At 52.3% G+C, this 57,671-nt stretch carries 47 protein-coding genes and 6 pseudogenes (2 of these 53 cut by a window edge); 20 read left to right on the top strand and 33 right to left on the bottom strand.

From position 1 onward, the window contains the following. Both EL645_RS38090 and EL645_RS38085 read right to left on the bottom strand, forming a co-directional pair. A protein-coding gene (locus EL645_RS38090) for a spinster family MFS transporter (RefSeq protein WP_161978035.1) crosses the window boundary here: on the bottom strand, nt 1-728 show its 5' portion. The gene continues 712 nt to the left of window position 1, outside the view; 728 of the gene's 1,440 nt are visible here — the first part of the coding sequence; its start codon is at nt 726-728; the stop codon falls past the left edge of the window. 248 nt (nt 729-976) lie between these two features. Continuing rightward, the gene (locus EL645_RS38085; RefSeq protein ID WP_246035767.1) at nt 977-1,981 is read right to left on the bottom strand and encodes a S53 family peptidase; all 1,005 of its coding nucleotides are present in this window, start codon (nt 1,979-1,981) and stop codon (nt 977-979) included. 857 nt (nt 1,982-2,838) lie between these two features. On the opposite strand from EL645_RS38085, the gene EL645_RS38080 reads away from it, so the two are divergent. The 3 genes from EL645_RS38080 to EL645_RS38070 all read left to right on the top strand — a co-directional run bounded on the left by EL645_RS38080 (nt 2,839) and on the right by EL645_RS38070 (nt 5,544). Then, nucleotides 2,839-3,393 carry a hypothetical protein gene (locus EL645_RS38080; RefSeq protein WP_126557576.1) on the top strand — a complete coding sequence of 185 codons (555 nt, stop codon included), beginning with the start codon at nt 2,839-2,841 and terminating at the stop codon, nt 3,391-3,393. Between the two features lie 2 nt (nt 3,394-3,395). After that, the gene (locus EL645_RS38075) at nt 3,396-4,817 is read left to right on the top strand and encodes a flavin monoamine oxidase family protein (RefSeq protein WP_126557575.1); all 1,422 of its coding nucleotides are present in this window, start codon (nt 3,396-3,398) and stop codon (nt 4,815-4,817) included. Between the two features lie 241 nt (nt 4,818-5,058). Beyond that, a complete protein-coding gene (locus EL645_RS38070) occupies nt 5,059-5,544 on the top strand; it encodes a peroxiredoxin (RefSeq protein WP_126557574.1) in 486 nt (161 codons plus the stop codon). Between the two features lie 115 nt (nt 5,545-5,659). On the opposite strand, the pseudogene EL645_RS38060 reads toward EL645_RS38070, so the two are convergent. From EL645_RS38060 to EL645_RS38050, 3 genes and pseudogenes are all read right to left on the bottom strand, one after another. Beyond that, nucleotides 5,660-12,267 (bottom strand): annotated as a pseudogene (locus tag EL645_RS38060) (SDR family NAD(P)-dependent oxidoreductase). A gap of 431 nt (nt 12,268-12,698) precedes the next feature. Then, entirely contained in the window at nt 12,699-13,679 is a 981-nt protein-coding gene (locus EL645_RS38055; RefSeq protein ID WP_161978033.1) for a hypothetical protein, read from the bottom strand. Next, nucleotides 13,610-15,229, bottom strand: coding sequence for an alpha-L-rhamnosidase N-terminal domain-containing protein (locus tag EL645_RS38050; protein WP_126557570.1), 1,620 nt, complete (start codon nt 15,227-15,229; stop codon nt 13,610-13,612). Before EL645_RS38050 ends, EL645_RS38055 begins: the two co-directional genes overlap by 70 nt. Before the next feature lie 259 nt (nt 15,230-15,488). Here EL645_RS38050 and EL645_RS38045 point away from each other — a divergent pair, with 259 nt between their 5' ends. The 3 genes from EL645_RS38045 (at nt 15,489) to EL645_RS38035 (ending at nt 17,094) form a co-directional block, all read left to right on the top strand. Beyond that, complete coding sequence (locus EL645_RS38045; RefSeq protein ID WP_126557569.1) at nt 15,489-16,286, top strand: zinc ribbon domain-containing protein; 798 nt, start codon at nt 15,489-15,491, stop codon at nt 16,284-16,286. Next, entirely contained in the window at nt 16,283-16,681 is a 399-nt protein-coding gene (locus EL645_RS38040; protein ID WP_161978032.1) for a GntR family transcriptional regulator, read from the top strand. The genes EL645_RS38045 and EL645_RS38040 overlap by 4 nt, the downstream gene beginning before the upstream one ends. 143 nt (nt 16,682-16,824) lie before the next feature. Further along, entirely contained in the window at nt 16,825-17,094 is a 270-nt protein-coding gene (locus EL645_RS38035) for a GlsB/YeaQ/YmgE family stress response membrane protein (protein WP_126557567.1), read from the top strand. Between the two features lie 356 nt (nt 17,095-17,450). On the opposite strand, the gene EL645_RS38030 is transcribed toward EL645_RS38035, so the two are convergent. Then, nucleotides 17,451-18,665 carry an MFS transporter gene (locus tag EL645_RS38030; RefSeq protein ID WP_126557566.1) on the bottom strand — a complete coding sequence of 405 codons (1,215 nt, stop codon included), beginning with the start codon at nt 18,663-18,665 and terminating at the stop codon, nt 17,451-17,453. Nucleotides 18,666-18,905: 240 nt separating this feature from the next. On the opposite strand from EL645_RS38030, the gene EL645_RS38025 reads away from it, so the two are divergent. Both EL645_RS38025 and EL645_RS38020 read left to right on the top strand, forming a co-directional pair. Continuing rightward, nucleotides 18,906-19,397 carry a helix-turn-helix transcriptional regulator gene (locus tag EL645_RS38025; protein ID WP_126557565.1) on the top strand — a complete coding sequence of 164 codons (492 nt, stop codon included), beginning with the start codon at nt 18,906-18,908 and terminating at the stop codon, nt 19,395-19,397. Further along, the gene (locus tag EL645_RS38020) at nt 19,394-19,963 is read left to right on the top strand and encodes a WYL domain-containing protein (protein WP_126557564.1); all 570 of its coding nucleotides are present in this window, start codon (nt 19,394-19,396) and stop codon (nt 19,961-19,963) included. The genes EL645_RS38025 and EL645_RS38020 overlap by 4 nt, the downstream gene beginning before the upstream one ends. Before the next feature lie 106 nt (nt 19,964-20,069). Here EL645_RS38020 and EL645_RS38015 read toward each other — a convergent pair whose 3' ends face one another. Continuing rightward, nucleotides 20,070-22,205: an alkaline phosphatase family protein gene (locus EL645_RS38015; protein ID WP_126557563.1), complete on the bottom strand. Its 2,136-nt coding sequence runs from the start codon at nt 22,203-22,205 to the stop codon at nt 20,070-20,072. A 559-nt stretch (nt 22,206-22,764) separates the two neighbouring features. Here EL645_RS38015 and EL645_RS38010 point away from each other — a divergent pair. The 7 genes and pseudogenes from EL645_RS38010 (at nt 22,765) to EL645_RS37985 (ending at nt 31,053) form a co-directional block, all read left to right on the top strand. After that, entirely contained in the window at nt 22,765-24,192 is a 1,428-nt protein-coding gene (locus EL645_RS38010; RefSeq protein WP_126557562.1) for a DEAD/DEAH box helicase, read from the top strand. Continuing rightward, nucleotides 24,193-25,443 carry a DUF790 family protein gene (locus EL645_RS38005; RefSeq protein ID WP_126557561.1) on the top strand — a complete coding sequence of 417 codons (1,251 nt, stop codon included), beginning with the start codon at nt 24,193-24,195 and terminating at the stop codon, nt 25,441-25,443. A 236-nt stretch (nt 25,444-25,679) separates the two neighbouring features. Further along, nucleotides 25,680-26,237 carry a YggT family protein gene (locus EL645_RS38000; RefSeq protein ID WP_126557560.1) on the top strand — a complete coding sequence of 186 codons (558 nt, stop codon included), beginning with the start codon at nt 25,680-25,682 and terminating at the stop codon, nt 26,235-26,237. Nucleotides 26,238-26,405: 168 nt separating this feature from the next. After that, the gene (locus EL645_RS37995) at nt 26,406-27,419 is read left to right on the top strand and encodes a cupin domain-containing protein (protein WP_218032274.1); all 1,014 of its coding nucleotides are present in this window, start codon (nt 26,406-26,408) and stop codon (nt 27,417-27,419) included. A 71-nt stretch (nt 27,420-27,490) separates the two neighbouring features. Beyond that, nucleotides 27,491-27,631 (top strand): hypothetical protein, encoded by a 141-nt coding sequence (locus EL645_RS42060; RefSeq protein WP_218032273.1) that lies wholly within the window; start codon nt 27,491-27,493, stop codon nt 27,629-27,631. Nucleotides 27,632-27,682: 51 nt separating this feature from the next. Then, a pseudogene (locus tag EL645_RS37990) lies at nt 27,683-29,061 on the top strand (cytochrome P450). A 457-nt stretch (nt 29,062-29,518) separates the two neighbouring features. Continuing rightward, a pseudogene (locus EL645_RS37985) lies at nt 29,519-31,053 on the top strand (catalase). A 55-nt stretch (nt 31,054-31,108) separates the two neighbouring features. On the opposite strand, the gene EL645_RS37980 reads toward EL645_RS37985, so the two are convergent. Together EL645_RS37980 and EL645_RS37975 are read right to left on the bottom strand one after the other, a co-directional pair. Further along, nucleotides 31,109-32,209: a Gfo/Idh/MocA family protein gene (locus EL645_RS37980; RefSeq protein WP_161978031.1), complete on the bottom strand. Its 1,101-nt coding sequence runs from the start codon at nt 32,207-32,209 to the stop codon at nt 31,109-31,111. Nucleotides 32,210-32,608: 399 nt separating this feature from the next. Continuing rightward, a complete protein-coding gene (locus EL645_RS37975) occupies nt 32,609-34,171 on the bottom strand; it encodes a DHA2 family efflux MFS transporter permease subunit (protein ID WP_126557558.1) in 1,563 nt (520 codons plus the stop codon). Between the two features lie 525 nt (nt 34,172-34,696). Between EL645_RS37975 and EL645_RS37970 the strand changes: the two are divergent. Then, nucleotides 34,697-36,207, top strand: a pseudogene (locus tag EL645_RS37970) (MFS transporter). Between the two features lie 70 nt (nt 36,208-36,277). On the opposite strand, the gene EL645_RS37965 reads toward EL645_RS37970, so the two are convergent. From EL645_RS37965 to EL645_RS44980, 3 genes are all read right to left on the bottom strand, one after another. After that, nucleotides 36,278-36,997, bottom strand: coding sequence for a response regulator (locus EL645_RS37965; RefSeq protein WP_126557557.1), 720 nt, complete (start codon nt 36,995-36,997; stop codon nt 36,278-36,280). A gap of 47 nt (nt 36,998-37,044) precedes the next feature. Beyond that, nucleotides 37,045-38,340: a sensor histidine kinase gene (locus EL645_RS37960; RefSeq protein WP_126557556.1), complete on the bottom strand. Its 1,296-nt coding sequence runs from the start codon at nt 38,338-38,340 to the stop codon at nt 37,045-37,047. A 633-nt stretch (nt 38,341-38,973) separates the two neighbouring features. Further along, a complete protein-coding gene (locus EL645_RS44980) occupies nt 38,974-39,099 on the bottom strand; it encodes a hypothetical protein (RefSeq protein ID WP_281276471.1) in 126 nt (41 codons plus the stop codon). 34 nt (nt 39,100-39,133) lie between these two features. On the opposite strand from EL645_RS44980, the gene EL645_RS37955 reads away from it, so the two are divergent. Then, the gene (locus EL645_RS37955; RefSeq protein ID WP_126557555.1) at nt 39,134-39,469 is read left to right on the top strand and encodes a glycosyltransferase family 39 protein; all 336 of its coding nucleotides are present in this window, start codon (nt 39,134-39,136) and stop codon (nt 39,467-39,469) included. Between the two features lie 19 nt (nt 39,470-39,488). Further along, the gene (locus EL645_RS37950) at nt 39,489-40,373 is read left to right on the top strand and encodes a hypothetical protein (protein WP_126557554.1); all 885 of its coding nucleotides are present in this window, start codon (nt 39,489-39,491) and stop codon (nt 40,371-40,373) included. A gap of 41 nt (nt 40,374-40,414) precedes the next feature. Here the strand turns inward: EL645_RS37950 and EL645_RS38950 are convergent, their stop codons facing one another. From EL645_RS38950 to EL645_RS37940, 3 genes are read right to left on the bottom strand one after another with little or no spacing between them, the layout of a single operon-like run. After that, nucleotides 40,415-40,654 (bottom strand): hypothetical protein, encoded by a 240-nt coding sequence (locus tag EL645_RS38950; RefSeq protein ID WP_136625367.1) that lies wholly within the window; start codon nt 40,652-40,654, stop codon nt 40,415-40,417. Further along, nucleotides 40,635-41,162, bottom strand: coding sequence for a hypothetical protein (locus EL645_RS37945; protein ID WP_126557553.1), 528 nt, complete (start codon nt 41,160-41,162; stop codon nt 40,635-40,637). Before EL645_RS37945 ends, EL645_RS38950 begins: the two co-directional genes overlap by 20 nt. Then, nucleotides 41,159-41,440 carry a hypothetical protein gene (locus EL645_RS37940; RefSeq protein ID WP_126557552.1) on the bottom strand — a complete coding sequence of 94 codons (282 nt, stop codon included), beginning with the start codon at nt 41,438-41,440 and terminating at the stop codon, nt 41,159-41,161. The genes EL645_RS37945 and EL645_RS37940 overlap by 4 nt, the downstream gene beginning before the upstream one ends. A gap of 755 nt (nt 41,441-42,195) precedes the next feature. Here EL645_RS37940 and EL645_RS37935 point away from each other — a divergent pair. Continuing rightward, the gene (locus tag EL645_RS37935) at nt 42,196-43,272 is read left to right on the top strand and encodes a hypothetical protein (RefSeq protein ID WP_126557551.1); all 1,077 of its coding nucleotides are present in this window, start codon (nt 42,196-42,198) and stop codon (nt 43,270-43,272) included. Nucleotides 43,273-43,569: 297 nt separating this feature from the next. Here the strand turns inward: EL645_RS37935 and EL645_RS37930 are convergent, their stop codons facing one another. Then, nucleotides 43,570-44,208 carry a TetR/AcrR family transcriptional regulator gene (locus EL645_RS37930; protein ID WP_126557550.1) on the bottom strand — a complete coding sequence of 213 codons (639 nt, stop codon included), beginning with the start codon at nt 44,206-44,208 and terminating at the stop codon, nt 43,570-43,572. 985 nt (nt 44,209-45,193) lie between these two features. Continuing rightward, nucleotides 45,194-45,964, bottom strand: a complete 771-nt coding sequence (locus tag EL645_RS37925) for an LLM class flavin-dependent oxidoreductase (RefSeq protein ID WP_126557549.1) — start codon at nt 45,962-45,964, stop codon at nt 45,194-45,196. 238 nt (nt 45,965-46,202) lie between these two features. Between EL645_RS37925 and EL645_RS37920 the strand changes: the two genes are divergently transcribed. Continuing rightward, entirely contained in the window at nt 46,203-46,493 is a 291-nt protein-coding gene (locus EL645_RS37920; RefSeq protein ID WP_126557548.1) for an NIPSNAP family protein, read from the top strand. Nucleotides 46,494-46,656: 163 nt separating this feature from the next. On the opposite strand, the gene hypE is transcribed toward EL645_RS37920, so the two are convergent. The 16 genes and pseudogenes from hypE to EL645_RS46160 all read right to left on the bottom strand — a co-directional run. Next, nucleotides 46,657-47,751: a hydrogenase expression/formation protein HypE gene (hypE, locus tag EL645_RS37915; RefSeq protein WP_126557547.1), complete on the bottom strand. Its 1,095-nt coding sequence runs from the start codon at nt 47,749-47,751 to the stop codon at nt 46,657-46,659. 145 nt (nt 47,752-47,896) lie between these two features. Further along, nucleotides 47,897-49,045, bottom strand: a complete 1,149-nt coding sequence (hypD, locus tag EL645_RS37910; RefSeq protein ID WP_126557546.1) for a hydrogenase formation protein HypD — start codon at nt 49,043-49,045, stop codon at nt 47,897-47,899. A gap of 56 nt (nt 49,046-49,101) precedes the next feature. Continuing rightward, a complete protein-coding gene (locus tag EL645_RS37905; RefSeq protein ID WP_126557545.1) occupies nt 49,102-49,776 on the bottom strand; it encodes a D-sedoheptulose-7-phosphate isomerase in 675 nt (224 codons plus the stop codon). Nucleotides 49,777-49,781: 5 nt separating this feature from the next. Beyond that, the gene (locus EL645_RS37900; RefSeq protein ID WP_126557544.1) at nt 49,782-50,096 is read right to left on the bottom strand and encodes a HypC/HybG/HupF family hydrogenase formation chaperone; all 315 of its coding nucleotides are present in this window, start codon (nt 50,094-50,096) and stop codon (nt 49,782-49,784) included. Further along, a complete protein-coding gene (locus EL645_RS37895) occupies nt 50,093-50,728 on the bottom strand; it encodes a D-sedoheptulose-7-phosphate isomerase (protein WP_126557543.1) in 636 nt (211 codons plus the stop codon). The genes EL645_RS37900 and EL645_RS37895 overlap by 4 nt, the downstream gene beginning before the upstream one ends. Before the next feature lie 15 nt (nt 50,729-50,743). After that, nucleotides 50,744-51,016, bottom strand: coding sequence for a HypC/HybG/HupF family hydrogenase formation chaperone (locus EL645_RS37890; protein WP_126557542.1), 273 nt, complete (start codon nt 51,014-51,016; stop codon nt 50,744-50,746). A gap of 58 nt (nt 51,017-51,074) precedes the next feature. After that, complete coding sequence (locus tag EL645_RS44975) at nt 51,075-51,338, bottom strand: GTP-binding protein (RefSeq protein WP_218032270.1); 264 nt, start codon at nt 51,336-51,338, stop codon at nt 51,075-51,077. A gap of 2 nt (nt 51,339-51,340) precedes the next feature. Then, nucleotides 51,341-51,748: a hydrogenase nickel incorporation protein HypB gene (gene hypB, locus EL645_RS44970; RefSeq protein WP_218032269.1), complete on the bottom strand. Its 408-nt coding sequence runs from the start codon at nt 51,746-51,748 to the stop codon at nt 51,341-51,343. After that, a complete protein-coding gene (hypA, locus tag EL645_RS37880; protein ID WP_126557541.1) occupies nt 51,705-52,124 on the bottom strand; it encodes a hydrogenase maturation nickel metallochaperone HypA in 420 nt (139 codons plus the stop codon). The genes hypB and hypA overlap by 44 nt, the downstream gene beginning before the upstream one ends. A 58-nt stretch (nt 52,125-52,182) precedes the next feature. Next, nucleotides 52,183-52,302, bottom strand: a complete 120-nt coding sequence (locus EL645_RS46165; protein WP_371865818.1) for a DUF6893 family small protein — start codon at nt 52,300-52,302, stop codon at nt 52,183-52,185. Next, on the bottom strand, nt 52,299-53,168 hold the full coding sequence (locus EL645_RS42040; RefSeq protein ID WP_218032268.1) for a hydrogenase maturation protease: 870 nt from the start codon (nt 53,166-53,168) through the stop codon (nt 52,299-52,301). The genes EL645_RS46165 and EL645_RS42040 overlap by 4 nt, the downstream gene beginning before the upstream one ends. Next, nucleotides 53,152-54,204 (bottom strand): hypothetical protein, encoded by a 1,053-nt coding sequence (locus EL645_RS37870; protein ID WP_126557540.1) that lies wholly within the window; start codon nt 54,202-54,204, stop codon nt 53,152-53,154. The genes EL645_RS42040 and EL645_RS37870 overlap by 17 nt, the downstream gene beginning before the upstream one ends. Next, nucleotides 54,201-54,850: pseudogene (locus EL645_RS37865) on the bottom strand (DUF6084 family protein). The gene EL645_RS37870 and the pseudogene EL645_RS37865 overlap by 4 nt, the downstream one beginning before the upstream one ends. Next, nucleotides 54,831-55,523, bottom strand: a complete 693-nt coding sequence (locus EL645_RS37860; RefSeq protein ID WP_126557539.1) for a DUF5947 family protein — start codon at nt 55,521-55,523, stop codon at nt 54,831-54,833. Before EL645_RS37860 ends, EL645_RS37865 begins: the two are co-directional and overlap by 20 nt. Nucleotides 55,524-55,527: 4 nt before the next feature. After that, nucleotides 55,528-56,106: a NifU family protein gene (locus tag EL645_RS37855; RefSeq protein WP_126557538.1), complete on the bottom strand. Its 579-nt coding sequence runs from the start codon at nt 56,104-56,106 to the stop codon at nt 55,528-55,530. 78 nt (nt 56,107-56,184) lie between these two features. Further along, nucleotides 56,185-57,671, bottom strand: a pseudogene (locus tag EL645_RS46160) (nickel-dependent hydrogenase large subunit) (it continues 252 nt past the right edge of the window).

Raw genomic sequence — 57,671 nt, 5'->3', positions numbered from 1 at the left:
CACTGCTTAAAGATCGATTCCTTCACGACAGTCATCTGAGCAGGTAGCGCAGGCTGCTCTTTTTCGATAGATGGGAGCCGTCCTTCTTCTTCAAGCATGGCCTCTTCATCGGCCTGATTGCGGCGCGGCTCACGCACGCGCCAGACCAAAAAGGCCATCAGGAGTCCAGGCAGAGATGCCACCAGGAAAGCCTGGCGCCATAAGCCCAGACCACCAAGCACCCCCCCAATAGCAAAGCCAAGAAATATACCAATGTATTGTGCGACTCCCCAGATGCTCATGACGCGTGCACGCTGATCACGGCGATAGAAATCACTCAACAAGGCGGTGCCGGAGGGATAATATCCCGCCTCGCCTACACCCAACACCATACGGGACAAAAAGAGCATCAGAAAACTTGAGACCAGTGAGGTCCAGGCCGTTGCGACGCTCCAGATCGCCACGCAGAAGGCTGCGACATTCTTACGTGGCGCTCGATCGGCCCATAAACCCAATGGGATTGTCCCAATGGTGTAGACAACAAAAAAGGCCGAGGCAATATAGCCGACCTGGTCCAGGGATAGGCCTAAATCTTTCGCGATAGCATTTGAGGCACCGGTGAAAATATTGCGATCCAGATAGTTCAATAAGTTGATAGTGAAGAAAATAGAAAATACATAGCGTGGATAACGAGAGCGGGCACCTGCTGGCGCTGCAGATACTTTTTGGGAAGACGCGATTTCTTTCATGTCTACCTCCCAGTAGGAATATCGCACGTTGATATGTAAAAAAAGTATGGTTACCCCTACCATATCATACTCATAGATAGATTGTACATACGCAAATTATGTTCTACGGCACTATATTACATTCAACTTTAAGTAGAAGCATTTTTACAGGCAAATTTATAAGTATAAAATAAGAGGCACCTTCGTCAATGAAGATGCCTCTTACCCCTGAGGAGATTAGTCGAATGGGTATGCGCTTCGGCTAAGGGCTAGGGCTGGGAAAGTGCGGCAGCCTGGGCCGGTGTGAGGGCGTTGACGTTCGCTACGAAGTTTTTGGGGGTTCCCAGACCTGTGACGTAGTCATAACCAGGGTGTGCCGTACAGTAGAAACCACATTTGCCGTTGGTGCCAGAGGTGATGTCGTTGAATGAGTCTGGCTGGCTCTTTGCCAGGCCGTACAACAATTCATTTGTGATTGGTTTGTTGACCAGGGCAGCGATACCAGTCCAGATTGGTGCTGACACGCTGGTGCCGGTCTCACCCTGCCATTTGCCCAGTTCATAGATAGCAACCGGGGTGCCTCCGACTGCAGCGACGTCTGGATTACCACGCAAGCCGTTTGCTCGGGGAATACCATATTTGGTCTGATAGGCAGGCTCAGCATACAGGTTGGTGAGTCCACCACCTGAACCGCTCCATGCGGTCTCGGTGGTACCATTGACAACCGTTCCACCGACCGCGATAACGCCAGGGTAAATCGATGGCGGGGTAATCTGGCCATAACCATCATCGCCAGAAGCACCAAACAGAGCCACATGGTTGGGGTTATCATTGTACAAAGCTTCAAACTGTTTGCCATTGCCATCAAAGCCATAGCTCATATTGATCGCTTTAAGTCCAGGTGTTTTGATAATATCAGCCGGTCCCTTAGCAATAGAGGTATTATCGCTATTCATAATGTAGAGCAAAATCTTTGCCTGTGGAGCGACCGCGTGCATAAGCTGTACGTCCAGCAAGCCCTCTGCAGGATCGCTACCATTAGGAATATGTTTACCACCCTGGTTCTGAATGGTCAGACAACCACTGGCTACGGTGCACTCGGGCAGACCAAAGTGCCGGCTATAGGCGTTGAGATCTGATTCCATAGTTGGAATGGCGCCATCAATTACTTCGGCAATCAGTTGTCCTTTGCCACCGTTGAGGCCGGGCAAATTATACATTTTCCAGAGATCCTGGGGGGTCAGGCCCGAGGGAGAAGAAGCTGCGCTTTTCATATGCTTCAAGGCAGCCAGATCCATAGTGGTATGCGTGCGTGGGCCTCGAGTGTTCGGTCCCTTTGGAAAATGAAGATCGCTACTGTTGGTTAAGCGAAGGAATGTTGCGGGTACAAGCAGAACGAGTAGCAGCAACATAAAAAATAAAATATGGGTGGTTTTTCTTCTTGTCATTGTTCCTACCATAGACATGTGTTGATTAAGAGTTGGAAAACGGAGCGTTACAGCTACATCGTTTCCAGCTAAAGGCTTTCCATACGTAAGTACAACCTAATAACATCTTGTCCGTACTGATTCATCCCCATCTATATGGCTGACAGCAATCCTGGGTCGTGCATGAGTATGAGGAACTAAACCATCCTGCAAAATATATCCACGTCGTGATATCTTGCATCTACGATAAGCTTGTCTGATGACTCCCAGCAGTCCTTGTTGGTATCAAAAGAACCTCTGCTTGCTTACTGTTGGGACTAGCATAACATGAATCACATCGATACATAGAGATACACAATGAAACATAGCCCTAATGGGCTAAACCTGGGGAGAAAAAGCCAGTAGTCAGGCCTGTAGTGCCACTTTATGCCGCAAACGATTGTTTTCTATAATATTCTCTATAGTAGAGGCGGGCTATACTCAATCCCTGCAACGGTTAGAGGTCCTGCTGTGCTCTGCGGTGGTCTCATCCTATGTTTGTGCTATACTGGGGTGTGGGCACCACAAGCCGCTTCGTCAGCACCTGCTGCCACCTGGTACACCCTATATTTAAATTCAATCAATCTCAGCTTGCCTTATGCGTATGCGTAAGGGGCGTATGCATAATCAATTTATTGTTTACATGTCCATTGAAAGGAAGATCTATGATGCAAGGGGCTGTGGCATCACCGCTTACTGCCTGGGGAAACTTTTACGTCATCGTCGGCACTGCCGCGGCGACGCTGACCGGTTTGATGTTTGTAGTGCTTACCTTGATCGCGGGAGTTCGGTCACCAAGATCGAGTGGGTCAATTGCGGCCTTCGGCACGCCAAATGTGGTGCATTTTTGCGCCGCACTCCTTGTCGCGGCTACTCTCAATGCGCCCTGGCAAGCACTATGGAATGCCAGCCTTGTACTCGGCCTCTGCGGTCTGGGTGGGGTTGTGTACGTTGCCATCATTGTAAGGCGGGCACGCTATCAGACAAGCTATGAACTGGTAATAGAAGATTGGGTGTGGCATGTGATCATTCCGTTCGCTTCCTACACCGCACTGATGACGGCGGCGCTACTGTTTCCTGTCAATCCAACGCCAACCCTGTTCTGTATTGGTGCAGTTACGCTTCTACTCGTGTTCATAGGTATCCATAATGCATGGGATACACTTACCTATGTTGCTACCGAGCTCTATAAACCGGAACCATCGAGCCAGGAGAAATAATTATGCCTCAGATTGCTATTGTCGGAGCAGGAATCGCGGGCCTCAATGCCGCTCTCACCCTGCAAGATGCCGGTCTCTCGTGCGCTATCTATGAAGCCTCTAACCGCATCGGTGGCCGTATGCACTCTGATGCAACAACCTGGGACGATGGCATGGTCAGCGAGCTATGTGGTGAATTCATCGACGCTAACCATGATACGATCCATCAGTTGATCAAGCGTTTCGACCTCCAAACGGTCGAGTTGGGACAGGGAAGAACAGCTCAAGCACAAAGCATCATGTATTTCGCCAACCGCTATTGCAGCTCGAAAGAACTGGATAGGGGATTCCAGGCGCTCGCGCCTCACCTGGAGCAACAGGTACAGGAGGCCGGTTTCCCCACGACCCATGCGCACTTTACAGAGACCGGGTTCAGGCTCGACCATCTAAGTGTGTATGATTGGATTGAGCAGTATGCCGAGGGTGGACACAATACACCGGTGGGCAAACTACTGGATAATGCCTGTACCGGCTTCTATGGTCTGGATTCGAACGAGCAGAGCTCACTTAACCTGGTCTACATGTTTGGCACACTGGACCAGGAACAGGATTCGATCACACCCAGACCCATGCAGGGCAGCAGCAAAATAGTGGGCGGGAACGAGCAGTTGCCGCAGGCTATCGCCCGCCATTTGCCGAAAGCATCTATCCACTTGCAGCATCAACTGGTAGCGCTAGAGCGTAAGAGTGATGGGTCGCTCATCTTAACGTTTGCCACCACCGAGGGCAGCATAGAAGTACATTGCGACCATGCCATCCTCACGCTACCGTTCAGCACTTTACGCCACATCGATTACCAGCGAGCTGGCTTTGATCCACTGAAACAAACCGCCATCCAGGAGCTAGGCTACGGCACCATCTCCAAGCTCTTCCTGCAATTCGACCAGCCTTACTGGTACGCGGATGGCCCATGGCCCCATCCTAACAGCGGCTTTATCATCACGGACCTGGATATTCAAACGCTCTGGGATACCTCCATCGGCCAGGGCGGCTCACATGGCTTGCTCGTCGACTATACCAGCGGGCACAGAGGAGCCGCGTACACACCACAGGCTCCCTATTCCACTACCGCTGATGCCGCCACCATCCAGCACTATGCCCAGAACTGCCTGCGGCAATTGGAGCCTATCTTCCCGGGCATCAGTTCCCACTATACCGGCAAGGCAGCACTGAGCTACCCCACGGGCAACCCCTATCTGCTGGGCAGCTACTCCTGCTGGCGCGTCGGCCAGTATACTCGCTTCGGCGGCTACGAAGGTACACGCCAGGGACCCATTCACTTCGCTGGCGAGCACTGCTCAACCGATTTCCAGGGCTACATGGAAGGCGCGGCCCGCGAAGGTGCACGGGCCGCACATGAGATTCTACAAGATATCAATCCATAAGCTGAGAGATATCCATTATATGAAGCCCATGGCCAGAATTGTGGCTGCAAACCCTGCAACGGAATAAGCGACCCCTTGCTAAGTGTTCTTCTGTGTGGGATGCATTGCTGCGCAAGTCATGCTAGATGCGCCAGGGTACAACAAATATTGCGCAGCTATTGCAAGGCGGCATTCCCAGTACACCAGAGTGAAATTGAATCTAAGCACATACACCAGCCAAAAAGTTCAAGGAGAAAATGCTATGAGTACTCATACACCTGAAGGAAAAGTTAAAGTTGGTGATATCGCCCCGGATTTCTCATTGCCAACCCAGGACGGTAAAGTTGTCAGCTTGAAAGACTTCCGTGGTCAAAAAGCTGTAGTCTTGTATTTCTATCCTAAAGATGATACCCCGGGATGCACAACGCAGGCCTGCACCTTCCGCGATAGCTATGAGGATTTCAAAGAGGCGGGCGCTGAGGTGATCGGCATCAGTTCAGATTCAGCAGAAGATCACCAGAAGTTTGCTTCGAAATACCATCTGCCATTTATACTGGTCAGCGATAGCGAGCGCAAGGTCCGCGACCTCTATGGGGTGCAGGACGAATCCACTAAATTCGGCATCCTGCCAGGCCGCGTAACCTTTGTGATTGACCAGCAGGGCGTGGTGCGCCATGTCTTCTCGTCCCTATTCTCGCCCGAGCAGCATATTACGGAAGCGATCACAACCTTACGCAGTGCTCAATAAAACATAGACCGACAGATCTAACAAATAAGGACTTGTCCGGCTGTACCTATATAATACACAGGTACAGCCGGACAAGCCTTTTTCAATGACCACGCTACCAGCACAAGCCAATCTGCTAGCGCGTCAGGGCGTCTGACATGCTAACTTCTTCGGCAGGCGCTAACTGCTCAACGGGCGCCGCCTTAGCGGCCAGTTCTGCCAGTAAGAAATTGGTTAGTTCTCGAATAGAGGTCCCTTGCAACAATAGCACTACGGGGACAGTGATCTCGGTGTCGACCTCGATCTGATTTTTTAACTCGACCGCCATCAGTGAGTCAATGCCCAGGGTATGTAGCGGTCGCTGAAGGTCGAGTTTGGCGATGGGAATGCGCAAGATGCGCGCGATATGCTCACGCAGATAGCTCTGCACGAGTTGCTCACGTTCATCTGCTCTCTGCAGCTGAAGCACACTGGTTATCAGCTTCTTCTGGACATGGGCGCTATTAGTTGCCTCAGTACTATCTTGCCTGTTCGCCAGCAGATGGGCAAACATAGAAGAATTACTAATGGATGGATAGAACTGCTGCCATTGCACGGCATCAAAAGGCATGGCGCCAACCTGGGCTTTGTCGTTCCACAGCAATAGTTCGAGAGCGGCCAACCCTTGCTGCGGAGCGATATTTTTAATGCCGCGCTGCGCCAGGCGTGCGCCACGATTGGCCTGGGCGGCCGCCAGTCCTACCTCGGACCACGCACCCCAGTTGATGCTCAGGGCCGCCTGACCTCGCGCCTTGCGATGATGGGCCAGAGCATCCAGGAAGGCATTGGCCGCCGAGTAATTTCCCTGGCCCGGCAAACCGATCAGCGATGCGGTCGAGGAGAAGAGCACAAAAAAGTCTAGTGGCATATCAGCCGTGAGGCTATGGAGATTCCAGGCCCCAGAATCTTCGGCGCCATGACCTGCTGTAAACGCTCTACGCTTGTCTGTAGTAAGATACTATCCTTTAAGATCGCGGCAGCATGGAGAATACCACGCAGGGGTGGCATGGTTGCTTTGATCTGGGTCAGTACATTGGCTACTTGCTGCCTGCTGGTAATATCGGCCTGGGCCGCCACAACCTCAACGTCTTGCTTCTTCAGTTCATTCAGGATACTTCTGGCGCCTTCTGAAGGCGCACTTCTCCCCATCAGCACGACATGTCTGGCTCCCTGCCTGGCCATCCATTGCACAATGGTAAGGCCCAGACCTCCCAGGCCGCCGGTGATCAGATAGGTGCTATCGGCGGTGAAGAGGCTTTGTTCAGCTACTGTGGAGACTGACTTTTCTGTGTCAGCAGTTTCAAATGAGAGCGCTACTTTGCCGATCTGCCTGGCCTGGGCCAGCCAGCGGAAAGCGGCAACAGTCTCAGTCAAAGGAAAGGTTCTGGTCGGCAAGGGCGTAAAGCGCCGCTCTTCAAACTGCTGCATGATCTCTCGTAGCATCGGCATCATCAGTTGGGGCCGCTCACGCAACAATAGCGAGATATCGATGCCCGCAAAGGAGAGATTCTTCTCAAATGGTGCCAGATTCAAGCGGCTATTGCGCTGAATGTCTTTTTTACCCAGTTCCAGGAAGCGTCCATGGTTAGCCAGTAACTCAAAACTCCTGGTCAGCGCCTCGCCAGCCAGCGAGTTCAATACTACATCTACCCCCTGACCGGCGGTGAGCTCCATAATCTCATCCGCAAAGCTCAGGGAACGCGAATCCATGACATGCTGAATACCCAGTGAGCGTAAATATTCACGCTTCTCCGGACTGCTGGCGGTGGCAAAGATTTCGGCTCCGGCCTGCCGCGCGATCTGGACCGCGGCCAATCCAACACCACCACTGGCGGCATGGATCAGGACGCGCTCCCCTTTCATCAGCCGACCAACGTAACTAAGGGCATAGTACGCAGTTAAGAACACAATTGAGCTGGTCGCGGCCTCTTCAAAGCTGAGGAGTCCAGGTTTGGGAATAACAAAGGCAGCAGGCTTGACGACAAACCGACTGAAGCAGGCTGGCGCGCTGACAGCTATCACTTCGTCCCCAACATGCAGCCCTTCCACACCCTCACCCAGGGCGGTAATACGCCCGGCACACTCATGGCCAAAATGGACCGCTCCCTGCTGGTAATCGAGCATACCGAGGGCGAACAACACATCCTTAAAGTTTAAGCCAGCGGCACTGACCTGTATCTCAACCTCTCCAGGACCCGGCTTTGAGCGCATCGTAGGAGCCAGGCACAGGTTATCCAGGCTACCAGGAGCCGGGATATCAATACGCCAGGCTTGCCCGCTGGCCAGCAAGCGATCACTATCCTCAAAAGAGTATGCGGTAGAGGGGACAGCACTTAATGTGGCTGGATCAACCTTATTCAGCCGTGCCACGTAGCGCTGCTTGCCGCGCAGGGCAATCTGGTCCTCGGCATCATCATTATAGATGCACTGAAATAAAGCCTGCACCTCGCTTGGCCGTATCTCCATACCCAGATCCACCCGCGCACAGCGCAGCTCTGGATGCTCATAAACAATGGTTCTGCCCAATCCCCATAATGGTGATTGCGCCACAGAGAGCGCCTGGTTATCCTGTCCAATCGCCTGCGCACCATTGGTAATCAACCACAGTCGCGGCACCTGCTGCCAGCTGATCTGCTCCAGCGCCTGTAGCAGGTGCAGGGTACTGGCGCAGCCAAGCAATTCGGCCGCTTCCAATGCTGCCAGGTCTAAATGCTCCGAGGAGCTGGCCTCCAGGCTCCAGAAGTGCAGGATACCATGGCAGGGCGGCAGGCTAGTTCCAGATACGGCCTGCAAAAATTGCTGGAACTCTGCTGGCCGCTCAGGATTGAGCTGATAGTGGGCCAGGGGAATCAATTCCTGATAGGTCTCACCAGGATAGACAAAAATGACGTTATCGCCAGACACGTGGAGAAATTCGGCCACCTGTTGCGCGACCCCGAGTCGATCAGCAAAGATCAGCCAGCAACCCTTCTCACGCTCCCTGGCAGGAGTTGCTATACTCGCCTGATCGCCATATCCCTCCTCATTTTCCCATTGAATCTCATACAGCCAATCGGTAATTTCTTCGGCCCGGGTTGCTGCCCGTACGTCGGCTCCCAGACGCTGCAGGCGCACGCCACGCGCCGCCAGTACCCGCTGCCCCTCCTGATTAAAAATTTCCCAGCTGAGCTCAAACTGGTCAGGCCGTTCTGCCTGCTCCAGCAGTACACAGGCACGGCTCCATACCCCGCTATGTACCGGCTGATAGAGCTGCAGGTGTTCAATATGGATCGGCACAATCGGGCCAGCGGTCCCATCCTCGGCGAAATTATCTTGAGGCAGGGCCGCTAACACGGCCTGCAGGCAGGCATCGAACAGGGCTGGATGAAATTGGTATTCATCAATATTTGGCGCGATAGCAGCAGTAACCAGAACCTGGCAGAGTGCTTCGCCGTCTCTCTGCCATATGTGCTCAACGCCACGGAAGGCACTCCCATACTGGAGCCCAATCGCATCCATACTTTGATAGTGCAGCTCTCCTGTGATGCACCGGGAATATTGCTTTTGCAGCTGCTCCAGATGCAGCGTTGATTCTTCCGCCAGTTGCGGTGCTTCCTGGCGGAGGAGCAAGCGTCCCTGCGCATGCAGTTCCCATTGACTCTGTGCCGCTCCCAGCTCGCCCTGCAGGCTAAACAGCTGGAAGGAGGCGCTACCAGGCATTTCCGGTGCAATAATTAGCTGCATATGTTGCGCCGTATTTTCCGGCAGGAAGAGCGCCTTTTTGAACACAACATGCTCTAATGGATAGCTACCTGGTCCGAAGACCTCTCTGGCCGCTGCCAGGGCCAATTCGAGATAGGCGGTCGCGGGCAGGATGCTATTGCCCTGGATACGGTGGTCACGCAGATAGGGAAAGCTCGCGCAGTCTAAATCGAATTCCCAGCTGTACTCACCGGGACGCGCCGCCGACGACATCCATGGCCCCAGCATAGGATGGCCGCTGGCACTGCTCGGGCGCGCCTGCGCCCGTTCGCCTTTTGTAGCATGAACCTCCTGCTCTGTTAACCAGAAACGTTCACGCTGCCAGGGATAATGCGGCAGTGAAACACATTGGCCGGCCTCCACATAAAATTGATGCCAGTCAATATGAACACCATGGGTGTAGAGATGACCAAGCGTTTCTAGCAGTAGTGCTCGTTCGGGCATGGCGCGCCTCAGGGAGGGCAACGCAATACCTGCATGCTGTTCCGCTTGTAGCGCCTCCCTCACCGACCCCATCAGGATAGGATGTGGACTTACTTCCAGGAAGATGCTATAGCCATCCTCCAGCAAACGTTGGATGGTGGGATAAAACAAGACTGGCTGGCGGATATTCTGGGCCCAATAGCTGGCATCCAGTTGGAAATCCGACGCCAGCGGACTGGCCAATACAGTAGAATAGAAAGCAAGCGAGGCCTGGCGCGGCTGCAGATTCAACAGAGATTGTTGCAGTTCTGGGAGCAAGGCATCCATCTGCGCGCTGTGTGAGGCCACGTCCACCCGGATCAGGCTGCAATAGATCTTCTGTTTTTGCAGCGTCTGCATCAACATTTCAATGGTGGCGACATCCCCTGCCAGCACGGTCGTATGCGGACCATTGCTCGTAGCAATTGAGACCTCATCACCATAGCCCACGAGCAGCTTCTGGGCTTCTGGCAATGACAGCTCTGCCACCATCATGCAGCCCTTACCGGCGACATGCCTTAACAGTAAGCTACGCTGGCAAATGACCTGCAACGCATCTTGCATGCTCAGGGCACCGGCCACAACGGCTGCCGCCAGTTCACCCATACTATGTCCCACCACAGCATCGGGTTGAACGCCCCAGGATTTCCACAAGGCGGCCAGGGCCAGTTCAAGCGCAAACAAGGTGGGTTGCACAATATCAATGCGGTTAAGCAAGGCGCTATCATCGACACTGGTCAATATTTCAAGCAGCGACCAGTCGACATATGGGCGCATCAGAGCCTCACATTGCTCCACTGTGCTGCGGAAAACAGGTTCCTGCTGCAGCAGTTCGCGGCCCATCCCCAGCCATTGTGACCCCTGGCCGGGAAACACAAAGACCACTCTGGGTGTCTGGGATGAGACCGTACCTGTTACGACTCCCTGCCTTTCTTCACCCTGCACGAATGCTTCCAGCTGTTCTTGCAACTCTTGCTTGCTATGCGCGACCACAGCCAGACGCTGATTATGCTGGCTGCGCCGACAATTGGCGGTATAACAAATATCGGTGAGGCTCGGCGCTGTAGCATCAACCAGCTCGCCAAATTTCTCCTGGTATGCACGTGCCAGACTTCCCAATGCCTCGGGCGTCTGCGCAGAGATGGTCAAGAGATGCGCCAGTTCACTTTGCCCTTCATGCTCTTGCATCATAGCTGGATGCATACCGGCAGGAACCTGTTCCAACACCATATGGGCATTGGTGGCGGAAATGCCAAAGCTGCTGACTCCCGCGATAGCGGGTCGGCCATCTTTGCGCCAATAGGAGATTTCCTGCGGTACCTGTAAATTTAATTCCTTCAACGGCAATTGGGGATGCGGCTGCTGCAGATGCAGATTGGGAGGAATAATCCCATGCTTCAAGGAAAGTGCGACCTTGAGCAGACCTGCCATGCCAGCCGCTCCCTCGCTATGCCCGATATTCGTTTTGACCGAGCCGATCAAACAGGGCTGCTCGCTGGAACGCCCAACTCCACATACCTTACCAATAGCTGTAACCTCAACCCTATCACCCACAATTGTACCTGTGCCATGCGTCTCAACATACTGTACCTGCTCTGGAGCAATACCTGCATCCAGATAGGCTTTGCGCAAGACATCTTCCTGCGACTTCAGCCCAGGCGTCACCAGAAGGCCACTGGTACGTCCATCATTATTTACCGCACTGCCTCGAATAGTACAATAAATAGGATCTCGATCAGCCAGGGCCTGCGAGAGTGGCTTGAGGACAACTGTACCAACGCCTTCGCTCCGTACAAAGCCATCTGCGCGAGCGTCAAAGGTCTTACAGCGTCCATCGGGCGCGAGCAGGCCCATCTTAGAAAAACCCAGTCCCTGTTCTGGCTCTAAAATCAGGTTTGTCCCTCCCGCCAGGGCCAGAGTGCTTTCGCCACTCCAGATACTCTGACAGGCCAGGTGTACAGCTACCAATGAGGAAGAACAGGCTGTGTCAACGGTCATACTTGGCCCTTGCAGATCCAGAATATATGAAAGTCGACCTGAAGCAACTCCCCGTGAGCAGCCGGTCATCATATATAGATCAATACTCTCTTTGTTCTGAAAGGCTAAATCCTCATAATCATTAGTTGACATACCTACAAATACGCCTGTCGTAGAACCAACCAGCTTCTCAGCTGGAATACCCGCATCTTCGAGCGCCTCCCAGGCCACCTCCAACAACAAACGCTGTTGCGGATCCATCCGCGCTGCTTCACGTGGCGATATACCAAAGAAATAAGGATCAAACTGGTCAATGTCTTCTAGAAAGCCACCCCACCGCGTAATCAACTTGCCTGCCGACCCAGGAGTAGGATCATACACAGCATCAACGTCAAAACGCTCGGCTGGTATCTCCTTGATTGCATCTGTCCCATCCATCAAAAGCTGCCAGAATGCACTCAAGTTCTTTGCTCCTGGAAAACGACATCCCATACCGACAATAGCAATAGGCTCTTTTACTGACATGGACGCTGTCTCCTTAAAAGCATAAACAATAATTCTTCAAACGAAAAATATCCTGTGTAATTTGTTACACCTGAAACAACACAATGCATCCTGTTACCAATTATAACTACATGGTTAAATAATTACCATACCCTTAACAATGCAATATTTAAATTCATTGCATTTCATAGCGAAAATGCGCAGAAATGTACCTCCTATTGCGATATTCTCATTCACAAACATCAAGTATTGCAATAGCAATGCTACAGGTATGTTAGGCCTCTGTAGAGCATATCTCAGATGAGGTTAAAACTACTGATTAGTTTCTAGAATTATTAATAATTCTTTAATAATTAATAATTTAAAATGGCTATGTGAGGTAAAAAATTAGCGGTCCACCTGCATAAGTTTAATCAGGTGGACCGCATAGGATGATATGGATGGTAGCGTACTTAATTTAAGCTATCGGGTTGCCAGAAGATGCATGCCTGGCCAGGTTCCAGTTGATGGCGTAGTTGTCCTTTCTTCTCGTTGGCTGAACCTACTGCTGTAAGTACGGCTGACTCAAAACGGGTACCCTGCGGCACTAGCAGCGTTCCCTCGCCTGCAGAGGGTGTGTGCAAGGTAATATGCTGACCGGCTCCCTGGCGCACCGCTTCCAATGTCAGTGGCCCTCCGGGAGTATGGATAGTCGCACGTAGTGCGGGCAGGTCTGCTAGCTGGGGCTGTACTTCGTAGCGTGCGAAGCCCGGCTCCGTTGGTCGTGCGCCCATGATTTCAGAGCCTAAAATGTAGAGTGGCGCCAACGGACAATGACTCCACTGGGCTGTGGTATCAGGGGCCACCTGCCAGAATTCCTGTAATGTATTATTGAGCCTGACGGAACTCATATCCGCCCAGCGTGTGCGAAAATCCTTGAGGATAATATCTGTACGCCCACTACGCCCTAGCGCCCAGTAGCGCCAGCCGGCATTAGCGGGAAAGGACAGGCCCATTGCGTCCGGACATTCCACCAATGCTTTGAGCGCGGCAGCCGTCTGGCCAGCAGGACATTGCTCAAAGAGAATAGCGGTGGCCAGTGAACGATCACAGAGGCGTGGTCCTTGTCGTTCAATGGCTTCGTCCAACCAGGGCAAATTATTGATGAAGATTTGCTGTTCCGGACTCCAGAAACGCTCGCTGGTGGCGGCCAGGAGATCCGCGCCAAGTTGCTGGACGCGTTGCTCCATGTGTTGATCACCAAAGGCATGTGCCAGGGGTGCCAAGGCGTGCTGGAACATAGCGGCGGCATAGAGATTAAATGCGCACTGCTTGTGGCGCTGTTGTAGATAAGCCTCGTGATCAATCCAGACGGCAGGGATCGTCAGCCCATCGACAGGTAGCAGGCCATTAGCATTCCGGGTGCGCAGTTGATCCAGATAGTCAGTGAGCAAGGCAAAATGACTATAGGGGGCGCGTACATCTTCGAGCTTCCCGGTGTCGAGGTAGTGGCGCCAGGTATCAAAGACAAAGCCAACGCTGTGATCCAGTATTGGCCCCCAGCCTGTGGTCTGGGTCTGGCGTTGTCCGATACGTACCAGGCGATCATAGCCCGGCCAGGAGTCCAGGAAGTAGCCATCGGGTGTCTGGCCGCTGCAATAGGTATTGAGGAAACGTCGCGGTAACTGTGTCTCACCCAGAAAGCTGCGAATGGGTAAAATTTGATGGCCACCATCACCGCTGTACTGCTGCCGCTCACGCCCATGCCGTCTACACACGTTTCCTGCGCGCTGTTATACAGCGTGTTGATGCTGGCATTGAACAAACGCTGCAAAGCTGGCTCACCACAGACGATATGTGGCTGCTGCGGCCAATCATACAACCTTCGGCGCATGCCAACCCGCGAGATGATTACGGGGCGCGTCATGTTGCGGATATGCAATTGCAGCCAGCGCAACGACTCAAAGTCAAAAGCTTCAAATACATTGATACCTTCGCGACAGATGAAGCGCGACCAGCTATAGAAATGGTTATCCATCCACGCTGTCTGCTCGGGATCATGCGCCTCCTGGTGCATAACTTCGATGATGGTACCGGCGGGCGCATCGATGGTGAAATAGGGCCAGCCTACCAGCTGCTCTTCCCATTCAAAGGTAGCATAGATGGCTGTCTGCTGCTCAGCGGGCAGGCTACCTTCCCAGCTGGCATCGTCCTGTGCCTGCACAGCCGAGGGATCGCGTGTGATAGTGAAAGAATGGGGGGTGCGCATCTCAAACCAGTCGAGTGGATCACGTTGCCAGCGCACATGTCCTGCATCGGCCAAACGCAGGGCAGGAACCTCATGCTCACGCAGCAAAGGAATCTGGCGCGAGCGCAACTCGCTGTATCTGGCTTCTGGCATGGCATCGGTCAGGTAATCCCGATAACTACCACAGGCCGCCGGCTTATCGGCTGCTGCATCGAGCACTTGCGCGGCTAACCAGCGGGCATCAGGCTGATACTCCGCTACATTCCAGTGCTCGGGCTGCAAACGGGCATCAAACTCCTCCTGCAACGCACGCAGGTACCAACGCTTATATTGCCCTGGTGTGTGGGCCCGATCCAATAAGCTCAGCCAATGTTGATCTGAAATAAGCTGCTCTTGCCGTCCATCGGCATACGTCAGATCCAAACGCAGTAGCAACCCCGGCTTACCACTCACCCAGGTGCCTTCACCATAACCATAGTACAGCACCTCGACGCCGATCACATTCTCTCCAGGTTGTAAATAAGCCTTGATATCCAACGGATCAACCTCTGGATAGCGTGGATCGGCCGGTACAGGTCCCCATTGCACCCGCTGACCATTAACTGTCAGGCGATAACGGCTATCAGCGATAATCCATCCCTGAGCGTGAACTGGCAGCTGCTCAGGCAAAGTCAATGTACGACGAAACAACACAAATGTATTAGGCAATGTACGCTCGGAGGGGAACCATATCCAACGAGCTGGTGTAAGATCCATAGTGTCATATCACCTCACTTGAGGTGATATCTCCTCTCTGCATAATTCGCATCTCGTGAACAAGCAAGCGCCTCAGCGCGATTGCCTCTATTATAAGCAGATCAGTCAATCAGGTTGATATGGAGATATACCATCCATCTGGCCTGGATAGATTGCATGCACTTATATGTATTTTTATTGGAGGTAGAAATAAGGGCGCCATATCATTATAATAGTATGTGGGTCTATAAGATGCGGCATAAATTAAGGAGAGATTTCAATGGAAGAACGCGTCTATCAAGGCAACATTGATCCAACCGGGTTGGCCGATTACCTCGTAAACACATTCCATCAAAATTATGATTATATGGGCTATAGCAGTCGTTATACGACCATGGCCCAAAAAGTAGGGCAGGATGACCATCTCCTGGTGCAGATTGCACGCGCCCGCGCCTGGAGCGGGCGTATCCGTAGTTCTCTTGGAGTAAGTATTTCACGTGTCCCCGGTGGTGTCAGTGTGAGCATTGGACAATCTAACTGGTTCGATGATCCGGCCATTGCCGGTTCGCTGATCGGTGCCATTTTCTGGCCTCCCTTGCTCCTCTTCCCGCTCATTCGAGGTGCCCGCAATTTTGGTTTCTACCAGGATGTGTGGGATGCCGTCGATACATATTGTAACCAGAGTGGGGCGACCCCGGGAAGTACAACCACGGCGCACGGCGTCTATTGCAATAACTGCGGCTCAGTCAACGATGAAGGAGTCAGTAATTGCCATACCTGCGGTGCACCGCTCCATGCCCAGCAACCAGCAGCGCAGGCCAGTCCATCCACAGTAACATGCCCCAATTGCAACGCCAATGTCAGTGATGGCAAATTCTGTAGCAATTGCGCAGCTCACCCATCCCGCACACGCTTAATCCAGACACAAATCATACAAGTGAAAAGCTCCTGTATCATGCACTTGACACAGGAGCTTTTCACTTGTATGATCTTAATAAAGCCATTGTATCAATGTGCTGATACAATGGCTTATAGAGCCATAAGGGATAAAAGTATAATGAGGAGATGTGGTCAGTGAATATTCCTTTGCTACTATTAAATGCTGAAAGCTCTGTACCACCCTATGAGCAGATTCAGTTACAGCTTCACGCGCTGATTGCCTCGGCGCAATTAGCACCCGGTACGGCGCTGCCTTCTGTGCGTCAACTGGCCAGGGATCTGGGTGTGGCTCCCAATACAATTGTGCGCGCCTATAGCGAGTTGGAGCGTGAAGGCTGGATCGTTACCATCGCTCGCCGTGGCGTCATGGTTGCTACCAATCCCCCTATTGCAGCTACCGAGGAGCGCAAGCGTAGGATAGAGCAGGCCGTGACCACGCTGCTAGAGGATGTGCGCTTGCTCAATGTGAGCGCGCAAGAACTACACACTGAACTGGATAGGCAACTAAAACAGCCCGGAAAAACCTCTTCCTGAACCTACAAAAAAATGGAACACATCTTACTTACAGGTCTCTTTTTCTGTTTATACCTAATTCTGAGTCTTCTAATAAACTTTGTCCGTGTGTAAAGTGGTTATAATTTATAGGTATCATTTCATGTTATACATGGAGGTTACACATGGAAGTCACAGCAATCCAATTGATTGTCTGGATCATTATTGCTGCCCTGGTCGGTATCCTGGGCGAATTCATTGCTGGTCGACGAGCGCCAGCCGGTATCCTGGGTGCCATCATGGTAGGTCTGTTTGCCATTTTTCTCATCGTCGGCTTTTTCCATTTTCATATCGTTGGTGAACCCAGTATAGAAGGTGTGCCGTTAATCAGTACAATCATTGCCGCAGTAATGCTGGTAGTGGTCTGGAGCAGCATCTCCTATCGTCGCCCATAACGCACTTTTATAGTATCATCCACATTTATTGCTACCAATTAAGAAGAGGATGCCGGCCTGCTGAAAATATAGCAGGCCGACATCCTCTTCTTGCTTCAAATCTAGCTACCTGGATAAAGATTGGTCCTCAAACACCTGCAGGTACAGCCAACTGAGACATTCCTCGTTCAATTGCCCTCTGCAAACTTTTATGCATTATGCCACTCGGAGTATAGAATAGTTCTCCATCTTTTTTCTCCAGTGCAAAAATAGTGAAATTGCCATTCTTCTCTTTTGTTATCTCTACCACATCTTTCCAATGAATAGCTTTTGCCTTTTTGCCGTCTATTAATAAAAGGCCTCCACTACATGCATACTTACTGAGGCATCGCGCGCAAACGGATAATTGGTGAGAAAAAGATGGGGAGCAGGGCGATAATAAAACCGCAACCCGCGATGAAGAGGCTCAAGCGTAGCCCGACGAGTACGCCAATAAAACCACTTATCAATGCTCCCAGGGCTGTCGCGCCATACGTTACCACACGCAGGCTGGCGCTGACGCGCCCCAACATATTGTGAGGCGTCAACGCCTGGCGCAGGCTGATACTGACAACGGTATAGATACCCAGCGCGATATGGACCAGGAAGAAGACTGCCAGGCATACTGCAATAACCAGCAGATGTGGAGCAATGAAGAGGGCCAGAAAAATGAAGGGCGCACTTCCCAGCGTAAACGTATAACAGATCACCCGGCCTAGATGAAAATGCTTCATTAGCACAGCGGCCAGCGCAGATCCAAGCAAACCTCCAATTGAGCCGATTGCATAGATCAGTCCCAGCAGACCAGGGCTAAAGGCCAGGTCGCGTACCGCGTAGAGCAGGAACATGGTGTCCAGAATCGCGAAAAAGAAGTTCCAGGCCGCAGCCTGCCAGGATAACGTGCGGATATAGGGATTGTGAAAGGCAAAGCTCACACCTTCGACGATCTCTTTATACCAGGGCTGGCGTTGCTCCTTCTCGGGCAGTGGCTCCTGGTTGGTGATCAAAAGTAGCGCGAGAATAGATACGAGATAAGATAAACTATCGGCCAGCAAGGCAATCGGGGCCGATAGTAACTGGATAAGGACGCCTGCAATGCCTGGCCCACCCACCTCGGCCGCCGCCGCACTGGCTGCGACTTTACTGTTGGCTTCAACCAGGTGTTCTTTCCGCACCAGCAGTGGCGCAAACGATTGCCAGCAGAGATCAAACAATACGGTGCAGATGCCAACACAGAAGGCGATTGTATAGAGCGATAAGATGTGGAGCAGGTGCATGACTGCCAGCAATGGCACCAGGCCGATCAAACAGGTTCGCAAGAGGTTAGCCAGGATCATCAGTGGTCGGCGCCGCCTTCGATCTACCCATACACCTAGAATCAGGGGTAGCGGTATATAGGGTAACCATTCAAATGTGCGTAACAGGCCCAACTGCTCAGGTGTAACTTGCAGCACCAGGATAGCGGTCAGGGGCAAAGCGATCAATGTGACCTGTGAGCCAAAAAGAGAGACGGTCTCGCCCAACCAGAACTTCAGGAAATCGCCATTCTCCATAGCTGGCTGCGCCGTTTATACCAGCGACGCTTCCGGGGTGCCGGGGAGAGCGAAACCAGGGAATCTTCCTTCAATGACATAGTTATGACATCCTTTTTTGACTGTGTTATGATAGTCTCTGCCTTGAATGATAACCAGAAATATGTGCCAGCAGGATGTCATATTTAAGCTATTTTAAGGTCCCGCTCAGCAGTATAACTGTGTGCGACCGTGTCTAAAAAGAAAGCCATATAGATCACTATGAATCGCTTTGATCGCATCCTTGGTATCTTGCTCTTCTTGCGTAGCAATTCAACCGTTACGGTGGCCGACCTGGCCAGCCACTTCGCCGTTTCGAGACGCACCATCCATCGCGACCTGGAGACATTGAGCTCGTTGGGCGTACCCTTGTATGCTGAACGTGGACGTGAAGGCGGTTTTCGGCTCCTGGAGGGATACTTCCTCCCACCATTGATGTTCACCCAAAAAGAGGCGGTCGCGCTCCTGGTGTGCCTGACACTCCATAAGAGTCTGCGTAGCTCTGTTTTCCCGCAGGAGATGCTGCTGGCGGAGAAAAAACTATTGCTTGCCTTGCCCGAGAGATTGCGAATTATGCTGGAGAAGGGTGAGCAGTTGCTGGGCTTTGAGCAATTCCCACACGATATTTTCCACGTTGAACCAGAACAGCGGTCAGCATCGACCCCACAACCACAGAGCAGGCACAGCAAGCGGCCCAACAGAGCACGACCATGAGCACTTTCTTTCAAGCCATTCTGGATGGTCGCCAGATCCGGCTGCACTACTCTTCCCCTTATCGCGAGCAGGACAAAGAGGTACAGATAGTGCCGCTCGGCCTGTTCTGGGATCGCAATTACTGGTACCTGGTGGGACAACCCATTGACAACCATCAACATGCGCCGCGCCTGTGGCGAGTGGATCGGGTGCTTGAGTTAAACGTACTTAACCTTATGCCTTCCACTACCAACGATCCCGCATTCGATGTGCGCTCATTGCTCAATCGTCAATGGCTGCGGCCCGCCATGGAAAAATGGCGCGAGCGGGCGCCTGTGAAAATTCGCCTGACGATAGAACAGGCCAGGCGGCTCCAACAGGATTGGTATTACGCGCACGCCTATTTTGAAGCCAGCACACAGAGTGATCAAGTACTGATGACTCTCGGTGAATCGGACAGCAAGGTTGTCTTCTCCTTGCTGCGCTGGCTGGGTCCGGGCGCTGAATTGTTAGAGCCTCGTAAATGGCGCGCCCAATTTCGTGCTGAACTGCAACAGATGCTCACCTGCTATGATGGAGAGGAATAGAGAAGGACCGGGCAGCAGGCGTAGTCTTCGTCGACTATACCCGCTACCCGGCCCTTCGTGTCACAGATTATTATTGTTGAGCTTTACTCAGACAGGCAACAACCAGCTATCGCAGTTGTTGCGCTTTCTTGAATAACTGCTGACCCTGTTTGAATGGATCTTGCTGCTGAACGGCGGCTCCCACATGGACATGTGCGCTATTACCAAAGGTGGCGGCATCCAGAATGTTATGAATCTGGTGGGCCAGGGTATCGCGCAGGGTTGTGATCGAGCTCAGCTCATTTTCCAGCGTGTTATAGGTCTGGTCATTGGCAGAGTTGCTTTCCAGCGCCTGGGTCGAGATGTTGACGGTCAGCAGGGCCAATTGACCAACCGGGGCATTGATCTGTTTATACAGTTGTCCCAGTCGTATATAGAAAGCTTTGTTGCTGCGTACCTGTTGTGGCAGGGCTTTGTCGGTGAAGACTTCGAACAGGGCCCGTCCATCAGAGGTGTAGTCGTCTTTCAGTCCCAGCAACGACATCAGAGTTGGGCGCAAATCTGTCTGGTCAGCCCAGACACTGTGATCGACACCCAGGTGGCGCACACCAGGTCCGACCAGGCCCAGCCAGGTGGTATTGATGTCAGGTGCGAGATCACCATGGTTCCAGGCATAACCCGACTCAACCTGGATACAGGGCTGATTACAATTGGGTGCACCCGCGTACAGGTAATAGTCAGGTTTGGCAAACATGGTCAACGTCGGGGTCCGGGTTGGATCGGCGGTCACCATGTGCAAGAAATTCATCTCAACGGGATCAGCCAGGTAGTTGGTAATCTTTTCATTCTGGCCGGTATATGGATTGGTTGCGGTCAGATTCCCCAGGGCACGCGCAAAGTTACGTGTGGTTGGGTCCTGACGGCTGGGATTGCCTTGAAGGTAAATGGTAGGTGCCGAGTCAGCATGCACGGTGAATGGTGTGGTGATGTTCTGCTGCGTAGCCAGCAGGCCAGTCAGGTTACCATTGACTTCACCAACTTGTTGATAAGTGCAAGGAACGGTCACACCATCACAATTGGCTGGCGTGGGCGGGCCACCAGCGAAATGGTCATTTTCGTCGGCGCTAAAATCGAAGATGGTGTTGCTGGCATTGATGCCGTCTTTTTGCAGGCGTGCGAAGAACTTGCCAAAGGCATCATCATATGATTTCAATGTCTTGACATAACCAGCTTCACCCGGGCCATAGGCTCCGTTGTGTGGATCATTACCATGAGGATCATGCGCATCGGAGATATATGCATAGGTGACTGGTACGTTGTGCTCTTGCATGGCGGCAACATAGGAAAGTGAGACGGCTGCGCTCATGCCATCAAAGCCTGGGAAACCAATATGCTGCTTGCTGTCCTGAATGACCTGGCCATTGAGATCCAACAAAGGACCCGATGGGCTGATCTGTGGCGCCACATATTTATGACCAAACAAGCCCTGGAAACCAGTATAACCACCAGGCTCATTGGGCAATACATCAGCCTTGCCATTGTTGGCACTTGAGCAGAGGGCATCATTCTGGGCACAATGGATGCCAATACCAACAAAGTCACTATAGGCCTGACCACTGTTGGATTTGACCTCAGCGGCCTCGGGTGAGTTGGCACCAAAGACGGTAGGGATATCGGTGTTGATATTTTCCAGTACTGTATTGGCGGTAGCAACCGAACCCACATTACAGCCAGCACGAGTATAAGAGACCCATGGAGCTGGTGTGTTGGTGTTAGGAGCGGTAATCATATTGTAAGGTGCATTGGCGGCACTGGAAACTGGCGCGGTCCAGTAGGTGAATGACGGGGTAGAACTGGTCGTGCCATCAGGATTGAAGTAGCGATAGCTATTGGCCACTGATACACCATGGTGCTGACCATACAGGCCAGTCAGACTGGTCAAAATATCATCCGCTGTGTGGGCAATCAGAGGTGTATGATAGTTTGAAAGCAGTGTACCATTATTTTTAATAAAGTTTAACAGATTCGGCATCTGTTCAAGATCGGAAGGGACATTGGGGTTATCGCGGGTAAAGTGTACATTGTCGAATTGAATGGAAATAACGTGCTTTGCGGCTCCAGTAGGCGAATTAAGCTTACAGGCTGTGTTATCAGCACCCTTATTAGCGGCTGCATTGGCAAATTCGCCGCCTCCAATAAAGAGTGTCACCAGCAACGCTGTGAGCAGAATGCCTGGGAAAAGAACTCCCCATGATCTTTTCAAAACGCAACTCCTTTTGACTAAAGTACAATTACAACAATCAGTAATAGAAAGAGATATCAGATTCAATTATTCTAAAGTGAGCTCAAACAATAATAGGTTGTTATAAGTGACTAAGCAAGTGTAACATATTTTTATGAAATAATAGCTATCTGAATGTTAAGTGATCATGAAATTAAAGATTTAAAAGATAAAGAGTGCGTGCGCATTCGCGCCCGACCTGTTCTTATTGGAGGGCGAATGTGCGCGATGCGCACATTCGCCCTCCAATAAGAACAGGTCGCAGAGACATTTCTAATAAAAACAGGATAAAAATTTACAAAAAACATATTACTTAATTGCTGTATAAGCAATATATTTATATTATTTCTGCAATCATTCTGTGCACATTTGCACCTCCCAACAAAACAGGTCAAAAATTACATAAATCATTTTGCTCAATTGCTGTATAAGCAATATATTTATATTGTTGCTGCAACGGTGCACAGCACCGTTGCAGCAACAATATAAATATAAGGTCGGGCGCGCATGCGCACGCACGCACACAAACGCAGCGATTCCCATGAAGCATGGGAATCGCCCCTCCCTCTATGGACAATTGCAAGCTGCTCTGCTATGTTATGGGAATGAAAGCATCGCTCTTCTTCCAGGGGGAACGCTGGTGTTGCAAGGCGTCCCGGAGACATTTGAGGCACCACCCCCGTTTCAGTTTGTGCACAATCGCTGGCGCTGTGAGGCCTACCATTATGCAGGTCTGCTTCCCTGGTTACAAGAAAACAAGCTTCGGAATCAGGTGGCGCGCTGGCAGCGGCTGAAGCTCTCCCTGCATGATCCTCGTGAGCCCCATGATTACCAGCTTGAGGCATTAGAGGCCTGGCTCGCAGCAGAAAAGCGTGGGAGTGTGGTTATTCCTACGGGCGCGGGTAAGACCTTCATCGCCCTGCATGCGATGCAGAAGGTAAATGCTTCGACCGTTGTCCTGGTCTCTACGGTGAGCTTGCTGTATCAGTGGTATGTGGTACTGACAAATATGTTCCAGACTGAGATCGGCGTCTATTATCACGCGGAGAAAAAGATTCTGCCCATCACTGTTACAACCTACCATTCGGCCGGAGACTTGATGGCCGAACATGGCAACGAGTTTCGGCTGTTGATCTGTGATGAGGTCCACCATCTGCCAGCCAAAACCTGGGGTGAGGCGGCCTTGATGACACCCGCTCCCTATCGGCTAGGCCTGACGGCGACGTATCCCGCAGAAGAGGAACAACTGGGGGAGCGCTGGCGGCTGGCTGATCTGCTGGGTCCGATTGTCTATACAAAGCGCATTGAGGAGCTACTGGGCAAACAGTTAGCAGACTATCGGACCCAGCGTATTCGCGTGAATCTCACACCCACCGAGCGGGCCGAGTACGATACGACCCACGATATTTATACTTCGTACATTCGGGAACGTCGCTTACGCAGCACCCATGGTCCCAACTGGCTGCACGAGCTCTTCCGCTTATCGGCCTTTGATACGCAGGCTCGCCAGGCTTTATTGGCCCGCCAACGTCTCTGGGAAATCATTGAGGGCTGCCAGGAAAAATTATCGATGTTAGAGCAGCTCCTGCGCGAGTACGCCCATGAGCGTATCCTGATTTTTACTGAGTCAAATGCGCTGGCTTACCAGCTCTCTCGCCAGTACCTGATTCCCGCTATTACCCACGAGACCGGAGTGGCTGAGCGTAAGCATATTTTGGAGTCTTTTCAGGCGGGTCACTATCGCGCCCTGATCACCGCCAAAGTCCTGAATGAGGGCATCGATGTACCTGAGGCCAAGGTGGCAATTGTCCTGGGCGGTAGCTCCAGTAAGCGCGAATATATTCAGCGCCTTGGCCGTATTTTGCGCAAGAAAGAGTTGAAGCAGGCGGTATTGTTTGAGATTCTGGCTCGTAAGACGATCGAGGAGAGTAAGGCTCAGCGTCGCCGTGTACCGAAAGAAGAATGCTGAATGTTGACGAGTGATCTGATCCGTCCCCTGTTGCGCTTTCAGGGTCAACATGTCTCGGTGGCACTGGTAGATCCGCAGGACGGTGCGCTACAGGCTACTGCGCAGGAGCTGATTGAGCTTTTTCGATCTCAGCTGGGACAACCACAAGAGTGTTGGGAACAGGCTCTGACTACCTATATCGGTCCACGCCTCGATTATATATTGGTGCGCGGGCTAGCCAAGGTGTTGACCGATGGCGCGACCTTTACGCCCGTTCAGGCCCCACATACGCCGACCGTGGTACGTGAGACGATGTTTGCCTATGGACCGGTCTTCTCCAGTAGCGACATGCTGCATCCGGTGTCACGCGAGGGTGTACTGCAATCGGTCGCCAGCAATTTGCAGCTCAGCGCTGATGATGTGGAGGAGTTACTATTTGCCGATCGGCACGCCTCATATCGTCTGAGCGATACAGGTCCCGACTGGACCCCTGTCTCACTGCTCGCGCGCTATAATCTGGAATTGACACGTGGCGTACTCTACTGGGCCTCTCAACTTACAATCGAGGTCTCCGATAACTATAAAGATCTCTGGAAATTTATCAAGCTATTTAAGCTGATGTTTGCGGCGCAGGCCAGGCCCGATGGTGGTTATCATATTGAGCTGGATGGTCCAATTTCTCCCTTTGTGGGCGCCACGCTGCGCTATGGACGGCAAATGGCCGCCTTTTTGCCCGCCCTCTTCCTGTGCCAACAATGGAAGATGCAAGCCACCGTCTATCCTCCCCAGGGACGGGGCGCGATGAACTATCAACTGGATGCCGCGAACAGCGATCTGCAATCCCATTTCAAACGCTCGGACACCTTTGATAGCCGCCTGGAAGCCGATTTCGCCGCTGATTTTGCCCAAAAAATTGGCGCGCGGCGCGGTAAATGGCGTCTCCTGCGTGAAACCGAGCTACTACTGCTGGGCGATACTGTGATGGTGCCTGACTTTGTACTGATCGATACACGTGACGAGCAGCGCCGCATCCTGGTTGAGCTGGTTGGCTTCTGGCATCCCGACTACCTGCGCCGCAAATTAGAAAAAGTACGGGCAGCTAACTGCTCGCATCTGCTCCTGCTCGTCTATAAGGGTCTGAACGTCACCGAAGAAGACTTCCAGGGTATTGCCAGCGAGGTACTCTTCTTCACCAACAAGCCAGTCATGAAAGATGTGATGCTCAAAGTAGAAGAGATGGCCCACCGTATTTATGGACCACCCTCTACATAATGACAGCCACCCTGCACCTCCTCTGGTTACGAACATGCTCAGCCACTCGTTACCACAACAGAGTATGTGCTCAAAAATATGCGGTGAGATGGAATACGTTTCTTTACAGCGACCTCATACGTATTATAAAAGAGCTTTTCCTTTATATCTACATGCTCTTATTCACTCGATGTATCAGGCATCAAAGATTTTGCTGACAGTTCCTGTCAGATAAATTTGACAAAGGAGGTCATTCAATGCCTAATCAGCCTTATTACAATAATGATCCTCAGTATCCTAATCAGCAACAGGGGTCATATCCTCCTTATCAGGACTATGATTCAACTACAGAGCAGAATATCAATCAGGGCAATGCCTATATGCAGCGCCAGCAGCAAACGTACCAGGACCCGGCAGGCAATCAGGTCCAGAAGCGGAAAGAGGTCTATCGCGACTTCAACCAGAGTATGATCAATACGCGCTACTGGATTACGTCGGTGATCTACTTCTTGCTGGGCGTGCTGGAGGTTGTACTGGGACTGCGCTTCCTCTTCCGCCTCTTTGGCGCTAGCGAGGCGAGCTCATTCATCAGATTCCTCTATGATCTTAGCCATCCCTTCGTCACCATTTTTAATGGTATCTTTAATGATCAGACGATCGGTAGCGCTGGCGTCTTTGAGATCTCGACTATTCTGGCCATGCTGATCTATGCTTTGATCGCCTGGGGCATTGTCTCCCTGGTTCGCGTCATCTTCTTCTCTAATGTTCCCAGCCGCCGCGAATATGTCACAACGCGCCGCCAGCGCCGCTCCTAATCAAACTTCCAATCACCTGCTACCCGCCTGCATGTGTAAATGCAGGCGGGTATTTCGCATTTCATGCCTTTACCTACATAGAAGCCTTGCTTAATACGTCAATAACGGTACAATTATGAATAGAGTCATGGATTTTTACTGTCACGACAAGGATGAAAGAGTACAGCCATGCCAACAGATCAGCAGATATTACAATTGGCCAGCCAGGCGTTTGATGAGGGGGAAGGCATTGTACGCCTGACCCCAACCTGGGTGCCGCGCGTCTTCTGTATACCCGGTCGCCGTTTACGCCTGCATTCTAGCGACCTGTATGCCTTCGGTGCTCATCGCGGCGGTATCGATGAGCGCTGGCTCGCATCGACCGTTAAGGCCGATAATGGTCCCTTGACCAGCGAGCATGAGGGTTTGAGCTTTATCGCCATCGATAAGCAGAGGGTGCTATTGCGGGATGCCCTGACGCTGCTCGGCACTGAGATATTGGGCGAGGAGGCCATTGCGCGCTATGGTGGCTGGGTCATGTTCAGTAAATTCTTCGATAATATGCATCCACTACCATTCCATATGCACCAGAATGATGAGCGGGCCGCCGACGTTGGACGCGTCGGGAAGCCTGAGGCCTATTATTTTCCGGCCCAGTATAATTTCGCCCTCGATGCTTTTCCCTATACTTTTTTCGGCCTGGAGCCCGGGACCACCAAAGACCAGGTCGTAGACTGCTTGAAACGCTGGGATGAGGGCGATAATGGCATCCTCCAGCTCTCAAAGGCCTATCGGCTGACCACTGGTACTGGCTGGGATGTGCCGACCGGTATACTCCATGCTCCGGGCACACTCTGTACCTATGAGCCGCAACGGGCCAGCGATGTCTCTTCCATGTGGCAGTCATTGATCGCCGATTTCCAGGTCATTGATCGCTCCATGCTGGTCAAAGATGTGCCCGAAGATAAATGGGAAGATTACGACTATATCCTGTCGCTCCTGGATTGGGAGGCCAATGTCGATCCACAGTTTAAAGAGCAGCGTTTCCATACGCCTATCGCGGCTCGGTCAGAGGATGAGATGCGGGCAGAAGGTTATGATGAGCGCTGGATCGTCTATGGCAGCGACTTCTTTAGCGCGAAAGAGGTCACCGTACAACCCGGCCGCAGCGTTACCTTGCGGGACGTGGGGCCTATGGCCTGATCTGCGTACAGGGTTATGGACGCATTGGCAAACACCCGATCTCCGCGCCCTCGCTGATCCGCTTTGGCGAGATGACCGAGGACGAGTTCTTTGTCTCCCTGCCAGCCGCCCAGCAAGGTGTCACCTTGAGCAACCACAGCTCAACCGAGCCCCTGGTCATCCTGAAACACTTCAATCCGGGCAACAGCGAGATGCCTTCATTATCGAAATAGTCCTGATGCCTGTTTTCCATCATTCATCAAAGATTCTGGAGTCAATATACAATGAGTAATCTGCCAGCGACATCGCTCCCGCCGGGTCCTAAAGGGTTACCGTTTGTGGGGAGTCTACTTGAATTTCAACGGCGGCCATTGAAATTCTTTCGGGAATTGGAGCGTAGCTATGGGGGTATGACCACCGTTATGGTTGGGAAACGCCCGGTCCTTTTTTGTTTCCGGCCCGAACATATTCGCTATTTTCTGGTTGAGCATCCACGCAACTTTATTAAGCCGGGCACGGCCACTGGCGCTGGACTGAAGCTCTTTCTAGGAGATGGTCTGCTGACCATCGATGGAGAACAGCATCGCCAGCAGCGTCGCCTGGTACAGCCAGCCTTCCATAAGCATCGCGTGGATAGCTATGCGACCACCATGACGCGCTACGCACAGGAGATGCTAGATTCCTGGCGCCCTGGCTCAGTAGTCAATATGGCCAGCGAGATGCAGTATCTGACCCTGCGCATCATTACCAAGACGCTCTTCGATGTCGATTCGATTGAGCAGACCAAACAACTGGGCCATGCCTTTGATGTCGTTATCAGCAATGGCCCACAACGCACATCGTTGATGGGGATCTTTACTCCCTCGCCCTCGCTCTCCGCGCAACGCGAGCAGGAAAAAGAGACACAGGTGATCGATACATTTATCTATGGCTTGATCGAGCAGCGACGGCGAGCAGATCATGATACCGGTGATGTGCTCTCGATGTTGCTGGCAGCCCAGAAAGATGAGGCCGGGCAATGTCGGATAAACAGATCCACGATCATGTGCTGACCTTTGTGGCGGCCGGCCATGAGACGGCCCAGAATACATTATCCTGGACTCTGTATCTGCTTTCACAGCATCCACATGTGCGCGCCAAACTACTGGCCGAGCTACAAACAGTGCTGGCAGGTCGGACCCCTACTCTGGACGATTTGCCAGCCTTACCCTACCTGGAAAGTGTCATCAATGAGGCCTGGCGCTTCTATCCACCAGCCTGGCGGCAGGCACGCATGGCCCTGGAGGATTTCGAGTTGGATGGCTATCACATTCCAGCAGGGACAATTGCGATCCTCAGCCAGTGGGTGGTACACAATTTGCCGGACATCTGGGGTGATCCTGAAAATTTCAGGCCCGAGCGCTGGGATAAGCAGCAGGGGCAGCAGATTCCGCAGGGAGCCTACTTCCCCTTTGGCCTGGGACCCCGCATCTGTATCGGGATGCCTTTCGCGCAGTTGGAAACAAAGCTCTTGCTGGCCACCATTCTCCAGCGCTATGTGCCACAGCTGGCACCCGGCGCACGCATCGTTTTTCAGCCATTGGTGACGCTACGCCCCCGGTATGGTATGCCGATGCGCCTGGAAGCTAACGATACACTTATCCCTGTTGCTCAAGAGGTTTAGCTACTACACCGCTGGCCGGGATGCGGTGCAGCGTATGAAACCGAAATTATTAAATGAGAGTAAACACTATATAGCTTAATTACCTGATGTTTGTAAACGATGCGTCTAAATGTAGTCAAACCGTTATAGTTAAACCATCACCCCACACCAAAAGCAGTTTAAACAGGTCGGTGATAATCATTTAAACTCACCAGGAATTTTACGCTCAGAGTATATTCTTGCATCTCGACATGATTATCTGCTAGAATGAAATGAGGCCTGTAACATTTTGAAACAGGGTGCTCAGGGTTTAGAAAATTACAACCGGTTAATACTGAGACTAGCGCGCATTATACATGGATATACATGGAAATGTTTGCAGCCTTATCCCAAAGGCCTCAGCAAGCAGGTCAGATTCACGATATATGAATCGATCCTAGGAAAAAGACATCGTGCTGTAGCAATTCGCCTGATACAAATGCTTCAACCGGTGCCATATAGTAAATTGGAGGTAGAAGTGAGCGACAATTTTGAAAAACGACCACCCGTTACTACCACTGATGCTGGCATTCCCGCGACCAGTGATGAATATTCGCTCTCGGTAGGTCCTAATGGACCCCTGGTCTTACAAGACCATTACGTCATCCAGAAGATGGCTCAGTTTAACCGCGAGCGCGTACCAGAACGTGTTGTGCATGCCAAAGGAAGTGGAGCATTTGGCTATTTCGAGGTCACTGCGATGTCACACAATGGACCAGCGCGGCCTTCCTTAACCAGGTCGGCAAGCGTACACCTGTGCTGGCACGCTTCTCTACCGTGGCCGGTGAATTAGGTTCGGCTGATACAGTACGCGATCCTCGTGGCTTCGCCCTTAAGTTCTATACCGAACAGGGTAACTACGATCTGGTCGGTAACAATACACCGATCTTCTTTGTGCGCGACCCTTCAAAATTCCAGGACTTCATCCATTCGCAGAAGCGCATGCCAGATACAGATATGCGTAGCAACAATGCGCAGTGGGATTTCTGGTCCCTGTCTCCCGAGGCGATTCACCAGGTAACATTCCTGATGTCTGATCGCGGCACTCCACGTACCTACCGCCATATGAATGGCTATGGTAGCCACACCTTTATGTGGATCAATGCAAGCGGCGAGAAGTTCTGGGTCAAATATCACTTTAAAACCGCACAGGGCATTGAGAACTTCACCGATGCCGATGCCAAAGCCATGGTCTCACAGGACCCTGACTACCATCGTCGCGACCTGCGCGAGTCGATCAATAAAAAGGACTTCCCGGTCTGGAATCTGGAAATGCAGATCATGCCATTTGCGGATGCGACCAATTATCGCTTCAATCCGTTTGATCTGACCAAGGTCTGGCCACACAGCGATTATCCACCCATCCAGGTTGGTCGCCTGGTGTTGGACCGCAATCCAGAGAATTTCTTTGCCGAGATCGAGCAGGCCTCGTTTGAGCCTTCCAATATGGTCCCTGGCATTGGACCCAGCCCGGACAAAATGTTGCTCGGTCGTCTCTTTAGCTATCCCGATACACATCGCTATCGCATTGGACCCAACTACCTGCAGTTGCCAGTCAACCAGCCGCATAACGAGGTTCATAGCTATAATAAAGACGGCGCCATGCGCTATCGCCATAACGGCAACCAGCCTGTCTATGCACCAAATAGCTTTGGTGGTCCAAAGGCCGATCCCAGCATCATCGAGCCCAGTTGGGAGTCCAACGGCGAGCTTGTCCGCAGCGCCTACACGTTGCATGCGGAAGATGACGATTTCGGTCAGGCCGGTACCCTCTATCGCAAGATTCTGTCACAGACTGATCGGGACCACCTGGTCAGCAACATCGTTGGTCATATGGGCCAGGATGTCGATCCTGCGATCCAGGAACGCGCCATTAAGCTCTGGCTCCAGGTTGATCAGGACCTCGGTAGCCGCATCGCTCAGGGCCTCGGTGTCAGCGTAGCTCCACCGCTCGAAGGCGCACAGCGCTCATAAGAACCATAAACAACACACAGGCGAAGGGGAAGCAGCTGCTTCCCCTTCGCTTTTTTTATTCTCCCCAGGCCACCGTTTGTGGCTGCTGTGTATTGGCGCAGTCGTAGATGGCCCGAACGCAGGAGAAGTTGAAGACGGCCTGCTCATTAACTACAGCCGGCGAGTCCTGGCCGTGTACGCGCTGGTAGAAGTAGTGGAGCGGCTTCTCCAGGAAGGGCACATGTCCTTGATAAGATGTGGCGAAGGAGATCGTCTTTGTTTCGGCCTGCCCATGGCGATCATACGTATGGGCCAGAAATTTTCTGGCTCTTAAGCTCGGCCAGTCCCAGCGTATCGCTCCATTGAGACCACTTATCTCAATATCAGCCCGCTCCGTACTATGGGTGCCAGAGGCTCGCTCGTAGCTCATAATAAAGTTGGAGCCGTCCTGCAAATGATAGCGCAGGGTGGCGCCCGCATGTTGCTCGACATCGTTGACGACACTATCCGGCAACGAGAGCGCGGTAACAGGATCGCTCAGCCAGGCGTTGAGGACATCAATACGCAGGGGCTGGAAGAGCCGATTGAGGAGGCTAAATTCGTAGGGGGCGCGATCCATCAAGGTGCCGCCACCGCATTTGGCTTGATCCAGGAACCAGTGGGTTTCAGGCTGATATTCGATGCCAGGCCGATTGCGTTGCTCAAGAAAAGTAAAACGCACATGATAGATATGACCCAGGATCTCTTCTCGCAACAGGCGGCGCGTCTCCTCAAATGGAGACCAGCCAAAATAGCGCACGCTACAACAGCCGAGCAGGCGTTGCTGTTCCCGCGCCAGCGCCAGCATAGCACGAGCCTCTGCTCGATCCATGGCCAGTGGTTTCTCACAGAGTACATGGCGCCCGGTCCTCAAGGCGGCACAGGCCAGTTCATAGTGGGTAAATGGCGGCGTCGCAATTACCACAATATCATTTTCAGCGGCAGGTTCAGCCAGCATAGTAGCGGCATCAGCAAAGGTTTGAGCGTGGGGGAACTGTTTGGTAAAAGCGGCCAGCATAGCCGCATTAGGATCGGCGACGGCCAGCTGGATATCTTCGGCGGCGGGCAAACCTTTGATGGCGGCGGCATGTGTGCGCGCAATCATGCCAGCTCCAATTAAATAGATCCTTTGTGTCATGAAGGCAGGTTTCTTTCTTCGTCTGGGAGCACAACTATGAGAGTTCTTCCCAAGCACAAGCACGAGAAGCATTCCTATGTATTGTATCTTCTCTCATAACTAAAAATCTATGGCTAGAAAAAACATAATATGACTGCATCAAAGAGAAAATTTGTGACTCTCCGTCCTTCCGGGGGAAGGACGGAGAGGGAGAGTTGCGAGGACTGGCATGCCCCCAGCATGCCTGCCATCGCGCTCCGTCAGGGGCTGCCGCCCCTGCACCCCGCTTTCCCCCCAAAAGACGGAGAGCCAAATTTGTAAGGGACCGGTGCAAGGAGGGAAGAAAAGTGCGCGATCGATGGAAGAAAATGGTCGTTGGAGATAAATCCAACGACCATTTCATACTGCGCAGGGGCGCTATTAAGCGACCTCGGTTGGCATTGGCTGCTCGACGGCAGGAGCTGCTTTTTTGGACGAGGTCTGGTATTTGCCAGGCCAGCCAGGGAGGAAGAGCGAGAGTAAGATGGCGACGACGGCAATCGCAAAGGTGGCCAGGTAGGCATGCTGCAGGCCGGTAATGTACTGATTCTGGAACTGGTGGATGCCGTTCAGGGCCGCCTGGCGTACAGCCGGTGGCAGCTTCGAGAGGTCGGCGCCACTCGGGATATTCCTGGGCATACTTAGTGTAATGGCGCTGGTCAGGATAGTGGCCAGCACGGCAACGCCGATCGATTGCATGGTCTGGCGTGTGGCCTGGACCAGTGGCGTGGCACGATTGAGGCGCGCCATGGGTACATCGAGCAGGGCCGCCACCTGGCTATTCTGGATGATCAAGCCGACCGCGATACCACGCAGGACCAGCAAGAAGATGATGAAATTGATACTTGTATCTATAGTGATCTCTGAGAGCTGAAAAGTATTATAAGCAATCAGCAAGAAACCAATGACGATCGGCACACGGGGACCGATGCGGTCGGTGATCCGGCCACTGATAAAACTGGAGAAGGCCGAAGCAATCGCCAGGGGCAACAGGATCAATCCAGCCTGGAAGGCGGTCTGGCCGCGCAAGATCTGCAGGTAGAGCGGTAACAGGAACTCAGCACCAAAGAGGGCGATGGTACCAACCATACTGGCGACGTTGGCAATCGCAAAGCTAGGAATTCCATACAGGCGCAGGTCCAGCAAAGGATCGGGCGAGCGCAACTCAACCACAGCAAAGAGGGCCAGGGCCAGCAGGCCGATCACCAGGCCCGCAATAACGCGTATATCGGTCCAGCCCGCACCTTGCTCACCAGCGATTGAGGTAGCAAACAGGATCGCGCCAAAACCCAGCGCCGAGAGGATGATACCCGGAATGTCAGCCCGAATTTTCGCTGAACCCGGGGCTTCATGTAAGAAGAGGGTACCGATAGTCAGGCCGATGATACCAATCGGGATATTCAAAAAGAAGATCCAGGACAACAGGTTGTTGTCGACCAGCCAGCCGCCCAGGAGCGGGCCAATGGCAGGGGCAAAGACCAGTACAATACCAAAGATACCAAAGGCGGCTCCACGTTCACGCGGCGGAAAGGCGCGGAATAGCAGGGCGGTACCCAACGGCAAAGAGATACCACCACCGATACCTTGAATAGCACGCGCGGCAATCAGCAAGGTCAGTGACGGCGCAAGGCCACACAGGATTGAACCCACTACAAACAAGACCAGCCCGCTCAGATAGATGCGCTTAATACCAAAGCGATCACCCAGAAAGCCTGAGAGCGGCGTGGCAATACCCAATGCCAGTGTATACAGGCTGATAACCCACTGGGCCTCGCTGGTGGAGACCGAATAATGCTGCTGCAAGGTCTTCAGGGCGACATTAATGACGGTTGAGTCCAGGATGACCATAAAAAGACCAGTTACAACGGTCGCGAGCACACGCCATTTATAACCAGGATCGTTCGCGCTTTGAGATGGCTGCGATAAATTCGCATTCGCCTCCATGGTGCTTGCTCCTTATCAGTTGATAAATAAAACATAAAAATAAATGATTAGATCATACAAAGAGCACGGTTTAATGTACGTAAGAAAGACGTGCATGCTCTACTATCTGGGTACTCTCTTACTGATCAATTTTTTATCAAGCGATAAAAATATAAGGCCTGCCTCACCAATTGTCAAGTTCGAATGTTCGCCTGCAAAGCTTTTTCATGTCCCTCTTTGACGCCTGCGGCGCCGGGTTGGGAGTGTGATGTGTGCGTGGTGGGCGCCTGCGGCCGCTCACCACGCACACATCACACTAGAAAGAATGGATATAAAAATTGTTGAATTTGAAACCGCTCATAAGTTGTACTACGTATACCAAGCACGTGGGAACATTTTATCTATAGATAAAATAGACACATCCATTTAGTCCAAGTAGTGTAGTTAAGCTCTACCTACACCCACATTATAGATGCAGTAATTTATTAAAACGTTGCATCACTTATTCTCTTCATCATCTTGATAGCGCAATGGAGCCATATAATCATGAATGAGACGACTCAAACGACTGATGCAGTCGAAACAGACGTCCCGGCCAGGATGGATCGACTTCCCTGGAGTCGCTGGCATTGGCTGGTAGTTGTAGCGCTGGGCATTACCTGGATTCTGGACGGGCTTGAGGTTACTATTGTTGGTTCGATTGCCAGTGTGCTAAAAGAGCCACAGACCTTGAATTTGTCCGATGTTCAGGTGACAGGCGCAGGTACGACATATCTGATTGGTGCAGTTGTTGGCGCCCTTGTCTTTGGTCGTTTGACCGATAAGTGGGGCCGCAAAAAATTATTCATGCTTACTCTGTCGCTTTACCTGATTGCGACGATAGCAACGGCATTTTCCTTCAACTTTTACTGGTTTATCATCTGCCGCTTTATCACTGGCGCTGGCATTGGCGGCGAATATGCAGCTATCAACTCAGCCGTTGATGAGCTGATCCCGGCCGTGCACGCGGCTGGACAGATATCGTGATCAACAGTACATGGTGGGTCGGCACAGCCTTTGGAGCGGCCCTCACAGGCGTGTTGCTCAGTCCGGCCATCTTCCCGGTTAACCTGGGCTGGCGTCTGACCTTTGCCCTGGGTGCCATCCTGGGATTAGGTATCCTGCTGGTACGACGCTTTGTACCCGAGAGTCCACGCTGGCTGATGATGCATGGGCGCTTCGATGAGGCCGATCAGGTGGTCTCTGAAATAGAACAAAAGGTCATGCATGAGGGTAAGCTGGATAAGCTACCTGAGCCAGAGGGAAAGCTGAGCATCCGGCCACAGGGTACGGTCACCTTTGGGCAGATCGCCAAAACCATGATCAAGACGTATCCCAAGCGCTCATTGCTGGGTTTCTCATTGATGATCGGACAGGCCTTCCTCTACAATGCGATCACCTTCTCTTACGGTTTGATCTTTACCACCTTTATGAAAGTGCCGAACAGCAGTGTGCCCTTCTACATGATTGCCTTCGCCATTGGCAATATTGTGGGTCCGCTAACACTTGGACGCCTCTTTGATACGGTGGGCCGCCGCAAGATGATTAGTTCTACCTACATCATCTCTGGTGTACTCTTTGCCATCACCGGCTGGCTCTTTGCCCAGGGTATCTTGAACGCACTGACCCTGACCATCTGCTGGTCGATCGTCTTCTTCTTTGCCTCATCAGGTGCCAGCTCGGCCTACCTGACGGTCAGTGAGATCTTCCCCCTGGAGACGCGTGCGATGGCGATTGCGTTCTTCTATGCGATCGGAACGGCAGTGGGAGGTTCTTTAACACCTCTCTTCTTCGGCTTCTTGATCCAGACCCATAGTACCTGGATCGTTTTCTACGGCTTCTTACTTGGTGCGGTCCTGATGGTCGCCGCCGGTATCGTGGCTATCTTCTTTGGCATTGATGCCGAAGGAAAATCGCTAGAAAACATCGCGCAACCACTCTCGGCTGAAGGAGACCAGTCTTCCCAGCAAGAGGAGGCAGGTTCACTCCCTGGTTCTAAGAATGCCAGTCTGCAATAACTATCAATGTCTATGAAGAAAGCCACCCAGAATAGCCTGGGTGGCTTTCTTCATAGACATTCGGATAAACCTACAGCAACGAGTGTTCACGAGCATACAGGGCGGCCTGGGTCCGATCGCGCAAGCCCAGGCGACTGAGGATATTCGAGATATGATTTTTGACCGTTCCTTCGCTGATTACCAGCCTTATGGCAATTTCTCGATTGGTAGCGCCCTGTGCGATCTGGCGCAACACCTCGATTTCACGCTCAGTCAATCCAGTCTGTGACCAGGATTTAGCAGGATGATTGGACGGCTCTTTCGCGGCTCCGGCGGGATCGGGGGCAGTAATCTTTGTCTTTGAGGCTTGCAAACCAGTCATCACTCGGCTCATGACAACTGCATCTAGCTGATAGATACCGCGCTGCACCGCCTGCACTGCCTGCGCCAGGTCGTGGGCGGGAATATCTTTGAGTAAGTAACCACTGGCTCCCACGCGCAAGGCTTCAAACACGTATTCCTCATCGTCAAAGGTGGTCAACATCAGAATTTTACAATCAGGAAGCTGCAGACGAATCTTCATGGTGGCCTGCACCCCATCCATCACCGGCATACGTACATCCATCAGGATGACCTGCGGCCGCTCAAGCAGGGCACGCTCTAATGCTTCCTGTCCATTGGCGGCGGTCCCAATCACCTCAATGCCATCCTGAATACTCAACAGAGAGGCGATCCCTTCGCGCATCAATTGCTGATCATCAACAATGAGCACGCGTACCGCTCTATCTCGTTCATGTTGTTGGCCATCCATACATTTTATCCCTTAATATATCTACCGCGATCGATATTCATACTGGCTCAGGAAAATGCTCTAGGAATTGATGCCAGGATACAGGTGCCCTCACCAGGCATACTCTCTATCTGCAGGCTACCTCCAATTAGTTCCAGACGCTCACGTGCGCCTTGCAGCCCGTAATTGCTGGCGCGGCCTGGCAATAAAGCTGCCAGGGTGTGTGGATCAAAACCACGACCAGTATCCTGGATGCGCAGGGTGGCAACAGTTTCATCAAAACAAATCAGGATCTGCGCGCTACACTCACCAGCATGTTTCTGCATATTGGTCAGGCCCTCCTGCAGCACCCGGTAGAGGGTCAGTTGCACCTGGCGCGAGTAGCTGACTTCATTGCCAGTAATGATAAGCTCCAGTTCTAATTGCCTGGAACGCAAACGTTCCACTAGCTCTGTGGCAGCCGGCATGAAAAGGAACGTTTCTGAATGTTCACGCAGGGTACTCACCGAACGCCGAACATCCTGGAGAGCTTCGCTGGCCATACGCTTGGCTGCCAGGGTGGCCTGCTCGGCCTGCTGGCGATCGCGATCCTGGAAAGAAAGAGACTTCTCCAGTTGTACATTGATGATGGTGAGATAGTGACCCAGGCTATCATGGATATCACGCGCCAGGCGATTGCGTTCCCGCATGGTGGCCAGTTCTTCTACCTGCTCGGCATAGACCTGCAACTGGCGATGGGCCTCCCCCTGCTGCCGATGCGCCTCCTCTAAAGCTATCAATAAGCCCTCGCTGCGCAGGCGGCTGGCTTTCTCTTTCATTAGAACATGCACGACCGCCAGGGCTAAAAACAAGAGGATACCGAACAGGATACTATCATGAATTTCATAGGGATTGTATAACCAGCCAGGCACGTCTAGCAGGTGGTGCAGGATATAGTCCACACAGGCCAGGCCGGCCAGCAGGGAGGCAACCACAGCTCCAAAATACCAATACCCCAGTAGCGGGATGAAAACCGCCAGGGTGGGAGAAAACGCGGCACCATCCAGCCAGGCAATCGCCTCGTATATTACCATCCTCAAGACTATAAGAATAATAGCCGCCTTGTGTGGAGTATCCTCTCCATATAAGCGAAATTCCAGACGATCCAGCCCCAATAAGAATAAAACGGCCCCACCCATCAAAATCATCCGCCACCACTCTCCCTGATATTTCTGACCCGATACGAAGTAGACCAGAAATGGTAGCAGCACGCTTAGATAGAAACCCGTCGAGACCAGGTAAAAGGGGCGGGGCATCAGCCAGCGGGCCAGCGACATTGCTGGTCGATCTTGTCTCCCTCGCACTGCATGGAAATCTGTTTGCATGGTCTTCTCATTTATCTGAATAGAGCAATGGAAGTGCCCAAATTATCAGCCAGATACTATGTTCTACTGCTATAGCCTAGCATACCAGATAAGCACGATTTCAGACAATATGTAGTTCAGGACTTTTTACTGTTCGCCAGAGATCGCAGGGAGATCACAAGCTAGCGATGCAACGGACATTCTTTCCTGTGTGGAGTGTGTGTGCTGGGCTGCTGCGGCAGCCCAGCACACACACTCCACACCCAACCCGGCGCCGCAAGCGCCAAAGAGGAACATTACAAAACCCTGGGTGTGGTAGAGAGATAGCCAGAAGTCATGTGACCTCTGGCTATCTCTCGCCTGGATTGTTGCAGGAAAAGACCTTACCTTTGAATGGCTAAGATAGGTAACACTACATACATGCTTTTCCGCTTTTACATCTATACTCAAAACAGGCTTTATAAGATTGTCGTTCGCCATCAGGGGTAAAATAATGCTGCAATATCAATCAACACAGCCTGTAAAACAGGGGAGATTGTCTTATCGAGATATACTGTTCAGCACGAATGCGTTACTCTGCTACCTGGCACTGCTGGACTTTAGTGTGCATCTGCTCTGCGCTAATAACTATGGGTATTTCCGCGATGAGCTGTATTATATGGCGATGGGCAACACCTGGCCTTTGGCTATGTGGATCAACCGCCGCTGATTGGCTGGCTGGCGGCCCTGGTCCATATCCTCTTCGGGATTCGCTGGTGGCCATTCATATCCTTCCGTCATTGATGGGTGCCTGCCTGGTCTTTCTGGCTGCTATATGGCACGTACGTTGGGAGGAGGACGCTTTGCCCAGTGCCTGGCCGCGCTAAGCGTGCTGGTCGCGGTGACATATATGGCTGAAACCTCTCTTTTCACCTATGATTTGCCGGACGTGCTCTGCTGGGCTCTGGGCGCTTTTGTCTTTATGCACATTATCAAAAAGCAGCAACCTCGTCTCTGGCTGCTCTTTGGCTTGATCGCTGGCCTGGGGCTACTCACTAAAATGACCATGCTCTTTTTCGGCTTCGCCCTGGTAATCGGGCTGCTACTGACATCGGCGCGCACCACTTTTCGTTCACCCTGGCCCTGGCTCGGGGCGTGCTCGCGCTCCTGATTTTCTCACCCTACATACTTTGGAATGCGCTGCACGGCTGGCCAACCCTGGACTTTCTACACCACTATGGAGGATTATCGGATCGGGGCCTGTAAGTTTTCTGCTCAATCAATTGCTGAGCATCAATATATTCAATCTACCACTCATCATTGCCGGGCTTATATTCTACTTTCGTAGCTCGGCGGGAAAAGCATATCGGGCGCTGGGCTGGGCCTTTATTGTGCTCTACCTGCTCTTCACCATTACTAACGCCAAACCTTACTTTCTGGCACCAGCCTATCCGTTCCTGCTGTCGGGCGGAGCCGTCATCTGTGAGCAAGCCTGGCGCAAATGGCTTAAGCGAACCTACGTTATCGCACTGAGTTTGAGTGGGCTGCTGTTCGCTCCCATGGCGCTACCAATGCTGCCACCAGCTACTTTTGAGCATACCTATAGTGTTTTAACTGCCGCAGGCAATGGTGGCGCTGGACAGCATAGCGGGGGAATTTTCCCCCAATACCTGGGCGATCGCTTTGGGTGGGAGGAGATGGCGCAAACGCTGGCCAGGGCCACTCAACAGTTGCCAGCCGGTCAGCGCGCTCAGGCATGTATCTACGCCAGCAACTATGGCGAGGCGAGTGCGCTGACCTTTTATAGGGCGACGTATCATCTACCACCGGTCATTAGCGGCCACAACAATTACTACCTCTGGGGGCCCGGCCAATGCAGCGGAACAGTGTTGATCACCATCGGAGAAGCGCCCTCATTCCTTCAACAGGAATGGAGCAGTGTGAAAACAGTTGACACCTATCGCTGCCATTATTGTATCGCCGCTGAGGACCAGTTGCCGGTCACCATCTGCACACAACCAAAATTCTCCGGCTCACTATCCCACATCTGGTCCAGGCTGAAGTTCTTTGGCTAGTACAGGCAGGCCACATACCAGTTCAGACTCCTCCCACGCTATCACTGCAAGCGTGGGGAGTGCTGTTCGAGTAATTCATTTTCGAGTCGCTGCCAGACCATCAGGTCAGCCTGCGCGTTATCCACTGGGCGATTGTTGCTGGCGGCCTCTAAGATGGTACTGACCATCAATTGGCGAAAACGGGAAAAGGATTCTTTTTGCTCCTCGTAGAAAGGCATGACCTCAAGCGCTATCTGTTCTGGCTCATAAAAGTCATCATCGCTAAAGGCCAGCGCGAGCAAGTCGGCATAGCGCTGATGAGGTCGACTGCGGAGTAGTTGGCTTCGACGCTGCGAGAGAAAATAGTTGCTTCGACGCTGGCAACGACAAAAACACCAGCGATACGCCCACAATAGAGTATGGATAAATAGCGATGCTGCGCTCATAGGTTATCCGCGAAATCGACAAGCGATAATGCTCCTCATCCAGATCCTGCACCACCCCTGGTCGATACGAGGTAACCACGCTACCCGCCAGCGATTCCGCTCCCAGAAACATAGCCTCTTGCTCAAGATTGCCCTTCCAGGGAGTGGTGCCCAGACCGACGCTTTCGCGCATGCTACGCACCTTTTGCAGTGGACCCGATGGCGGCATGCAACGGGCCACCCAGACCGACATACCACGGCGCTCGGGGTCCAGTTGTCCAATCGCCTGCTGGAGTATAAGGTTGCAGAGGGACCAGAAGCGCAGGTTGACACTGGTAGTGGCGCGCGCCATAAAAATCTGGGTATAAAACTCGGGCAAGATCATCTCAGCCTGAGGTTTTCCTCTATCAGAGACACTCTGGTCAGTTTGTTCTCGTGACGTAATAGAGCATACATCTGCTCATGATATTGGGTAGGCAAGGTGTTGATTAAATGACGCAAGTTTTGTGGACGAGGATCAGATTTACCCGTGATCCAGCGCGTCAGGGTAACCGGCGAAATACCCAAAGCATCAACCAAATTCAATTTTATTTTCTCATCCTGGATAATCTGCGCCAGCAGATCACGCAGTATGTATTCAGATGACCATTGCTTTGGAAGCACCTCTCTCTTGCGGATCGGTCATTCTGGTGCCTGGTGCAGCGAGGAGACACGTGGCGGTATTCTCTCCACGCACTGAAAGATTCTGCTTGATTTTATCCATCTTCTCTCCCCAAGGATAGGTTATTTAAAAGTCAGGCGCTGCGGCGTCTAAACATAGTGGGTATCACAGATGTTGGGGTAGTCAATGTTCCTGGTACATAAAAATCTATGTATGTATGTACACCATATTGAATTACTTTAGTTTTAATATTAATAAAATATTAATAACTGTAATCTTGCCAGTAAACTGTTTTAATGATTATGCATCCATTTCTTCAGAAAATAAAAAAAATGGTTACATATCTTATTATAGTACATTAATTGCTTATCAGGCAATGCATAAAGCATATTTTCGCAAAATCTCAATAATATATTGATATCAAACATTATAGCACCTATTGTAGCATGGCTTGTCTAGCAATATTAATACATATACATACGCCCTCTCATCTCAGAATGTATCTGATCCTCATGATCACTGCGATCTTCACGCCTGAGTTTGCGCCACACACAAAAAGCTCGGGCGCGCCAGCGCACGTCCGCGTAAGAGTGGCACGCTTCCCATGATGGGAGTAAGACACATTCTCAGATGGGATTAAATACAACAGTCTTATATGATATGTGAAATATATTAACTATGCTGACGTATATATTAAGAAAACAATTTTTACTATATAAACAAGTAAATAATCTGGCTATAGCAAAGGACGTTTAATATGCGCACTTCACTTGAAGCGAAACATCCTGTTCTCGCAGCTATCTCCATTGGACTCGGCTTCGGCATAGTTGCAGGCATCATACAAACAGTCCTCAGTCTGTTTAATCTCTCTGTCTATGCTTCTTATCAAAGTTCAGCGACCATTTCTGGACTGGTAATGCTGCTTTCGGTGCTGGGCTGGTTGGCGGCTGGCTGGTTCAGTGGTAAAAAGACGCACAGAGATTATCTAGGAATTATTGCGGGATTATGCGGAGGATTGATCGGGATCATGGTGGGATTGACGGTGCCCTTAATTTTGCTTGTGCACCGGACCTGGGGCTATAGCTCATTTAATCTCCCCGTCATCCTCTCAGATGAGCTTATTCAACAAACACCATTTGAGTTGCAGCTGCTAGGATTTAGTATAGGGGCTGGCTTTCTGGGAAGCTGGCTAAGCTGCCGTTTCTTTCCAGCCCGCTCAAACTACACATCCATTGATATACTCTCAACCAATGAAGCAGCTACCATAAGCCACCCACAGACAGGGACAACCATTTATGTGATGGTCACATGTGCGGTACTCGTGCTGGTCCATTACCTTGTTGCCTATCCTATGGGGCAGATCCTGCGGGGACGCTTATATGATAGTCAATTGCCATATGGTCAGAATCTCTCAATGATCAATGCAACCGTCTTCCCTACCACGGCCCTTGTGGGCAGCATCTTTCTCGCTGCCTGTAGCTTTATTGCCTGCCTGCTAGAACGAAGGCGCAGTACCAGCGCGCTACATCCAGATCGGCCCCTTAAACTTGCTTTATGGATCGCTATCGCTGGAACCCTCGTCAACATCAGCATGCTGATCATCTATATCTGCAGCAATTATTTTTATAACCTCTATGGACAACCCCTGCAAGCACTAAAAAACATGCTCGACCCCTACCTCGCGTCCTTTCCCCTGGTTGGTCTCTATGTGCTTCTGGGAGCCATCGGAACATTCTTCCTGGGTCGTCTGGGTTCCAAACTGGGCTCAAGGTATAGGCGACCGCAGCCAAAGGAAGAGCGTCCAGACCTTGCCACCCATAGCATAGACCGCTAAATGAACGCCCTCAATCAAAATCAACAATAATAACGATCCGTACGTGCGGGGCTTGCCCCGCTTCTATCCTTCCTGCCCGAAAAATCAACAATAATAACGATCCGTACGTGCGGGGCTTGCCCCCGCTTCTATCCTTCCTGCCCGAAAAATCAACAATAATAACGCCATACGCTCAACCAAATAACTGCAAAATCCTCTTCTTGTTGCTTTTTCGAGGCGAAAGGCTAAAAGCGGGACAAGCCCCGCGCGTACTTTTCGTTGTTCTATTGCATATTCAGGCACAGACGAACGGGATAGTTATGGGAGCAACCAGCGCTCAAATTGTTCCACGGTCTGCTCCAGCTCTTCAGCCAGCATCCCTAATTGTAATGAGACACCTTTGAAGAAGGACATAATGGTATGAGCAGCCAGGGCCGGATTGAGATCCGCTCGAAAAAGTCCCTGGCCGATACCATCCCTTAACAGGTTCGTCAGATATTGTCTCCAATCATCATCAGTCTTCTTCAAGATTGGATAGATGGCCTGGTCACGTTCGGATCTCAGGAGGAGTTCACCCATCACACGAAAGATTTCAGGGGTCGTAATGAGTTTGTGGGTCAAATTGACCAGGTGCTGGTGCAGTACGTCTACCGGCGTATTTACAGATAAAGCAACCACCGGCTCCTGGACAACGACAATATGCTGGACAATATAATCGACAACGCCCTGGATAAGTCTTTCTTTAGTCGAGAAATAATAGTAGAGAGTTCCAATATTCATCCCCGCCCGTGCCGCTACATCGCGTGTGCGCAAACCCTCAACCCCTTTGGTGGCAATCAATTGAAAAGCAGCCATTACTATATCCTGACGGCGGTCATCACCGCCAGTACTACCTCCAATCGGCACCTGTATATTCTCTGCATTCATATGGGTGTGGGTGTTATCATCCTGATGCATTATACCTATCTCCTACAATCAAACGCTTGACCGAACATCATGAACCGCTAAAACAAACAGCCAGGCCTTTGACCGAAAAATACAAAATTATCGCAATTATAAATTCAATAATATATGCCATCTGTGGCACACATTTATATCATCTGTCATCCATCCACATTCAATACTCACTATATCTCTCTTCGCTTGAAAACCACAAATGTGATTCTTGTAATCTCCGTAGTTATACATACAGATTATACTAAGAAGACTGTTTGTTGTACAAATGGATAAAATTTTGAAAAGATAATGAGAAAATTGGTCGGGAATCGTCAATAATTATAAACTCACACCGGGTAGGATTTTTTGGTGTCAGATAGCGCAGAGGAATTTGTGAGCTCATAGTAAGCCATCAGAAGATCTATATTGACCAGGACATAAGAGCTATTAAATAAAAAAGAAAACCGGGCAGGTGTATGACATAAGATGTTGTCTTTTATGTCTACATGCTACCCGGTACTCGTTTGGCCGAGATTTCAGAAGCGCCTGGACAGTTGCTTACTTATTTCACAAAACATATATCATGTCAGACAAGGTTTTGTCAATTCCCAGGCAATTAAGTAGAGAAAATTCTTTAATAGAGACGTACATGGAATACACGTTTATCAAGTTACTGTGTGTAAAATCGGTATGCTAATTACGTATGTCTTTTCTTAATCTATTAGATAGTGTCTTTCATCCATCATGCAAACCATGTCGCTCGCATGCGAACGTGCGCTGGCGCGCCCGCATCTTTTTTTGAGTGGTGCAAACAGTGCGCGGGCGCACTATTTGCACCACTCAAAGATGACTTCTTGAGCACCTCTGGCGCGCAAACTTAGACGTGAAGATGGGCGCACTGTTTGCACCACTCAAAATGACTTCTTGAGCGCCTCTGGCGCGCAAACTTAGCCGTGAAGATGGCGGCAATCATGAGGATCAGACACATTCCAGGAAATACTATGAATTAATCTGCTAGATTGGCCATGGCGGCCAGCGAATTAAAGGGCTCCCAGATAGTCAGGAAGGTGCGTTCCACGCCCAGGGCTTGCCAGGTGGCCAGTTTTTCCTGGATATCTTCGGGCCAGTCCCATACATAGACCGAGAGGGCAAGTGGACGCTGTGCGGCCGCGATCTGATCAGCCGCAAAACGAATGAGCTCATCATCGGCATAGACGTTGATCTCGTCCGCATAGGTGACCGCGCTCTGGATCAGGCGTCGAGATTTGCCGGCTCCTACAACTACGCGCATAGGTGTAACAGGAACGGGCGTCGAGGCCGCCTCAAGCAGTTGAATATGCTCACCGGTAAAAGTAATTTTCTGCCCGGTCCAGATCTGCCGCAGGACCAGGATGGTTTCCCTTAAACCATCGATGCGTGTCTGCGCCTCCGGAATCGGTAAGCCCCAGGCCCGCGCCTCCTGGAAATAATCGCCCGCACCAATGCCTAACTCAAAACGTCCCGCGCTCAAAATTGATAGGACCGCTGCCTCTTTGGCCAGTACGCCCGGCAAATAATTCAGGCGATCAATCACCATCGGCACCAGCTTGATGCGTTTGGTGCTCAAGGCCAGTGCCCCATATAGCGACCAGCCGCTAATATATGGCCACTCCAGATTATCCGTATGAAAATGATCCAAAAAGCTCACGGCGTCAAATCCCTGAGCATCAGCCGCCTGTACCGCCGCCAGAATAGCCGACCAATTCCCTGTCGGCCCCAGATTAACCCCGATGCGCATATCAGCTACCTCCCTGCAGGTGAATGTAACAAACAGATCTTGCAGAGAATATACCTCCTCAATATGACATCTCCTGTCATGAAATATCACGTATCTCTATTTTCCGCTTTTCTTTGCTTGCAATAGAATAAGAGCCAGTAAACGCCTGCGCCTACAATATGGAATGCGCATCTGAGCAACTGGTAGGTGACGGCGTGCAGGCAGAAAACCCCCAATATGAGAGAGGAGAACCCCAATCATGTTTATCTTCTATTCGATTCATTTTCCGCACCCTGAAAAAGAAGAACTATTAGTTCAAAGTATGCACGAATTTGGTGAACTGATGAAGAAACAGCCAGGGATTATTTTCCAGGCTCCTTATCCTTTTAAGGACCCTGAAAAAGGAACGCTCATGGGTATCGCCATCTGGGAATCGCAGGAAGCTTTCCAGGCGGCCCTTCCCAACTTGCAGAGCGTCCGGCAGAATAGCCAATCTCATGAGTGGGAAGTTAAACCACCTGAGGTTTATTTGCTTAATTCGGCGCTCTAAAGGGTGAAGCATAGTGTGAACAGCGCAGGTATCGAGGCTAAAGGCGAAGACGAGAGGAGAAAGCCTCTAAAAAATGATGCTTTTTCGTGCATGAACGGATAAAACGGGGACAAGCCCCACACGTACAGCGCTCAGTTGCTTAGCTGGTTGCTGAGTGAGGTGTTCAACAGATGCGCGGCAAGGGATCGCCAACCAGCATGTCCAGCACACGGGTACCACCGATATCGGTACGCAGGAATACCATGCCTGCTGGCTCCGCCTGGACGGTTCCAATGACCATGGCTTCGCGTCCGAGGGGATGGGAGCGTAGAACTTTTAGGGCCTCCTGCTCAACCTCGGGGGCCACAATGGCCAGTAGCTTCCCTTCGTTGGCAATGGTAAGTGGATCAAGCCCTAAAATTTCGCAGGCTCCTCTTACACCTTCATGCACCGGGATAGACTGCTCATCCAGGGCAATCGAGACCTCAGCCCCCAGGGCAATCTCGTTGAGGGCGGTCGCCACGCCTCCACGCGTGGGATCTTTCAGGCAGTGGAGACTGGTGCCAATGCTATCCAACAGGGCCGCTACCAGCGTATGCAAGGGGGCGCTATCGCTCTCCACATCGGTCTCGATATCCAGTTCTTCACGAGCCATCATGATAGCTACGCCATGATCGCCAATCGCGCCACTGAGCAATACCCGATCTCCCGGCTGCACCTGTGTCTGTCCCACATTCGCGGTCGCACGCACTACGCCCACGCCCGCCGTGTTAATAAAGATGCCATCGGCCTTGTTGCGCTGCACCACCTTGGTATCACCTGTCACGATCAGGACGCCGGCCTCATGGGCCGCCCGGGCCATGGAATCCACGATGCGCTTCAATTGCTCCATCGAGAAGCCCTCTTCCAGAATGATGCCCACGGAAAGATATAATGGATCGGCCCCGGCCATCGATAGATCGTTGATAGTGCCATGCACGGCCAGTTTGCCGATATCGCCACCGGCGAAAAAGAGCGGATTAACCACATAGCTATCGGTTGTGAAGGCCAGGCGCTGCTCCCCAATGGTGATGGTGGCTGCATCCTCCATACGGTCCAGCACGGTATTCGCAAATGCGGGGGCGAAGATGCCTTCGATTAAGTTGTGGGTGGCCTTGCCACCGCTACCATGACTGAGGGTGACATGTTCATCGCGCAGGTAGAATTTGTGGCGGCGTGCCTGTCGGCTGCGCTCGATCTTTGCCAGCACCTCATCGCTTTGTATAGATTGCTTTTCCATGCTTAAACCTCCGGCCGAACCGCTCTCTTATCGCAACTCAGGTAATAAAATATATATCTTGTATTCCGCCTGCGGCGGAAAGTGAATAAGGGATTGAGTGGTGGCAGGCGGGGCTCGCCGCCCCACCCTGCTTGAGAATTAGTCTTCATGATGTCTGCTGTGTGACCGGGGCGATGTTGAGGCGGCCGCGTTCAGATGCCATGGAGAAACGTCCATAATTAAAGTAGGCCGCACAGGCTCCTTCGGGTGAGACCATACAGGTCCCGATCGGTGTCTCGGGGGTGCAGGCGGTTCCGAAGACTTTACATTCCCAGGGCTTGATTACGCCCTTCAATACTTCGCCACACTGGCAGGCTTTGGGATCGGCAACGCGCAGACCCGGTACTTCGAAGCGTAATTCAGCATCCCACTGCGCGAACTCGGGCCGCAATTTAAGGGCGCTCTGGGTGATAAAGCCTAACCCACGCCATTCAAAAAACGGTCGCAATTCCATGGTGCGCGCCATGGATTCAAGTGCCTTGACGTTGCCCTCGGGTCGCACCACGCGTGCATATTGATTCTCGACCTCGGAGCGGCCCTCGCTGATCTGCTGCACCAGCATATGCACGGATTGAATGATATCCAGTGGCTCAAAACCGGCCACCACAATCGGCTTGCGATGCTGCCGCGCGATAAAGGTATAGGGGCGCAACCCGATCACCATCGTGACGTGGCCCGGTCCCACAAAACCGTCCAGGCGCAAATCTGGCGAGTCGAGGATAGCTTTAATGGCCGGGATGATGGTGACATGGTTACAGAAGATCGAGAAGTTTTTGATATCTTCGGCCTGGGCCCGCAACAAAGTGACCGCCGTAGAGGGGGCGGTAGTTTCAAAACCAATGGCGAAAAATACTACCTGCTTGTCTGGATATTGGCGCGCTAACTTGAGGGCATCCAGCGGCGAGTAGACAAAGCGTACGTCGGCCCCTTCGGCCTTCGCATCCAACAGGCTGCCATGCGAGCCTGGCACGCGCATCATATCCCCAAAGGTGGTGAAAATGACGTTCTCCATGTGGGCGATCGCGATGGCGTCGTCCACCCGGCCCATCGGTAGCACACAGACCGGACAACCAGGACCATGGACGAGATCAATGCTGGGCGGTAAGATGTCTTCAATCCCATGCTTATAAATGGTGTGGGTGTGGCCGCCACAGACCTCCATAAACTTGAATTGCCGGCCGTCACTTAAACGGGCGATATCGGCCGCGACCCGACTCGCCAGGGCTGAATCTCGATATTCATCAACATACTTCACGATCCTTCTCCTTATGTATATACCTGGAGGCAGGCGATGAAAGCTACGGTGACAGCTTATGATGTAGGATGGTCGAGTAAGGCTTGCACCATTTCTAGTATGGCATGATAGGCGGTCGCCTGGGCCTCCTGAATACGTGGAATATGGTCGCAGGGGGCGGTAATACAGATGTCGACCTCGGGTGAACGCGCCAGTTTGCCACCATCGTAGCCAGAGAGGCCAATAGTTAGCAGGCCCTGTTTTTTAGCCTGCTCAAGGGCCTGCAAAATGTTGACCGAGTTGCCACTGGTTGAGACACCCAGGGCGATATCGCCAGGCTGCCCTAAAGCGATGATCTGGCGCGTAAATATGGTGGGGAAGCCGACATCATTGCCCAGCGCAGTGACCACGGCGACATCATTGGTTAAGGCGAGCGCGGGCAAGGGACGCCAGTGCGCAAAGGGTGGGTTGACCAGTTCGGTAACCATATCCTGGGCGTCAGTGGCGCTCCCACCGTTGCCAAAGGCGAAGAGCGTGGCACCGGCCTGGAAAGCGCGCGCCATCGCTTCACCAGCGGCGATGATACGCTCGCCCGCGCTGGCATGCATATGATGCCGTAACGCCACCACCTCATGGCACTTTTCCAGCGTCGAGTGGCGCACCTGCGCGATTACTTCGGCGCGGTCAACTTTCTCTCCTTCGAACAGATACGGATAAAAGAGTTGATCATAGCGACTACCTTGTTCGGGCATGGCGATTACCCTCCCTCCTCATCTACTACCGGACAGCGTTCAAGGGCTACACCACCATGGACCAGTACGAGATCGCCCGGGCCGACCTGCTCCAGCAGGCTAATATCAATCTCTTCCGTATGGGTGGGCGTGACCGCTACCCTGGCCGTGCCCGCGCCAAAGTCCACCGCGACCACGCGCAACTCCAGCGCTTCATCAGAACAGGTGATACAGTGTCCCTCTCCTCCATCAGGCACACAACAGGCATCAGTGGTAGGCCTGTCATTGATCGGCAGGGACCCCGGCGCATGGCTGGAAGGGGGTGCATAATCGTTATTCATTGCAATACTCCTTCGTGCTCGAAAAAGACATGCACAAGTTCCCAGAGCACATGGTAGAGGGTCTCGTGGGTCTCTTGAATCACCAGGGGATCGCTGCTGGGGACCACGAAGCAGAAATCCAGGTAAGCTTGCTCGCTTACTACGCCATTGTGAAGCACAGCATCGACCATGCCACCACCATGACCACCACACAGTCCCAGTGTCAGTAATCCTATTTGATGAGCTTTTTGCAGGGCATTGATGACATTCGCACAGTTACCATCGGGCGAGAAGCCAAGTGCGATATCCTGTGGACGCGCCAGCACGCTGATGTGCCGCGCAAAGGCTCCCTCGGCCTGCGCAGCCGAGGCATGCATACCGCTGAGGGTGGCGCTATCGTTCGTCAAAGCGATGGCGGGCAAGGCGCGCTTACCCACGATCACCGGATGAACGAACTCCACCGAGACATGCTGCGCGTCGGTAGCCCAGGGGCCATTGCCGAAAGCCAGCAGGCGACCACCCTGGTGAAAGCGGCGCGCCATTGACCAGCAGGCCTCGGCGATATGACCGGCCTCAGCCGTGAAAAAGGTTTCTGGTATAGTAGTGCTCAAGTTTACCCGAGCCGCTAAGATGGCCGCCAGGTCAACTGCCATAGCCTCACACTTTCCTCATTCGATCTGGCTCTTATGAAACATCGCCAGTTCGTCAGTATAAGGATCACCCATTAGTTTAAGGGCCTTCTGCGTCTCCATCGCCTCCTGTTCATTGATCTTACTCATGGCAAAACCAACATGCACCAGTACCCAATCACCGGGTGCGATACCTTCTGCCCGTACCAGGGTGATGCTGACATTGCGCTTAACCCCCGAGACTTCTACCTTTGCAATGTCGAAGCTATCATCCACGATCTCTACAATGCGACCTGGAATACCAAGACACATAGTCTTTCTCCTTCGCGTATATCACAGACGCTGCCTTGCGCCCTCTCGTTTTACCTTGTTACACACCTGAGCGAGCATGCGCTATTTTGCGGCCAACCGTCTGCAACCAGGCACACCAGGCATCCAACCCCTCACCCGTGCGGCAACTCAACTCAAACATCTGCAATTGCGGGTTGACCGCCAGGGCAAAGCGTTTGACGGTGGCCAGGTCATAATCAACGTATGGCAAGAGGTCAATCTTGTTGATAATCATGACCTGCGAGGCGGCAAACATAGCGGGATATTTGGCCGGTTTATCGTCGCCCTCGGTGGTGCTAACCACAATTACTTTGATATCTTCTCCCAGGTTCCAACCAGCGGGCAGACCAGGTTGCCGACGTTTTCGATAAAGAGGAGGTCAAGGGAGTCCATTGTGAGCTCCTGCAGCGCCAGCTGGACCATATGGGCCTCCAGGTGACAGGTCCCTTGCGTGATAATCTGGACGGCCTGGGCTCCGGCAAGCGTGATGCGCTCGGCATCGGCACTGGTCTCTACATCGCCTTCGATAACGCCAATCTCTAATCGGGTCTGCAAACGTTGAATCGTCTGCTCCAGCAATGTGGTCTTGCCCGCGCCCGCTGAGCTCATCAGGTTGAGGGTAAAGATCTGCCGCTCATGCAACTGCTGGTGGATATCCTGGGCGATTCGCTCATTGGCCGCCAGAATATTCTGGACGATAGGCACATTCGGCATGCTCATTACCTCCTTCCGGCTCAATATCGGCGTTATCGATCTCCATATCCTGAATCATAAATTCGGTGCCCGCGCACACTTCGGCTTCCCATTGTTCACAGTCTGGACATTGTAAGATACATTGCACGACATGGAATTCAGTGCCACAATAACGGCAACGCGCTCGATGGGGGACAATATCGATCTCTAATTGCGCCCCATTTAGTACAGGCTGTGAACTGGCAATGACCTCAAAACAGAACGTCAGGGCTTCAGTATCCACAGCATTAGCCTCACCAATGCGCACGTGGACACGTTTCACACGTGTGGCCTGGTGCAGAGTGGCCTGCTCCATAACGATTCCAGCGATAGCGTCGGCGATAGAAAGTTCATGCATATCAATCTTCTCTGGCCGTTCAGGCCAACCTACTTATGCTCGCTCTGCTTAAACTTACTTACATATCTCGCATACGTAAATAACGCTGAATGTCTGGTAGTTGAATACCTACAATGAGCAGGCCCAGACCAGCCAACGCCAACATCAGGTAAGACAGGTTGATGCGAATGGTGATCATGACACGACTCCTTTGGGAGGCAACACTATTTCCGGTAACATACTAAGTTTATCGACTAGCTGGTCAATCATCTCGATAGCCGCAGGGATCATGGCCTGGACAGGATCGCTTAAACCGACCAGAAGATCTTCTTCTGCATTGCCTAACACGGCAGGTTCGCACCCAACCAGCAGGGTATGGATGGGACGCGCACCCAGATGGTGGGCGAAGGCCAGTACTTTAACGGGGTCCATGCTGTGCGCGTCCAGAAAGGCTCCCTGCGCTCCGGCCTGCTGCATGGACGTGAGATCGGGCTCGATCACATAGAGCGTGCCTGGCGCGCCACCACGTGGTACCGCATCTACCAGAATCAATTCGTCATAATCATCCAGCAGCGTATAGGCCAGATCCACGCCACGAATCCCAAAATCCACCACCTCAACGTTGGCTGGATAGTGGCGGCGGGCCAGCAACCGCTGGGCAACCTCGACGCCAAAACCATCATCCCAAAGAAGATATTGCCAATGCCCGCAATCAAGATCCTCCGGGAATGGTCTGCCCGGGTCGGCCCATTCATGGGGTCTCCTCCCCACCAGTTCAATCTCATCTGGATAGAAGAAGAAACGATGTCCGGGCAACACCCGATCCTCTTCTGGCTCACGGCCAGGATCATCCTCTAGCGTGATAACCAGGTACATGCGATCCTCGAAGTCTTGCTGAATACTCTCCACACGCCCAAGCCTGTATTCCAACAACATATCAAACGCATCGGCCTTAGCATGAGGATGCAGCCGTACACGGTCACCAGGTCTGGCAACCCCACCAATAACACTCACCAGGTGTGGGTGTGGCTGTGATTGTGGTTGTGGTTCAAATGGATTCGCCATATGATTCTTTCCCTTCCTGTGCAGGCTGCTGCCACTCATAGCTACGGATCACGCCGTGCAGTTTCATAAATTGTTCTGTTGAAAGCGACTCTGTGCGTTCTAGAATCTCGCGGGCCCGCACATCGCCATGTCTGAGCTCTTCTTTCTCGTCTTCGGTCAGGGTCATCATGCGCAAGGTTAATAGCTCATCGATTTCGGTGCCATCGAAAAAGGAGCCGATACTCTCGGGCGCGATGCGCGGATAGTCGTACAGAATAATGGGCGATGAGAGCATGGCGTTCTGCTCGCCTGCATCCCCGATCAAGACCGGCCAGGTATGCAGATTCTGACAGGCGCGTGCTGGCTCACTTAATTGCGCGGGCGGGTCCAGCAAGGAAAAAAACTGCCCTCGCTCAATCTGCAGGATAGTGTGGGTTGAAATAAACGAGTAGAGCAGGACCGCTTCACGCTGGCCGGGATCAATACCGATCTGCGGCGTATCATTTTCGATGCTGATACTCAGTTTATACACTGCATCCGCGACTTTGCTGGCAGAGATACAGACCAGCCCACAGATATCTTGCTGCTCACGCGCAGAAGAAATAATCGTGGCATCGGTGGTAGTGGCCGAGACATAGCGACCGGCAAAGGCAATCTGCTCCTGGACTGGTTGGTCCAGAAGATTCTGGAGCTTAATCCCTGCAATGACTACTTCACGCGCGACCCCCTCCTCCCATTCATCTTGTATCTGCCGCTGGATGGCGGATGTTTGCCCGCTTAAAGCGGATTGATGATCATACTGCACCACACTATTCAGTAGTAGATGCAAGAAACGCACCGAGATGGTCAGCTGCGTGTTCTTTGTGCCCTGCAACAGGCATTCGGTCTGCATCTTCCATGGTTCAGTATCGCAGCGCGTGCGACTATAGGCATGGGGATACACGACGCCAAAGGTCCAACGCTGCCGATTTTTGATAGCGGAGCGGCGATAGGGATAGAGCAGATAACCCTCATACAGCACAGCGTCCGCGATCTCTTTAATATGTTCAATCTTCATGGCTGTGCCTCCTGTCGGGCCTGTGCCAGCAGTTGGGTCAACGCACCCTCCCATGTGGGTTGGCCGTGTTCCACTTTATAGCGATAGAGTTGATCAAATACCTCCCTCTGGAGGCGTATCCAGGTGCTATTGGGATAATAATGCTCGATCATGGCTTGCCAGAGCGAGATTGGCATCCGGTAGCTGGCCTCCTTGGACCAGGAGACGCGGCTCACCTGCAGGTTATCGTGCTCATCTTGATAGAAAATGGTGCCGCTAAATAAGAAGAGCAGGGCACATTCCCATCCTGCAAAGCGGCCAGGTACTTGGTGCTCAGCACTTCAAAGTCATAAGTACAGGCGACCGGTAGGGTAAGGGTGGTCTGCTCGCGGAAAGAAGGCACAATCGTACTGATGTGGAGCCATAAAAAGCTGCGCAGCGTCTCACGCCAGCGTTCGGCCGTGCCAAACACATCCTGTAGATGCTCCTGCTCTTCCCGGCTATAGCGCCGTTGGGGCGCGGCAATCTGCAGCTGACAACGCAGGGCGATACTGCTAATCTGCTCGGCAGGCACCTTATTCGTGATCGCGAGCGTAAAACCCAGTGTCGGCACGGCCGCAAACGGGATTACCTCGGCCGCAGTGACTTCAAAGTTTAGATCTGGCATTCATCGATCCTTTCGCCTCTGAAGGATACTTCCATACAGTCGACTTCGCCTGTATGGCTGCAAAGTAGTCTGTAATGCCCTGCCATACCGTAGCGCCACCACTAAAACCACGCCAGGTGCGGCGAATCATACCAACCAGTTGATAACAGCTATCGATCGGCACCAGGTAGTAGCGATATGGAGCCGTGAGACGCTGGATGAGCAAGGCCTCCACCTCAGGTTCCATCTCCGCAAGGATAGGATTCTCATCTAGCAACGGCTGCCATTGGCACTCATCAAGCAAGGACTCGATAGCTCCGGCTGGTCCTGGATAGAAGGCGGTCAACTGCCGCCTGTCTTCTGCCGGAGTCCAAACCAGAAAGGCCATATTGACCGGTATCAGCAGTTCATTCCAGGCACTATCACTGAGCACGAATTCTTCTAACAGGAGGTAACGTTCAGGGACCAGACAATACTTGCCCGCGCCTGCTCCACCGCGACCCATCAACAGCGAACATGCGTTACAGACACAGCGCACGGTATGCGCGGAGCGTTCCCACAGATGTTTATGCTCTGGCGGCAGGCCCTCGCTACACAATTCACATGGCCCGACGACCGACCTGGCCGGCTCGATAGGAGCGCGCAGGAACTGGCGTAAACCACGGAAAGGCGCACGCGCCTGCTCGCTATCCATTGGCTTAATCCTCTCCCGATACAACTGGCCGGACACCCTTCTCTTGCTTAGGGGGGCGTTTCGGTATAAAGGTCACGGGATGGGAGGTGCTCGCTTCTTCAGGAACGGCCAGAATATCGTCCAGTTCAGGGGCCACTTTATAGACCGCATCCTCAACATCGCGCAAGTAGTTGGTATTGGAGGCCGCACAGCCGTTACAGCTGCCGAGCAGTTTAACATAGGCCACCCCCTGCTCAATGCGCACCAGCTGAACATAGCCACCATGCGCCTGCAAGGAAGGGCGTAATCCCTCCAAAGCATGCAGGACACGCGTGCGCGTATCCACGGGATGCAGGCCGTGCAGCAGGAGCAAAGGACCAATCAGGTCATCCTCGCCAAACTCATGCACGATGGCAGAGCCACACTCCTCATGTTGCCCGGCCAATGTCAGCATACGCGTCAAACAATCCCCATACATTCCCAGCGTGCTCTGGAGCAGTTCCTGCACAATTGAGCGCGCCCGCTGATCCGAAAAGCTGGCCACCTCCTGGATTAACTCCTCGATGCGCTCGGCCTTCTCCTGCTGCTGCGTATCTAGTTGCATGCTGAAACCTTTCGGAGTCGAGGCAGCGTGGCCTCTCTTGATTGTAGAGGCCACACTACCCACTGTTTGACATTACCCTCAGGGCTGCACGCCAAAGGTTGGCGAGTGCATAATCTGGAGTTCCTTCCCTTCACCAAGGTACATATGTACACCGCACGGCAGGCAGGGATCAAAGCTGCGTACCGCGCGCATAATATCGATGCCCTTAAAGTTATCGGGTCCATTCTCTTCGAAGATGGGTGTATTCTGCACCGCATCTTCATAGGGTCCCGGTGTGCCATAAATGTCACGTGGATTGGCGTTCCAGGGGGTTGGCGGATAAGGATGGTAGTTGGCGATCTTGCCATCGCGTATCACAACGTGATGGGAGAGCACGCCGCGCACCGCCTCATGGAAACCGCAGCCAATCGCTTCTTGCGGCACCTTGAAATCCGACCAGGTTTTGGTACGGCCCGCGCGCACTTCGGTCAAAGCCTTCTCAACGAAGTAGAGGGCCGCCGCCGCCGCATAGGCCTGGAAGTAGGTACGGGCGCGATCCCGCTCCAGCGCATTACTCCACTGCGGAATCTTCCACTCCAGCTCCATTTCCGGCTTCAGGGCAGTCTTAGGCAAAGTGATCTTAACACTATGGCCAGTCGCTTTAATGTAGCCATCCAGATCGACCAGGCCGGCCAGCGCGGTCGTCCAGAGACGCGCAATCGGGCCACCACCGGTATCCAGGGCCAGGTACTCCCCGGTCTGCTCGTCATACCAGCGCGGCGACATCACCCAGCTATAGTTACCATCAAAGTTGCGTTTTTGCGGCCTCGGCAACGTGGTCTGGTTCCAGGGATGATGCTTATCCACTGGATTGCCCAATGGATCATGGGTAACAAAGGTCTGTTGATCCTCCCAGTCCTCATAGAAAGAACTGCCCAGCAAGATACGGATACCCAGATTGATATCCACCAGGCTGGTCGTGCGCAACTTGCCATCGATTACAATACCAGGCGTAACATACATGGCACGGCCCCACTGCTCCATGTTCTGGTACTTGTAGTCGCAGACAGCGGGATTCTGGAAAGCGCCCAGCATCCCAACAGGACCTGGCGCTGGCCTACCTTTTCATAGCCGGGCAAGGCCTGATAGAAAAAGTCGAATAGATCATCGTGCATCGGCACGACCTTCTTCATAAATTCGACATATTTCATCAATCTCACCAGGTAGTCAGTGAAAACTTGAATGGTGGCAACCGTGCCCACACCACCTGGATAGAGGGTCGAGGGATGAACATGGCGTCCTTCCATCAAGCAGAATTTTTCGCGCGTCGTGCGGCTCATTTGCAGGGACTCGCGATAAAATTCGCCAGTGAATGGGTTAAGCGAGCGCATGATATCGGCAATGGTTCGATAGCCATGCAGGTGGGCATGCGGCGCCTCGGTTTTCTCGGCCTTGTCGAGCACAGACGGATTCGTCTCTTTCACCATCTGCTCGCAGAAATCAACGCCGACCAGGTTATCCTGGTAGATGCAGTGATCGAACATGTATTCAGCCGCCTCACCCAGATTGAGAATCCATTCGCCAAT

This window comes from Dictyobacter kobayashii (genome assembly GCF_003967555.1).
Classification (GTDB): Bacteria; Chloroflexota; Ktedonobacteria; order Ktedonobacterales; family Ktedonobacteraceae; genus Dictyobacter; species Dictyobacter kobayashii.
The sequence above is the reverse complement of the archived record's forward strand: the minus strand, read 5'-3'. Positions and strand labels throughout refer to the sequence as shown.

Bases quoted from the DNA above. Each gene is read 5' to 3' on its own strand.
- EL645_RS38085 (WP_246035767.1), bottom strand. From the start codon at position 1,981: ATGAAAAGCGCAGCTTCTTCTCCCTCGGGCCTGACCCCCCAGGATCTC.
- EL645_RS38080 (WP_126557576.1), top strand. From the start codon at position 2,839: ATGATGCAAGGGGCTGTGGCATCACCGCTTACTGCCTGGGGAAACTTT.
- EL645_RS38075 (WP_126557575.1), top strand. From the start codon at position 3,396: ATGCCTCAGATTGCTATTGTCGGAGCAGGAATCGCGGGCCTCAATGCC.
- EL645_RS38070 (WP_126557574.1), top strand. From the start codon at position 5,059: ATGAGTACTCATACACCTGAAGGAAAAGTTAAAGTTGGTGATATCGCC.
- EL645_RS38050 (WP_126557570.1), bottom strand. From the start codon at position 15,229: ATGGATCTTACACCAGCTCGTTGGATATGGTTCCCCTCCGAGCGTACA.
- EL645_RS38045 (WP_126557569.1), top strand. From the start codon at position 15,489: ATGGAAGAACGCGTCTATCAAGGCAACATTGATCCAACCGGGTTGGCC.
- EL645_RS38035 (WP_126557567.1), top strand. From the start codon at position 16,825: ATGGAAGTCACAGCAATCCAATTGATTGTCTGGATCATTATTGCTGCC.
- EL645_RS38030 (WP_126557566.1), bottom strand. From the start codon at position 18,665: ATGGAGAATGGCGATTTCCTGAAGTTCTGGTTGGGCGAGACCGTCTCT.
- EL645_RS38025 (WP_126557565.1), top strand. From the start codon at position 18,906: ATGAATCGCTTTGATCGCATCCTTGGTATCTTGCTCTTCTTGCGTAGC.
- EL645_RS38020 (WP_126557564.1), top strand. From the start codon at position 19,394: ATGAGCACTTTCTTTCAAGCCATTCTGGATGGTCGCCAGATCCGGCTG.
- EL645_RS38010 (WP_126557562.1), top strand. From the start codon at position 22,765: ATGAAGCATGGGAATCGCCCCTCCCTCTATGGACAATTGCAAGCTGCT.
- EL645_RS38005 (WP_126557561.1), top strand. From the start codon at position 24,193: ATGTTGACGAGTGATCTGATCCGTCCCCTGTTGCGCTTTCAGGGTCAA.
- EL645_RS38000 (WP_126557560.1), top strand. From the start codon at position 25,680: ATGCCTAATCAGCCTTATTACAATAATGATCCTCAGTATCCTAATCAG.
- EL645_RS37995 (WP_218032274.1), top strand. From the start codon at position 26,406: ATGCCAACAGATCAGCAGATATTACAATTGGCCAGCCAGGCGTTTGAT.
- EL645_RS42060 (WP_218032273.1), top strand. From the start codon at position 27,491: ATGACCGAGGACGAGTTCTTTGTCTCCCTGCCAGCCGCCCAGCAAGGT.
- EL645_RS37980 (WP_161978031.1), bottom strand. From the start codon at position 32,209: ATGACACAAAGGATCTATTTAATTGGAGCTGGCATGATTGCGCGCACA.
- EL645_RS37975 (WP_126557558.1), bottom strand. From the start codon at position 34,171: ATGGAGGCGAATGCGAATTTATCGCAGCCATCTCAAAGCGCGAACGAT.
- EL645_RS37965 (WP_126557557.1), bottom strand. From the start codon at position 36,997: ATGGATGGCCAACAACATGAACGAGATAGAGCGGTACGCGTGCTCATT.
- EL645_RS37960 (WP_126557556.1), bottom strand. From the start codon at position 38,340: ATGCAAACAGATTTCCATGCAGTGCGAGGGAGACAAGATCGACCAGCA.
- EL645_RS44980 (WP_281276471.1), bottom strand. From the start codon at position 39,099: ATGACGGAAGGATATGAATGGCCACCAGCGAATCCCGAAGAGGATATG.
- EL645_RS37955 (WP_126557555.1), top strand. From the start codon at position 39,134: ATGGCACGTACGTTGGGAGGAGGACGCTTTGCCCAGTGCCTGGCCGCG.
- EL645_RS37945 (WP_126557553.1), bottom strand. From the start codon at position 41,162: ATGATCTTGCCCGAGTTTTATACCCAGATTTTTATGGCGCGCGCCACT.
- EL645_RS37935 (WP_126557551.1), top strand. From the start codon at position 42,196: ATGCGCACTTCACTTGAAGCGAAACATCCTGTTCTCGCAGCTATCTCC.
- EL645_RS37930 (WP_126557550.1), bottom strand. From the start codon at position 44,208: ATGCATCAGGATGATAACACCCACACCCATATGAATGCAGAGAATATA.
- EL645_RS37925 (WP_126557549.1), bottom strand. From the start codon at position 45,964: ATGCGCATCGGGGTTAATCTGGGGCCGACAGGGAATTGGTCGGCTATT.
- EL645_RS37920 (WP_126557548.1), top strand. From the start codon at position 46,203: ATGTTTATCTTCTATTCGATTCATTTTCCGCACCCTGAAAAAGAAGAA.
- hypE (WP_126557547.1), bottom strand. From the start codon at position 47,751: ATGGAAAAGCAATCTATACAAAGCGATGAGGTGCTGGCAAAGATCGAG.
- EL645_RS37905 (WP_126557545.1), bottom strand. From the start codon at position 49,776: ATGCCCGAACAAGGTAGTCGCTATGATCAACTCTTTTATCCGTATCTG.
- EL645_RS37900 (WP_126557544.1), bottom strand. From the start codon at position 50,096: ATGAATAACGATTATGCACCCCCTTCCAGCCATGCGCCGGGGTCCCTG.
- EL645_RS37895 (WP_126557543.1), bottom strand. From the start codon at position 50,728: ATGGCAGTTGACCTGGCGGCCATCTTAGCGGCTCGGGTAAACTTGAGC.
- EL645_RS37890 (WP_126557542.1), bottom strand. From the start codon at position 51,016: ATGTGTCTTGGTATTCCAGGTCGCATTGTAGAGATCGTGGATGATAGC.
- hypB (WP_218032269.1), bottom strand. From the start codon at position 51,748: ATGCCGAATGTGCCTATCGTCCAGAATATTCTGGCGGCCAATGAGCGA.
- hypA (WP_126557541.1), bottom strand. From the start codon at position 52,124: ATGCATGAACTTTCTATCGCCGACGCTATCGCTGGAATCGTTATGGAG.
- EL645_RS46165 (WP_371865818.1), bottom strand. From the start codon at position 52,302: ATGATCACCATTCGCATCAACCTGTCTTACCTGATGTTGGCGTTGGCT.
- EL645_RS42040 (WP_218032268.1), bottom strand. From the start codon at position 53,168: ATGGCGAATCCATTTGAACCACAACCACAATCACAGCCACACCCACAC.
- EL645_RS37870 (WP_126557540.1), bottom strand. From the start codon at position 54,204: ATGAAGATTGAACATATTAAAGAGATCGCGGACGCTGTGCTGTATGAG.
- EL645_RS37860 (WP_126557539.1), bottom strand. From the start codon at position 55,523: ATGGATAGCGAGCAGGCGCGTGCGCCTTTCCGTGGTTTACGCCAGTTC.
- EL645_RS37855 (WP_126557538.1), bottom strand. From the start codon at position 56,106: ATGCAACTAGATACGCAGCAGCAGGAGAAGGCCGAGCGCATCGAGGAG.